We start from the raw sequence: 51,502 nt of genomic DNA, 5'->3' as shown, positions 1-51,502 counted from the left end.
CCGAGAGGCCCTGTCTTCATGCACGGACAACGGGAAGATCACCCCGGCGGGAAACCTGTTCGACCCGCACGTTCCATGACCGGTTGAGATACGGCTTCTAAGATCAGGCGCGGATCCTGCTGATGAGAGTCACTCCCTTTAACAGGCTAGGCCGAATGGCGTACCGGCGCACGTCGACGCCCCTGCCTCTGCTCACTGGGCTGCGGAGTCGAGGCGCCGGACTCCAGGGGGATCCGTGACCGCTCCGCTGGTCAGAACAAGGCGCTGCGGGCAGCGGGCCCCATCTGTTCACCAGCTGACGCACCCACCTTTGGTTCTTACTCCTACATGGTGATGTTGTCGTACGACTCCAGTTGCGTCCAGCGGCATGCGGCTCGCACTGCTTGGGGTAGCAGGTCGGGCGCGGGCAGTGGCCCCAGGCTCAGCCTCGTGATTTCGGCAATGCGACAACTGGTAACTGGAAGGCGCGGAAGGCTCCCAGCGGGGAGGGGCGTCCGCCCGCTCCACTTCGGCCATGGCCCGGGCGGCAGCGTCCCGGGGCCGGGCCGGGCGTCTGGTCCAGGAAGTAGGCGGTGGAGGCCAGATGGCCGGCCTGCATGAAGGTGGTGACCTTCCAGAACCGGAGGGGGACCTTGATGCCGCGGTAGGCGGGGTCGGAATCCTCCAGCTTGCGGTCGAACAGCTTGTCGTGGCCGAGGAGGAATGAGCTGTACTGAGATTTGTGGAGTCCCTGATGCCAGGTTACGGTCCTGGCGAAGGAGATCACCCCGCACTATGACAGCATCTCGTAAATACCCGGACGAGCTCCGCGAGCGCGCGATCCGCGAGGTCCGTTCCACCGGCCCGCCCGATCGCGCACGTTGTGAAGGACCTGGGCATCCATAAAGAGGTCCTGCGCGGCTGGGTCCGCCAGGCCGAGGTTGGTGGCGAGCGCGACGACCGGCTGACCACCGCTGAGCAGGACGAGCTCAGGCAATTCCGCAAAAAAGTAGCGGAGTTGAGGCGGGCGAACGAGATCCGCAAGGCCGCGTCGGTGTTTTTTGCCCAGGAGATCGACCGTCCCCGGACGAGGCCGAGCAGGTGATCGACCATCTGCGTGACAAGGGTCTCGGGGGTCGATCCCGTCTGCCGGGTGCTGGAGCTGTCGCCGTCGACGTACTTTGCCCGCAAGAAGCGGCCGAAGTCGGCCCGCTGGCTCGGCAACGAACAGCTCATGCCTGTGATCGAGTCGGGCGTCAGCATTGGCCAGGCGCCGAACGCCAATCTAAACCGGTCCGCCTGTCGCGGACTATGTTCTCTACAGACGTCTTGGCCAACCACGATGGTCATAGAGGCTCCGTCCCGACTACCCGGGAGGAGCCTCTGCGCGTTGGAAAGGAACTCCGCTGCGGGCGAGTTCGAGGCGAACTCCCGAGCTGGGGCGATCGTCTCGGAAGCTGGTTGGGCTTGTCCTTCCGGGACGCGTTCTGGACGCAGGTTGGACACAAGGATCAGAAAAGACTGACAAGGGCCGAGAAGGACTGAGGCGCCAAACCCTGTCTGAGCTGGGAAAACGGCCAAGATGAGCACTGATCGACAAGGGTCGCCAAGATCCTCAAAGGACTCATAATCCGTCGGCCGTGGGTTCGAGTCCCACCCGCCCCACCACTCGCTGCTCGAGCAGAAACCTTCTGACCTGCGGTTTTGTGGCCTCCTGTAGTGGAGGTCGGTGGTCGCGCAGTCAATCCTGGGCCGCTGTGACGTCCCAGGGGCCAAGCCAGGGGCCAGCGGTTGTCCGATATCGGTGGATTTATATGTGGGCTTGCCAGGTCCGAATTGATCCCTTCGCGGGTGTTCCGAACGCCTTGGTGCCGAGCTGCTTGTTACGACGACTGCAGGTCTGCCGGATCGAAGTCGGCGGTGCTCTCAGCGACGCCTGAATTCTACCCTCTGACGGCGGATCAAAAGTGACCCTCTCGGTGGTCTTCGCCTGAACCTGATCTTGATCGGAAGGTCAGGAGGGAAGGGTGATCCGCGTGGAGGACTGGGCAGAGATCCGCAGGCTGCATCGGGCCGAGCAGATGCCGATCCGGGCGATCGCCCGGCATCTGGGCATCTCGAAGAACACGGTCAAGCGTGCACTGGCGAGTGACCGGCCGCCGAAGTACGAGCGGCCGGCCAAAGGCTCGGTGGTCGACGCGGTCGAGGTGCAGATCCGTGAGCTGCGGCGAACAACGCCGAGATCACCTACACCTCAACCAGAGGATCAGAAGGACGGGCAGTTGTACTGCGTAGCCAGGGGCACCGTGACGCAGTATGTACTGCCCGCCGCCGATTGCGGGACGGCGAAGACGGCAGTGCGCGAGCGGGGCATCACGACGCTGCCGAGCTGTCGGACGAGGGTCGCCTGGTCGCTCGCCCCGGCAGCCAGGCGGTAGAGCCCGATGGGAATCGTGTCTCCCTGCTTGAAACCGGCGACGACCAGTCGACGCTTGCTCTCACCGCGCAGCCGTGCCCGTTCCGGGTTCGTCGGTACGGCGACCGACTGCCTGTACGAGGCGGTGGTGCTGCCCTGGGTGGCGCTGATGGTGAAGTGGCCCGCTGCCGCCAGGCTTTCACGGGCGGCGGACTGCGGGACGAAGTCCCAGGTTTCGCTTTGCATCACGCCGCTGCCGATGTCGTACACCCGCAGCCGCGCACCGTTGAAAAGCGACTCCGGAGGCTCGTACACGTCGAAGGTGAGCTTGCCGGCGGTGGGCTGCGCGGTGGTGGTGTAGCCGTGACGGCCGTCAGCGACAGTGATGGTGACCGCTTGCTCGGCCGTGAAGCCGTGCAGGCACAGCGCGTTCTCGCCAGTGAACACGAGGTTGCTGGGGCCCTGGATCGTGCTCATCCATACGGCGGGCGAGGTGGCGAACCCCGCAGGCAGAGAGGACAGATCTCGCCTACATTCGGGGGCGTCGCCGTCGCCTGCCGCGAGGTTTCTGAACTTCCCCTTCAATTTTGGGCCCTTGCGCGGCTTGGGTTTGCGTGTGGCTGCGGCTTGTCGGTTCTCATCTGCTCTGAGTGTTGTCGTGTTCGTTGGAGGTGTGGCGTCCTGGGTCGCCGAGCCGCATCCAGTGGCGGCGATGGAGAGCAGCACCAGCCATCCGGCTAGTTGTCGACGCTTCATGAGGGTTTCCTTTCATGTGCTCACCGTGGGCTCCCAGACCCGCACTGCGTGTGGGCCTGGTTCCTTTGCTGGTCGAGGTACTTGCGGCCCGCCTCGTAGTCCTGTCGGCTCGCGGCACCGGTGCGGAAGGCGTTACGCAGTTGGTCGAGAGAATCTCGCGCGGCCTGGTCTCCGGTGACCAGGTGACACTGAGCGAAGGCCCAGGCGGCCAGCCATCCCAGCCACTGGGCGCGCAGGACGAAATGGCTCTCCAGCGCGAGTGCCTGCCGGATGCCGGAGATCGCGGCCTCCAACTGCCCTCGGTCTGCCTCGCGCTGGGCGGCGATGGAGGCGGCCAGCGCCTTCAGTTCGCGAACGCCTACGCCGGGCCCTGCGGCGCGGACCCGCCGCACAAGGGCGTCGATGGTGCCGTCGTCGCTGGTGAGGCCCGCATTGATCCGGCAATACTCCACCTGGGCCAGGTTGACCGCGGCTTTGAGGCGGCCCAGGGTGGTGAAGTTCGCGTCGGACATCAGCCGCCGGAGGGTGGAGGTGACGCCAGCGATGTCCGAGTCACGCAGGGCTCCGGGAGCGCATTCCGTCGCTGTCTCTGCACGCAGATAAACGTTGCTGGCCAGGCTGAGCTGTGCCCGGCGTCGGATGGGAGAGTCCGCCGGGATGGCCCGGTAGTCGGCGCCGGCGGCCTCCAGCACGGAACGCGAAGCCGCCTGCCCGTTGACAGTGGTCTGTTCCAGGGCGTGGCCCCGGAATAGGTGGACAAGGTCCGAGGTGACGAAGCCGGTGCCGGAGTCCAGGTCGGATGTCCCTTTGCCAGATAGCAGCCGGGCGAAGCCGGCTACGGCTTCGGTGGTACGGCCTGAGTGCCAGGCGTCTAGGGCGGAGGTGAACTGGGCAAGACCGCTGGCTTGCCGTACCAGCTCGGCCACCAGGGCGCCCCGGCTGTGGGCAAGGCCGAGGCTCTGGTCCGCGGGGACCGGTGCACTGGTGTACCAGCCGGCGAGTTCGGGGGCGTCGGGCACCTGGTCGGCGCGGACATACACCGCCGGGTGCACGTTGATCTGCCCGCCGGAACCGGGGGTGACGATGCCGCCGACGAGTATGGCGGCGTTGGACTGGCCGACAAACTTCCGGGTGCGGCTGTCGAGGCGGCGGTGATCGCCGTGGAGCAGTTCGGTCAGCGGAAGCTCGTACTGCGTTGCGTAGTCGTGTACGACTGTGCCCTGGGGAAGGGCCTTGCTCAGGGCCTGGGCAAAAGTTGAGGAGACATCGTCCAAAAGCTGCTGCTCTTGCCCGGAGCCACGGTTCTTGAAGCCGACTACGGCCACGTCCTGAGGACCGGTCAGCCGGTACAGCGGGGGCGGTGGGGCCTGGAAGCGCAGGAGTACCACGACCCCGCCGGCAAAGACGCAACCGATCACGACTGCGTACGTGGCGCGCTGCCACCGAGGCACCTCGGTCAGTTTGTCCCGCAGAAGCTGGGTGACGGACCCCAGAAATCCGGTCAGGCCGACCAGGACACCGATGAGGGTCGCTGCCCGGCCGGGTTTTGCGCCCAAGGCGTTGGCCAGAGTGAGGGATGCCGCCAGAGCCAAGCTGATACCGGCCACCACCACCCAGATTTTTGTGCCACCCTGGGTATGATTTGTGCTACTTGGTGAATTTTCTTCCATCCCTCGCATATTAAGGGCGCTGCTTGGTGATGGCCCGTAGGCGCTACAGGCCATCACCAGGGGAGTTCTCTCAGTGTGCTCCGGAATCAGAGATGCCGGAATGCGCGCCTTTAGTGCGCTTCCGGCGGACTTTGGCTGAGCTGAGATTCCCCGAGATGCAGGGAGAGGTGACAGCAGGTCAGATGGGCCTCATGACAAGCATCACCTGCACCCTCATCTGTTACTGGCGGCTCGCCCGCTGATGTGGGCTTGCAGAAGCTTCACCGCCAGGTCGTGGCCGTAGTGACTGGCCATGTCCCCAGGGGTGCGACCGTCGGGATCCGCGAGCTGCGGGTCAGCCCCGAAGGCCAGCAGCACAGCCTGGATCCATCAGGCCGAGGCCGATGCCGGCGAGTGCGACGACCGGCTCACCACCGACGAACGCGCCGAGCTGGTGGCGCTGCGCAAGGAGAACGCCCAGCTCAAGCGGGCCAACGACGTACTGCGGACGGCCTCGGCTTTTTTCGCGGCGCAACTCGACCCGGCCCCACCTGGGAATCGAGTGCGTCCTGAGGGAACTCCACATCGCCTCCTCCACCTACTACCGCTGGCGCCGCGCGGAGAAGGAGCCGTGCGAACGACGGTGCCGCAACGTCGAACTGACCGAGCGGATCAAGGAGACCCACGCGGAGTCCGGCGGCAATTACGGTTCGCCGCGCGTGCACGCCGCCCTCAGACGCGAGGGTACGCGCGTGGGCCGCAAGCAGGTCGAGCGCCTGATGCGCGAGGCCGACATCGCAGGCGTCAGCCCGCGGCGGAAGGGCTTCACACGCCGCGACCCGAAGGACACCATCGACACGAAGCGTGGTCTCAGTGCCGGCGGTGCCAGAACGGGGTATCCCAGCGTTGTTCGCGTCGGTACTGGGCGGCCTGTGCGTTCAGATACTGGGCGTGTACGGCTGCGATGCGCCGAGCGTAGGCGTCCAGAGCATCGGTCTCACCGGCCCGGTCGGACAGGATCGCCTGTGCCGCGGCCAAGCCGGTGGCCAGGGCGGTGACGATCCCTCGGGAGGCGAGGGGGTCGGTCGTGGTGGCGGCGTCACCGACAGCTGCCCAGCCTGTGCCGGCTGCCGGGCTGGCGCAGGAGGAGCCGGCGGTCAGTACCCGCAGCCACTGGGGCGGCCCCTCCCCATGGGCGATGCGGTCCCGGATATGACCGGCGAGCTGTACTTGGGTCCACCACACGCCCGGATCGAGAAGGTGTAGGCCGGCGATGAGTTCTGCATCGGTCATGGCCATCACGATCCGCTCACCACCGGGCAGGGGCGCGGTGTACCACCAGCCCCAGGGAGTGGACTCCACCAGCGAAGTTCGCTCCAGCTCCACTGACCCTTCCCTCGGCGGACCCAACAGCCCGGCGACCGCGATCAGATGGTCGGAGCGGACCAGCACCGCCCCGACCCGGCGGGCCAGCCGCGCCGCCCGGCCAGTGGCGTCAACGAGATAGCCGGCCTGCAGCACACCGCCCTCACCCGTGGTGACCCGCCAATGGTCCTGGTGCCGTTGGACGCTGCGGACGCGCCCGGCGTGCCAGCAGGCACCACCGGCCTGGGCTGCCTGGCGGAGGGCGGCATCGAACCGGGCTCGGTCCAGGTGCCAGCCATCGCCGTACGGCCCGAACTGATAGCCCACACCAGTGAGCGCATCCCCGCCCCAGGCCGCCAGGTTGCCGTAACAGGGCGCGTGCCCATCAGCGGCGATACGGTCGAGCAGTCCCAGCCGTTCCAGCAGCGGGCGGGCGGTAGGAGCAAGACTCTCACCGACCCTCCAGCCGGGTGAGACCACCGGGGTGACGATGACGACCCTCGCCCCGGCCCGGACGAGGCTCAGCGCAGCCGCGCAGCCGGCGGGGCCGCCACCGGCGACCAGAACGTCGAAGCGACAGAGGCTCGCGCCGCCGTTCGACGCGCCGCTGCTCAACGCAACCGCTCCTGCCTCGCCACGGGCTACTCGCGCTCGGGGGCGGTCCGCTCCGTCTCAACCAGGATCTCGCGGCCGTCCGGACCGGGCCGGGGGACGACGAACCCGAGAGTGCTCCACTTCGCGACCATCTCGTCAGCGTCGCCGATGCCGCGGTCCCACTCCCGGAAAGCCTCGGCTGCTACCTGGATGAGCGCATCGTGCTGCGGCTCGGGAAGAACTTCGTCGGGGCGGGAAGCCGGCCACCAGTGGGTGTGGCACGCGTGGAAGTCGGCCTGCCATGGCAGGGCCATGTACTTGGTGATATCTCCGGCCAGCAGGTCTTCGCGCAGCCGGAAGGGCGCGGCCCAGGTGGCTGGGTTGTCAGCGATGTACGTCATCTCGATGCCCGGGAAGAATCCCCCGCCGCTGCAGGCCTCCAACGCAGCCCGTACCAGGGTGCGCGGCTGGTCCGCAGGCGCGAGGGCCTCGAGTGGGACCGCGGGGGCGGGCGCGCCTGGCCAGTCGGCCAGGAAGTCACCGGCGGCCCAGCGCCGCATCCGTTCGTACTGACCAGGCAGCAGTGCCAGCCAGGTTTGCGGCTGCTCGTCGTCCCGATCGCCGCCGTCGCCGGCAAGGACGGGCATGAATCCGCTGTTGGCCTGGCCTATGTCCAGCAGTCCAGGCTTCGGCGTGCGCAAGCGGTCGAAGACGGCCTGTCGGTGCTGGGCGTTGACGTTGGCGCTTGAGGACAACCGGGCAAGGCGGTCAGCGGCGAGGAAGTTCCGCTCGACGCCGTGCTTCATGCGCGCGACGGCGTTGACCCATGCGAATCCGACCGGCCGGGCGAGCAACGGGTAGATGTCCCGGGTGAAGGAGACGTCAGGCGGTACGGGGAGCCGGCCCGAGGCGCGGGCGGCCTCCAAGACGACGTCATACAGAGTGATCAGGCTCGCTGTGTTGGGGGCGTAATCGGGAGGGCCCGCCACGACCCAAGCGGGAGTCACCGGCACTGGGCGACCCTGCGGGCCCAGTAGTACGGTCGCGCTGACCGGACCGTCAGAGATGTCGTCGTACCAGAAGTCGTTGTTGGCGAAGTCGATGATCGGGTTGCCGGGCTTGACCGAGGCGGACTTTCCGAAGCCGCCGAGGACGAGTAGCCGGCCGGCCTCGTCGGTACGCAGCTCACCGAGCGGCACCAGGGCGCCCAGGAAGGTTCCGGAATCGAACCGGGCACCCGTGCCGTCCTGGGACGGACCGGTCACGCTGCGGGGGCCGGGCCGGATGACCAGCCGCGCCCGAGCGGGGGGATCAGCGGGATCGATATGCCGGTTACGCCGGTTGGCGTTCGCGGCGGACTCGTGGAAGCGCCCGGCGAACTTGAACCACTCGCCCTTGGCGTTGGCCAGCTCGGCGGTCCAGGTGATGCGCGCGTCGGCCGAAGTGAGCTCCCCGAGGACACTACCGGCCTGGTCATAGGCGTACAGGCGGAACCGGGCGGCCTGGCGTTTGATTCGCCCGGCGGTGTCCTTGAAGCCGCCGGGCGGCCGCGGCGGCGTGTCGGGGGCCTCCGGGCCGATGAAGACACCGTCGGGGCTGTCGCCCAGCCTGGCGATGCCGACGGTGGGGTGGATCTCGCAGTGAGAGATGTCATCGAGGTTCATGTCCGCTCCCGGTGAGAGGGTCGGGCGTCAGCAGGTGGTGTGGGCAGTCCGCTGAGGACGGTGGCCCAGGGCTGACGCAAAGTCGAATTCCTCAACAAAGCCGCAGGTCGGTGGGTACGCCGAAGAGGTCCAGGGGTGCCTTGTGGGGTGACAGGGCGACGGGGCGCTTGGTGTCCGCGATGGAACTGCCCATGGTGCGGAGGTAGTTCATGGCCACCGATCGCAACGTCGAGGCATTCTGCGGTCCGTGGCCGTTGCGGATGCGCGAGGCATCCTCGCCGAACGTCACATCCCGCACATAGTGGATCTTGTTCTCCACGCCCCAATGGCCCCTCGCGTACCGCCCGAGCGTCTCCGGGGGCGCCTCGCATGCCGACAGGTCGGTGATCAGGTAGACCGTCTCCCGCGTCCGCTTGCCGGTCGCCCGGTCGGTGCGGTGCCGGGTGACCTGGGCAACCTGTTTGACATGGGGAAACGCCAGGGATGTCCACGTCACCGCCTGCACTACCCGCGTCTCCAGCCGGCCATGACCCACCTCGCTCTCCTTGTGCCGGGCCGTCACCTCGCTCCACGGGATCAACCGGCACGCCTCCCGCAACGCCGGCTGGTTCCGCTTCACCACCAGCACAAAGTGCGCGCCCATCTCCTCCACCAGCACCTTCGCCGTCACCCCCACCCCATACAGGTCAAGCACCGACAACAACGGCGCCAGCGCCGGGATCTCGTTGCTCTTGTCCGCCACCCGCTGCTGCGCGACCAGCGCCCCGCCCTGCGCCATCGCACCGATCACCGTCACCGCGACCGACCCGCTGCTCCCAGACCCGCGAAGCACCTTCCGTCCACCGCCACCGTCTCCAGGTCAAGCCCGCGCACCCGCAGCAGCACCTCCAGATCCGCGGGTCGCACCAGCGAGCAAGACCCGTCGCAGCGTGTCCCCACTCGGCGTACGCACCAGCTGGAAGGGGGCGCACGGACGCAGCCCCAGCCGCAGCAACTCCACCGGCCCGGCCGCCGCCGCCCACTGCGCCATCGCCCGGTACGAGCCGAACCCAGCCGCCGTCGCGCACAGCGTGACCAGCAGTAACGACACCAGCGAGAAGCACCGACCCCGAGGATCACGCGGGTCTCTCACCTCGGCCAGCCGCCGCAGCAGCGACGTCCACTCCGACGCGAGCGACATCGACTCCCTCACGGGCACACACGTGGCAGACTGACGATTCACCGAAGCTCCGTGGGCACAGGGCGACTTGCGAGGTCACCCAGCTCAACGGAGCTTCGGTCTTCCACGTCACGGACCGCTCACTTGCGGAAACATCTCAACCCCAGACCTTGCGTCAGCCCTGGACGGTGACCAGCCGCGGGACACCCACGTGTCAGTGGGAGTGCATCTCGGTAGCCAGATCCCCTTCTTCTTCATAGAATTCCCGCCCGATCGCGAGTTGGAGATCGACGTCGGCCGGTCCGCCGTCCAGGAACTTCACAGTCACTTGGTCGCTCTCGTGCAGTCTGTCGTTCGGGCGATCTGCCCTTCCGGCGATCTCAAGTCGTGGGCCCTTCTGCAGGATGGCATCGGTGAGCACAGTGCTCGCGCTACCTGAGACTTGCCGAACCCCGATGTGATGATCGAAGTCCGGTGCCTTGGTGATCCAATGCGCGAGGAAGAGCTCACTTCTCTTGCCGAAGGCCAGGTAGTTCAGAGCAGCGGGCCGGGAGGCGTGATGGTCGAAATGCCGGAAATGGATGACGCGTTGCACCTCGACGGTCACCGGGTCGAGAATCTCAGTGCCGCCCCGCTCGAAGTGACCTCGAAACAACGTTCCGGTGAACGAGGTGAGCTTGGGCTGTTGTCCCTCAAGGGCGACGAGATCGGAGATGCGGAACGGCTCGGGGTCCAGCGTGTAGACGGCTGCCCCCGTCGTCCGGCGGTCTTTAGTATAGATCTGCAGCGCATCAGATGTCGCGCTGTTCAGAGTGACTTCGAGAATGTACTGAACGGCGTGGGGGTCCATGAACATGGGCAGGTGGGACAGATAGACCTTCTCCTCACCCAGCACCAGCATTCCATGGGCAGCTTTCGGCTCGACGTTCGGCATCGGGATCATCTCCGTTGCGAATTTCAGCGTCGTTCCCGCGATGGGACTCCTCCATGGCCTTTCTCAGGATTTCACGTGATCCGGAACGTCGCCATTCAGGGTCAGGTCCCGCCCGCTGGAGCGATGTTCGTACGATCGGGAGCGGTCCGGAAGGGCCGGCACACCGGCGGCCACGGGCCCAGGAATCTACCGATGGACAAGCCGGACCAGTGCGACTGTGCGGCTTGTGCCGCGGCTGAGTCGGTCAATCCCATCGGTTCAGGCCGTCGGGGTCGAGCTCGCAGCGCCGTGGCCCGGCCGCCCCGTACGGTCAGCGACCGCACCCCCCCCCGGCCGCGGCGGGGCCTCTGGGCCGGCTGCGAAAGCAACCTGCGGTGGGCGGAGCCATCCGGCGGACTTCGCCACCAAGGGGTTCTGACCTGACGACACCCTGGCAGAGCCGGCGCCGATCCCGACCGGGTCGGCCCGTCACCGGATCCGGGCCGAGCCGACCATTCAGGAAGTCAGCGTGATGTTCAGGTCGTCGTGGTCTCCGACGTCCTGAATGCGGTAGCCGATCTGAGTGGAATCCGTGCTGCCCGTCCACTCGCACCAGTCGAACGCGCGAGGCGGGGCCTGCCGGGCGACGTCGCCGGCCCAGAACGCGCCGTCTTCGGCGTGTGCGAAGTAGCACCAGTAGCGATTGACGTCCGACAGATCACCGCCGTGGACGATGGCGCTCTGCCCCGGAGTCAGATTCCACCAGCCTTTCTTCGTCCAGTTTCCCCCGTCAACGCAGTTGGGGGTGTACCACATAATGGTCACGGCGAGTTTTTGCGGGTACTGGTTGATGAATTTGAGCATCAGTCGCTCTCCTCGCTCTGCGGTCGTACGGCAGGACCTCGGGTTTTCGCCCCCGTGGTCTGCTCGAACCAGCTGAGGGCCTGCTCCGCTCCACTCAGCCCGGGACGGTGCACCACGCTCAGCGACTTCCGGTTCTTGGGGCCGTCTGGCGATGCGCCGAAATCGGCGGTCGGGCTCACGGTCACCGTGAACTCGTTGGATTCCTCACTACCTGGCATTGCTTCCGCTCCTCACGTCAATACATCAATTGCTCGCAGCGACGGGGCGTTTCCTGTCCCATCAACGGCGGCCGATCTCCCCGGCGGCCGTATTTCCGCGGGCGACACGGATTCCATTCACCCGATCAGCCCAATCCCGAGCGGCAGGCACCCGGCCCGACCGGCACCGAGTGCCCGCGCGCATGCCACTCCCGCCCGGCGCTGCCCGGCGTAAGCGCCGATGACAAGCCATCTCGGCCAACGACCGTCCAGGTCCGCATCCGCAGCTGATCGTGTGGCGAGCCTCGTACCCGCGTGCGTCACTGGCTCAGGGGAAAACGAGCATCTCTTTTAGGAGGGTTTGGCATGGTTGATCTCTCTGCGGCGCGGGATTCCGCTGTCGCCGTCTGGTCGGAGTTCTGCGCCATCGCGCCCAGTCCGGAACTGCGCGGCAGGATGCTGGAGGAACTGGAGCGGGTGCGAGGTGAATCGGACGTGGCCAGTACGTTCCGGCTCGGTGGCACTCCGCGCCGACTCGGCTTCGACGATGGCACCATCATCCCGGCCGACGAGTTCCCGCTGGGCACACCGCATGAGGCCATCCGCACCGCGGCCGCCTCCCGCGCCCCGCTGACCGGCGCGATACGGGTCGTCGTCGTCCTGGCGGACTTCGAGGACAAGCCGATGACCCAGGACAAGGAGCACTTCGAGAAACTGTTCTTCTCCCTCGGTGAGCTCCCGAACGGCAGCGTTCGCGACTACTACCGCGAGGTGACGCACGGCCTCGTGGACATCGTCGGCGAGGTCATCGGTCCGGTCCGGCTGCCGCAGAAGCTCTCCTGGTATGCCAACAACAACTACGGCATCGGCCGCCCGACAGGGGAGGCGCGGGCGCAGATCATGGCCCGGGACGCCGCCGTCGGCGCCGACCCGCTGATCAACTACGCGCCGTACGACAACGACGGCAACGGCATGGTCGACGCCTTCATGGTCCTGCACTCCGGTCCGGGGGGCGAAGCCACCGGTAACCGAGGCGACATCTGGTCGCACAAGTGGGTCCTTCCGAGCGCGTACAACGCCGACGGCGCCCGGATCTTCGGTTACCTCACGATTCCCGAGGACGCCAAAATCGGGGTCTGTGCACACGAGTTGGGACACCTGCTGTTCGGCTTCCCCGACCTGTACGACGTCGACTGGTCGTCGGAAGGTGTCGGCAACTGGTGCCTGATGGGCGGCGGTTCATGGGGCGGCGGTGGTGACATCCCGACGCATCCGTCGGCGTGGTGCAAGATCCAGCAGGGCTGGGCCAAGCCTGTGAACGTCACGAGCAACGGGACACTGTCCATCCCCGACGTCAAGAGCGGCTTCGAGGTGTTCCGGCTGTGGACAGAGGGCCTGCCGGGGAACGAGTACTTCCTCGTCGAGAACCGCCAGCAGACCGGGTACGACAGATCGCTGCCCGCCGCCGGCGCGCTGTTCTGGCACGTCGACGAGAGTCAGCCGGACAACACGAACGAGAACCACTACAAGGTGGGCCTGGTCCAGGCGGACAACCGGCGCGACCTGGAGTGGGCGACGAACCGCGGCGACGACGGGGACCCCTACCCCGGGAGCACCGGCAACAGCTCGTTCAGTCCGTCGAGCAAACCCAGTTCCGCGTCGTACGCCGGTGCCGCGACCGGTGTCTCCGTCACGGACATCTCGGCACCCGCTCCCACGATGACCGCCACGGTGTCGGTCTCGGCGGCGGGCGCTGTCCGCGCGCCGGTCCGTGCCATGGTCGGACGCGGGCGCGAGACGGAGTCCGTACCCGGGCTGGTCAACGCGATCCACGAGCTCCAGGAGCGGCTCACCGCTCTGGAGGAGACCGTGGTGCCCTGGGCGGGCCCCGAGGTGTTCCTTGAGCAAGGCCTGGCCGAGCTCAGAGGTACGACGGGCGGCTCGCAGCCCCTCGCCAAGGCGGCCGCCGCGCAGGGCACGCCCCGTCATGACGGCCCGTACCACCGGTGACCCCCGGCCATGGTGCAGGCGATCGACAACCGCACTGATCTGACCGTGAGGCTGGTCAGGAAAGGGCCCCATCCGCGGCTGGCGGACTGGGACCGGGCGGAAGTGGACGTACTCGACGCCGAGCCGGTGGTCGGCTACGCCGACCTGATGTCGAGGAACGTAGGGCAGCGCCTGCTGCTGGCCGTTCCACGCCAGCTCCTGGCGGACGCGGTGCCGGGGGCCACCGTCCGTGCGAGGGCCGGCCTGGCCTCGGGCGAGGCGATGGCCGAGAGCAGACCTGCTCCGGGCACCTTCGCCGTCGAACCGCCGGGGTGACGGGTGCGTCAGTGAGGGGGCCGACCCTTGGTCGGCCCCCTCACTCCTGTCCTCCTGTAGTGTTTGATATGGGACTTTCATCTGGCCAGGAGGTTGTTGATGTCCGATCCCATTCCCCCGGCAGAGTGGGAGGCGCGAGTCCGTTCCGAGGCCCCCCCGCGTCCTGTGGTGGTCGAGGTCGCGGAAGCGGAGCCCGCCCGGGGTGCCGAAGGTCCCGTTGGCCACGAGGGTCATCCGGGTCCCGACCAGAACCACCCTCCACGGACGGCGCCGGCACCACTCCCTCCGGAGGGGGAGCGGCGGCCCTTGTGGCGTCGCCCCGCAGGTCAGCGGGACGACAAAGGCGAGCCGACCGGTACGGGCGGCTGATGCCCACAGGCGGCGCCGGCGCGGGTCAGGGTTCGGTCGAGATCGCGTACGAGATCAGGTCCGGCAGTGACCGCCCGCCACCGGCGGCGTTCGGGCCTCCGGCCAAGCCCCAGTTTTCCGCGCTCTGCTCCGCGATCACTCGCGGGAAGCTCTCTCCCGGCCACCAGCCGAAGTACGGACCGCCCGACTGGCCGGGCTTGATGTCGTTGCGGTGCATGATCCGCAGCGCGTTGCGGCCCCCGAAGGTTTCGCTCACCGTGCTGTCCATGATGCCGTTCGTCGTGTAAACCGGTCGCAGGCTCGCACCGATGTCTCCTGGGTAGCCGATATGCGCCCAGTAAGCCTGTCCGTTCCAGCTGGCGGAGTACTCGCGTGAGCCCATCCAGCCGGTGCTATCGCCCAGGTTGCTGCTCAACACGCAAACCGCGTAGTCGAACGCAGCCTCGTTGGACTGGATCCCGTCCGATCCGTTCACGCTCTGCCAGACGTAGATGCGTGTGGCGTAGGCGGATCCGTAGGGAGTGCTCGTGTCGTACTGCATCGGCGTGAAGGTGAGCCAGTCAGACCCGCCCCCGGCCAGCCAGGGAATGGCGTGGCTGGCGGTGATCAGGTGACGGCGCCCCACCATGACGCCCGAGGCCGAGCCGCCCGGAGTGGCGACGCGGCCGCAGGTCCGCCACGGGTACGACGTGTCGTAGATGACGGTGCGGTCGTCCGGCGGGAAGACCGTGGACGGTTCACCCACCTCGTCCTGCGTCCCGGGGGCGCGGCGCCACAGGGGTGCCCTGGCGGCCTCCGGCCGCAGCAGCTGCGGCACCGGTCGCAGTGGCGCGCTGTCGGGACGGTAACCGTCATGTTCGGACGGGGCGTCGGCTCGCTGGGCCAGCTCGGCTTCGGACACCCGGACGACCTCGGGTCGAGGCGGGAAATCGTGATCGGTGTCCGGTACCTCAGAGGCCGAGGGCTCCAGTTGTGGACGCCAGTGTGTTGGGGGAATCGGTTCGGTCATGTTCGGCCCTCCTGGCGGTGCGTTACGGAGACGGGCCCGAACTGAAACACAGTCACAAACTGTGAGTAAAGCTCCATTTGGCCATATGTCGCCTCATCAGCTACTAAAGTACACATCTGGATCAGTGGCAGGCCCCTTACCCTGACGGGCCCTTACGCAGGGCATGGGCGCGACGGTGAGGCCCATGCCGTTGCGGCAGTCCGGTGGTGGAGCATGCGGGGGCGCCGTGTTGGAGGCGGCAGCCGCGTCGGGGCTCGCTGATGAGCGTCTGGTACTTGATGTTCTCGTTCCCGCAGTCGTGGGGCCGGTTGGACTTCCAGGTCACCTTCGACCCGCGCCACCAGTACTGCTTGTAGCGAGTCTCGTCCGGGCCATCCGCGTCCGGGCTGTCCGGCGGGCTGTTGGTGTCGCATCCGTTGGCGAAGTTGTGGAACGCGCTCAACGGCGGCTTGACGTTGTCGCGTTGGCCCCCGGTGATCCACTAGGCCCGGGCGGAAGCCGGCCGAGGGGAAGACGCTCAGGCGGCCAACTCCAGGTCACGTTTCCCGCATTGCGGGGACAGGGAGTTCGCCCGAGCCCCGGATGATCAGCCGGGTGGAACGGTGATGGTTCGGCGGCGGGAGCGGTCGCCGTCCAGTCGGATCGGGGCGGTGGTCGCGGCTGCTCGGCTGACGCTCGGACTGGGCACCTGGAGCGCGGGGGCCTCGAAGGTTGCTGACGAGTACGTCGCGTCGGCTACCACACACAGGGAGTAACGGACCGTCCGACCGTGACCTCCTTTGCAGCTGGTTGCTGACCTCGACGCTGGAGCGACCAGTCGGGAGTGCAAGACATACTTGCGTCGGTAGGGAAATCCGCTGTGCGAGGGTTCTATCTCCTCGGCTGAACTGTGCGGACGCGACTGCTGCTGTGGTGAGCGTCCAACTCATCGACTCCCAGGGGCCATTGAGGGGCCGCAAGGACAGGAACAGACCGGCAAGCACTGCACAGGGCTGACATAGATCGGCACGCCTGACCTGCAAGGACGGCGTGAATCGGCACTGACCGGCAAGGGCCGCCAAGATCCCCAATGGACTCATAATCCGTCGGCCGTGGGTTCGAGTCCCACCCGCCCCACCTGCGCAGGTCTCTGACGCGCAAATAGATCGCGTCCAAGGTCCAAGTAGGGCTGTCGCCTTCGATTTGCAGGTCCCCCGGCGCGCACCGAAGGTGCGCTGAGTCGCTGACCTGCGGAAACGTTCATTTATGGGTGTTGGCGCGTCAACTTTGCCTGAACGGACTGAATCCGCTGGTCGCGGGTTTGGAGTCCGGCGGCGCTCGGGGGAGGTCCAGACCCTCGGACCTGCGGCGGAGTAGGCGATCGAGGTTATCGCTCACAGTCCGGGCGACTGCCCTGAGGCTCGATACCAAGATTCAGGGGCCGGACAGGGGCCGGGACGACGTAGCCGTGTCTGTACCGACGGTGTCGCCGGGCCAGGGCCTTGACCCGGAATCCTGGACACGGGCTATGCGGCTGGGACCAGGGTAGTTGATGTTGTTTCGAGTGCTGTCTCGTAGGCGATGGGGCTGCGTTGTCCGAGGCTTGAGTGGCGGCGTCGGGTGTTGTAGCGGTGCAGCCAGCGGAACAGGTCGAGGCGGGCTTCGCGCTCGTCGGCCCAGGCACCGCGGCCCTGGAGCGTTTCTCGCTTGCAGGTGGCGTTGAAGGATTCGGCGAGCGCGTTGTCCGCCGAGCTGCCGACGGCGCTCATGCTGTGGATCACGCCGGCACGGTGGCAGGCGTCGGCGAACGCCCAGCTCGTGTACTGGGCTCCGTGGTCGGTGTGCATGACGGCGCCGGTGAGGCTGTCGCGGCACCGCTCGGCGGCGGCCAGTGCCGCGGTGACCAGGTCGGCGCGCATATGGCCGGCGATCGCCCAGCCGGCCAGGCGCCGGGAGGCGAGGTCGATGACCGTGGCCAGATACAGGAACTTCCCGCCGGCCAGCGGAAGATAAGTGATGTCGCCGACGTACTTCGTGTTCACCGCCGTGGCGGTGAAGTCACGGCCGATGAGGTCGGCTGCCTTCGCGGCGGCAGGGTCCGCGATGGTGGTGCGGTGCTTCCTGCGCAGCCGCAGTCCGGCGATTCCGATGGCCTGCATGACGCGGGCGACACGCTTGTGATTGATCCGCTCGCCGCCCTCGCGGAGCTCGCGGTGATCCTCGGAACGCCGTAGGTGCCGTCCGAGCTGTGGTGGACCGTGCGTATCCGCGCGGCGAGTTGGGCGTCGGCTGCCCGGCGAGCCGCCCTCGCGGCCGCGGCGTTGCGCCAGTAGTAGAAGCTCGAACGGGCGACGTTGAGGATGGTGCACAGCCGCTTCACGCCGAAGCGGCGCTGATGGTCGGCGACGAACTGGAAGCGGTTCACCAGCGCGTCTCCCCGGCGAAATACTTCGCCGCCTTCCGCAGGATCTCGCGTTCCTCCTCCAACTCGCGGACCTTCTTGCGCAGGGCCGCGTTCTCCGCCTGCAGCGGCGTGGGCGGCTCCGCGGGTATCTCCGCCCGGCGCCCCCGGGGCCGGTTCGCCCCGGCCGCCCGAACCCAGTTGCGCAGCGTCTCCGGGTTGACTCCCAGATCAGCGGCGACCTGCCTGATCGTCGCTCCGGGCCGGGACCGGTACAGCGCGACTGCGTCCGCCTTGAACTCCGGCGGGTAGTGCTTCATGACCACGAGATGTGCGTTCTCAGATCCTCAGGATCCAGTGTCTCGTGTGTCCAAGATCAAGGGGCAAGGCCCGAGGTATGCACAGCGAGCGACTGTGAGCACGCGACGTGCTGTCCTGTCGTAGCGGCGGCTCTGGCCAAGACGGCGGCACCACCACGGCCGGTCGGCTCGCGGTCGTCGCCACACCCGTGTGGTGAGGACCTGCCGTCCGCTCCGCCCGAGCGGTCCTCTGCGGGCCCAGGGGCGATGGGGGCGGGTTTGCCGGAAGTGCGCACTCGATGGACACGTGCGGCAGGATCCGCTCCAGCCAGTCGGGCAGCCACCGGATCGCCCGTCCCAGCAGGTGTATCAGTGACGGCACCAGCCCGGTGCGCAGGACGAATGCGTCGATCGCGACTGCTGCGGCCGGTCCCACGCCGTGCTCGGCGATGACCCGCTGGTCGCCGAAGACGAAGGCTGTGAACACGCAGATCATGGTCAGGGCGGTGGCGTTGATCAGTTGGCCGGTCTCGGCCTGACTGATCCGGATGTTGAGGGCCGCCGGGCCCGGGTCGTCGGGCAGTTGGTCCCCCCGACCGGCTTTCCCCAAGGGGCTCCTGTGCTTGGTGAAGTCTTTAACACAGCCAGCCTTGACCCTTGAAATATAAGTTCATATGTTTCTCCGACATGCAGCGCCCGTCAGACCAGAAAGGTTCCGCCCATGCCCGGGGAAGGAACAGCCATCCGGCTGCAGAGCTTGCGCAAGTCGTTCGGCCAGGTGGAAGCGGTCTGTGGGGTGGACCTGGAGATCCGCGACGGAGAGTTCTTCTCCATGCTGGGTCCCTCGGGCTCCGGCAAGACCACCGTCCTGCGCATGATCGCCGGATTCGAGCCCAGCACCAGCGGAACCGTCGAGCTGGCGGGCAGGGACGTCACCCGCCTCGCGCCGTTCGAGCGGGACGTCAATACCGTTTTCCAGGACTACGCTCTCTTCCCGCACATGACGCTGGAACAGAACGTCGCGTACGGACTCAAAATTCGCAAGGTACCCAAGGCGCAACGTCTGGAACGCGCCCGTGAGGCACTGGCGAACGTACGGCTCGAAGGCTTCGGCAAGCGCCGCCCGTCCCAGCTGTCAGGCGGCCAGCGGCAACGCGTCGCGCTCGCCCGTGCGCTGGTCAACCGCCCCAAGGTGCTGCTGCTCGACGAGCCGCTGGGCGCCCTGGACCTCAAACTCCGCGAGGAGATGCAGGTCGAGCTCAAGGCGTTGCAGCGCGAGGTCGGCATCACCTTCGTCTTCGTCACCCACGACCAGGACGAGGCGCTGACCATGAGCGACCGGATCGCGGTGTTCAACCAGGGCCGGATCGAGCAGGTCGGCACCCCCGCCGAGGTGTACGAACGCCCCGCCACCGCCTTCGTCGCGGGCTTTGTCGGCACGTCGAACCTGCTGACCGGCGAGGCGGCTCAGAAGGTGGTCGGCGCGGCCGGCACCTACAGCGTCCGCCCCGAGAAGATCCACCTCCTGGACAGCCCGGACGCCCTGGGCAAGGCCGAGGACGGGCACACCAGCGCCGTCGGCCGGGTCGCCGAGGTCGTCTATCTCGGCGATGCGACCCGCTTCATCGTCGACCTCGACGCCGGCGGCCGGCTCACCGCCCTGCAGCAGAACAAGGAGACCTCCTCCGACGAGGTCGCCGCCTACCGAGGCACCCGGGTCCGCCTGCAGTGGCACGAGCGTCACAACTTCCGCGTCGCGGACCCGCAGTGAACCACCGGTCCCCGCACTTCTGTACGCCTTCCCTCGTTCCCGCGCCCACCACGGAGACATCGTGCGACTGATACGTACCCTCGGCTGTACCGCCGCCCTCGGCGCCCTCGCCCTGGCCACTGCCTGCGGCGGCTCTTCGACGTCCACGAACAGCGACGGCACGTTCACGCCGCCCGATCTGACCGCACAGAAGACCCTCGGCAAGGGGGAGGGCGAGGTCAACCTGATCGCCTGGGCCGGCTACGCCGAGGACGGATCCAACGACAAGTCCGTCGACTGGGTCCACCCCTTCGAGAAGCAGACCGGCTGCAAGGTCAACACCAAGACCGCCGGAACCTCCGACGAGATGGTCAGCCTGATGAAGACCGGCCAGTACGACGCCGTCTCCGCCTCCGGCGACGCCTCGCTGCGCCTGATCGCCTCCGGTGACGCCGCTCCGGTCAACACCGCGCTCGTCCCCAATTACAAGGACGTCTTCGCTGGCCTGAAGGAGCAGAAGTGGAACTCCGTGGGCGGCGTCGCCTACGGCATCCCGCACGGCAGGGGCGCCAACCTGCTGATGTACCGCACCGACAAGGTGTCCCCGGCCCCCACCTCCTGGTCCGCCGTGTTCGACAAGTCCTCCGCGTACAAGGGCCACGTCACCGCGTACGATTCGGCGATCTACATCGCCGACGCCGCCCTGTACCTGAGCAAGACCAAGCCCTCGCTGGGGATCAAGAACCCGTACGCACTCGACCAGAAGCAGTTCGACGCGGCCGTGGCCCTGCTGAAGGAACAGAACGCCAACGTCAGCGAGTACTGGAGCGACTACCTCAAGGAGATCTCCGCCTTCAAGAGCGGCGACTCGGTGGTCGGCACCACGTGGCAGGTCATCGCCAACCTTGCCCAGTCCGAGAAGGCCAAGGTCAAGGCCATCCTGCCGAGCGAGGGCGCGACCGGCTGGTCCGACACCTGGATGATCTCCGCCAAGGCCAAGCACCCCGACTGCGCCTACCAGTGGATGAACTGGATCGTCTCCCCGAAGGTCAACGCCGAGGTCGCCGAGTGGTTCGGCGAGGCTCCCGCCAACTCCAAGTCCTGCGCCCTGACGTCGGACAAGAGCTTCTGCACCACGTACCACGCCGCCGACGAGACGTACTGGAAGCAGGTCCACTTCTGGACCACCCCGATCCAGCAGTGCCTCGACGGCCGCACAGACGTCACGTGCGTGCCCTACGCCAAGTGGGTCCAGGCCTGGACCCAGATCAAGGGCTGAAGGATCCCCATGACCGACACCGCGCCCGCAGCCGCTCCGGACCACGGCATCACACCGGGGCCGGGCCGGCGGCTCGCCGGGACCCTGCACCGTCACCCGCGGCTGCGGCTGTCCCTGCTGCTGACCGCGCCGATGATCTGGCTCGTCGTCGCCTACCTGGGATCGCTGGCAGCCCTGTTCATGTCCGCCTTCTGGACCACCGACCCGTTCACCTCGGACGTGGTCAGGACTTGGACAACGGACAACTTCGAGGCGCTCTTCACCACCGACGTCTACCGCGACGTGGCGTTGCGCAGTATCGGCGTCGCCCTCGCTGTCACCGTCATCGACGTTCTGATCGCCTTCCCCGTCGCCTTCTACACCGCCCGGGTCGCCAAGCCCAAGTACCGCCCCCTGCTGGTGGTCGCGGTGCTCACCCCACTGTGGGCGAGCTACCTGGTCAAGGCGTACGCCTGGCGGATCATCCTGTCCGAGGGCGGGCTGCTGGACTGGGCGCTGAGACCCTTCGGCGCCCACGGTCCGGGATACGGGCTGCCCGCGGTGATCATGGTGCTGTCCTACCTCTGGCTGCCCTACATGATCCTGCCGATCCACGCGGCGCTGGAGCAACTCCCCGCCAACCTCCTGGACGCCTCCGCGGACCTGGGTGCCCGCACCTGGCGTACCTTCCGGTCGGTGGTGGTACCGATGGTGTTGCCGTCGATCGCCGCAGGGTCCGTCTTCACCTTCTCGCTCAGCCTCGGCGACTACATCGCCGTGCAGATCGTCGGCGGCAAGACCCAGCTCATCGGCAACCTGGTCTACTCCAACATCACGCTCGACCTGCCGCTGGCCGCCGCGCTCGGCACCGTACCCGTGGTCGTCATCGTGCTCTACCTGCTCGCAGTGCGCCGCAGCGGTGCGCTGGCCGCGCTGTGAAGACCCTGAGGAAAGCCCCGAGGAAAGCATGCAACTCTCCCGTCCCGCACGCACAGCCCTGCGTGCGGTCGCGGCCATCGGCTTCGCGATCATCTACGTTCCGCTGCTGCTGGTCCTGGCCAACTCGTTCAACGTGGACAAGACCTTCGGCTGGCCGCCCTCCGGCTTCACCCTGCGCTGGTGGGGCGACGCCTGGCACAGTTCCGGCGCACGGGACGCCCTGTGGACGTCGGTCAAGGCCGGCCTCGGCGCCACCGCGATCGCGCTGGTGCTGGGCACGCTGATCGCGTTCGCCGTACAGCGTTACCGGTTCTTCGGCCGGGAGAGCATCTCCTTCGTCGTGGTGCTGCCGATCGCGCTGCCCGGCATCGTCACAGGCGTCGCCCTCAACACCGCCTTCCGCGCGGTCCTGGAACCGCTCGGCGTGGGCCTCGGCCTCTTCACCGTCATCGTCGGCCACGCCACCTTCTGCGTCGTCGTGGTCTTCAACAACGTCGTCGCGCGGCTGCGCCGGATGTCCGGCTCGTACGAGGAAGCCGCCGCGGACCTGGGCGCGGACACCTTCCAGACGTTCCGCGACATCACCTTCCCCCTGGTGCGCTCCGCTCTGGTGGCGGGCGGGCTGCTCGCCTTCGCGCTCTCCTTCGACGAGATCGTGGTCACCACGTTCACCGCCGGGCCCGGTGTCCAGACCCTCCCGGTCTGGATCTTCTCCAACATGGCCCGGCTGCAGCAGGCCCCGGTGGTCAACGTCGTCGCCGCCGTGCTGGTGCTGCTGTCCGTCATCCCCGTCTACCTGGCCCAGCGGCTGTCGTCCGACACGGCCTCCGGCAGCCGGATCTGAATGAACACACGCCGGATCCGAAGAAACACACACCCTGAGGGACCACCTATGTGTCAACTGGAGAGCCAGTGACGACCGCTCTGCGCACGCTGCGCAACTACATCGGCGGGGAGTTCCGGGACGCCGCCGACGGGCGGACCATCGAGATCGTCAACCCGGTGACCGGCGAGTCCTATGCGACGTCGCCGCTGTCCGGCCAGGCGGACGTCGACGCCGCCATGGGCGCGGCCGCTGCCGCGTTCCCGGCGTGGCGTGACACCACTCCGGCCGAGCGACAGCGCCTGCTGCTGAAGATCGCGGACGCTTTCGAGGCGCGGGCCGGGGAACTCGTCGCCGTAGAGTCCGAGAACACCGGCAAGCCGCTGGGGCTGACGGCGAGCGAGGAGGTGCCCCCGATGGTGGACCAGATCCGCTTCTTCGCGGGCGCCGCCCGACTGCTGGAGGGCCGCTCGGCCGGTGAGTACATGGAGGGCATGACCTCCATCGTCCGGCGTGAGCCCGTCGGGGTCTGCGCGCAGGTCGCACCGTGGAACTACCCGATGCTGATGGCGGTCTGGAAGTTCGCCCCGGCGCTGGCCGCGGGCAACACCGTGGTCCTGAAGCCGTCGGACACCACCCCGGCCTCCACCCTGCTGATGGCCGCGATCGTCGGGTCCATCCTGCCCAAGGGTGTCTTCAACGTCGTCTGCGGCGACCGTGACACCGGCCGCCTGATGGTCGAACACCCCACCCCGGCGATGGCCTCGATCACCGGCTCCGTACGGGCCGGCACGCAGGTCGCCGCGTCCGCGGCCAAGGACGTCAAGCGCGTCCACCTGGAGTTGGGCGGCAAGGCGCCGGTGGTCGTCTTCGAAGACCTCGACAGTGCGGCCATCGCCCAGGCCGCAGAGGGCATCTCGGTGGCCGGCTTCTTCAACGCCGGCCAGGACTGTACGGCCGCTACCCGCGTCCTCGTACAGGAGTCGGTCCACGACGAGTTCGTGACGGCACTGGCGCGGGCCGCAGCCGGCACGAAGACCGGCCGGCCCGACGACCCGGGCGTGCTGTACGGACCGCTCAACAACGCCAACCAGCTCACGCAGGTCTCCGGCTTCGTCGAGCGGCTGCCCGCCCACGCCAGGATCGAGACAGGCGGCCACCGTGTCGGCGACAAGGGCTACTTCTACGCCCCCACCGTCGTCTCCGGCCTCAAACAGGACGACGAGATCATCCAGAACGAGGTCTTCGGCCCGGTCATCACCGTCCAGTCCTTCCGCGACGAGGCGCAGGCCCTGGAATACGCCAACGGCGTCGACTACGCCCTGGCCTCCTCGGTGTGGACGAAGGACCACGCACGCGCGATGCGCATGTCCAAGAAGCTGGACTTCGGCTGCGTGTGGATCAACACCCACATCCCGCTGGTCGCGGAGATGCCGCACGGTGGCTTCAAGAAATCCGGCTACGGCAAGGATCTGTCCGCGTACGGCTTCGAGGACTACACCCGCATCAAGCACGTCATGACGTCACTGGACGCTTGATGCTCGCGCCGCCGTGACGAGCACCAGCGGGATCGCCTCGCAGGGGTGCAGTACCACCTCGCCCCGCGCGGCAGCGGCGTCGAGGTCCCTGACCAGGGAGCCCGCCAGCTGGGTCGCGGTATTGGAAGCGGTGACCCGTCCGCGCGGATTGACCAGGAAGGCGGGGCCCTCGATGCGGCGCAGCGCGGGGCCGACACCGGCTTCGAAGTGGCGCAGGTACACGTCGGCGGCGGCCACACCCGCGAACGCGCCGTCCACGACCACCGGTGCCGCAAGGGTGAGGCTGTACTCGTCGGAGCACAGATAGTCGACGTACGGGCCCGACACGGCGCGCTGCCCAGTGGTGCGGGGCAGGGCGAACCAGTCCCAGGAGGTGTAGTCCGAGAACGCGGAGGTGTCCGGGTCCAGGTCCAGCAGCATGGGCTGGACCTCGCCATCAGCCCGGGTCTGCCACCATTCCAGCCAGGCGGGTACGTCGCTGAGCAGGCCAGGTTCGGCGATGAAGCCGGTGCCGGAGATCAGCTCGGCCTCGCGGGAGAGCTGTTCGCGCAGCAGCGGCTGGAGCTGGGCCAGGTCGGCCGAGGTGGGGCGCCGCCCCTGCCCACTGATGTGCGCCAGCAGGGTGGCGGTCTGTTCGCAGGTCTGCTGGATGCTGGTGAAGACATGCTCCAGCATGCCGCTGACACGGACGACCGCCTCGGCGACGGTGTCGCTGCTCAGTCTGCTTGCCATGTCTCGTCCAGTCGCAGTTCTATGAGGTGCCGCACCGCGTCGCGAACGTGCTCCTCGGCCAGCGTACGAGCCTGCAGTCCGTCACCGGCCTTGATGGCGTCGAAAAGAGCCCGGTGCTGCGCGTCGGCGGTCCTGTGGATTTTCGCCTGGCTGAATGGCAGACACAGTAGCGGGCCGATTTCGGTCTGGAAACGAATCTCCTCGCGGGTCAGCCGGGAGGACTGGGCAGCGGCGGCGATCTCCACATGGAAGCGGCCGTCGATGCGGCCTCGCGCGGCGGAGTCGACGGCGTCGGCGAAGTCCCGCAGGGAACGGCTGGGCGCTTCCAGGTCATGCTTGTCCGCGCGGTCGGCGGCGAGCCGGGCGGTGCCTCCGGCGACGGCGGCATAGTGGTCACTGAGGTCGCGCAGCTCCTCCGTGGTGTGGGCTTGCAGCCGCTGCCGCAGGCGGTCGTGCAGATTCTCGACAGGCGCGCGGACGAAGGTCCCGCCGCCCCGGCCCCGCCTTGTGGTGACGAGGCCCTGCTGCCGCAGGGCCATCAGTGCCTCGCGCAGACTCACGGTGGAGACGCCGAGCCGCTCGGCGAGGTCGCTCTCACCGGGCAGCTGCTCGCCGTCCGTCAGCAGGCCCAAGCTGATCGCGTCACCCAGTCGCCGAACGACGGCCTCGACCCTCGCTTCCGTGTCGAGCGGAGCGAAGATGGCACGGCGGGCAGCACTGGAGAGTCGGTTCACGTCTGTTCTGTCGTCCTTCCGATCGGTGCCGCGTGGGCATCCGGCGGCTCATCCGGCGGCTCATCTCATCACAGAACGATTTCACAGGCGGCCAAGCATTGCCATATGACCTATGGATTCATATCTTTACGCCACCCGTGCACACGTTCCCCTGTGCCCTGCGAGAGGCCCCTGATGTCGCTCTCCCCGCCCAAAGCGCAACATGTCGAGAACGCCCCGGACGTCCAGGACGAGGCGGATGCCGCCCAACTGGCCGCGCTCGGCTACACCCAGAAGCTGACCCGTGCGCTCGGCCTATGGTCGAACTTCGCGGTCGGATTTACCTACCTCTCTCCGTTGGTGGGTGTGTACTCAGTCTTCGACTACGGACTGGCCACCGGCGGTCCCTCGTTCTTCTGGACGATCCCGCTCGTCCTGATCGGCCAGGGCCTGGTGCTGCTGACCTTCGCCGAGGTCGCCTCGCAGTATCCGCTCGCGGGCGGCATCTATCAGTGGGCCAAGCGACTGGTCGGCCCCAAGTACGCCTGGATGTCCGGGTGGATGTACACATGGGCGCTGCTGGTGACCATCACATCGGTGGCGTACCCGATCGCCAAGTACGCGGGCCCGCTCTTCGGCTACGCGGTCACCGACGCCAGTACCATCGCGACCGCGGTCGTGGTCATCCTGCTGTGCGCCGCGGTGAACCTGCTCGGCGTACGGCGGCTGGCCTTCGTCGCCAACATCGGCGTGCTGGCCGAAGTTCTGGGCACTGTGGTGCTGGGCGTCTACCTGCTGATCTTCCACCACAAGCAGGACGTGACCGTGGTGCTGCACACCTCCGGCGCGGGTGCCAACGGCGGCTACCTGGGTGCCTTCCTGGCCTCGTGCCTCTTCGCGGTCTGGATCTTCTACGGCTTCGAGGCATGCGGTGACATCGCCGAGGAGGTCAAGGACCCCTCGCGCAAGGTGCCGCGTGCGATGGGTATGACCCTGGGCGTGGGCGCCGTCGCGACCGTGATCCTCACTCTGGGCCTCATCCTGGCGGTGCCGGACTTCGGCGCGGTCATCAGCGGCAAGTCCGCCGACCCGCTCGGTGAGGTGCTGGCCGACTCGCTGGGCACCGTCGGCAGCAAATTCGCGCTGGCGCTGATCGTCGTCGGTTTCGTCTCGTGCACCCTGGCGATCCAGGCCGCGGCGACCCGGCTGGTCTACTCCTACGCCCGTGACGGGGTCATCGTCGGTGCCAAGCGGCTGTCCAAGTTGCACCCCACCTTCCACATGCCGCCGGCCGCAACCGCCGTCACCGCGGTCATCCCGGCCGCCCTCACCCTCCTCCCCTCGGCGACGGTCACCCGGATCATCACCTTCTCGGTGGTGGGCATCTACGTGGGCTTCCAGTCCGTCGTCCTGGCCTCCGCCATCGGCCGCACCCGGGGATGGAAGCCCGCCGGCACCTTCCGGCTCGGACGCTGGGGCTGGCCCGTGAACATCGCCGCCCTGATCTACGGGGTGACCGCGATCGTGGTCCTGTCCGTCAAGACCCCCGCCAACGGCGACTCCTTCTTCGACCGCTGGCTGGTCCCGCTGTCGGTCGGCATCGTCGCCCTCATCGGCCTCGTTTATCTGGTGATCGCCCGCCCCGAGGAGCGCATCGCCGACGAGAACCGGTCGGTTCGGTAACGAGCGACGGGCCCGGAGTCGCGCAGGTCGGCCGGCCTGCGCGACTCTGTCGTTTCCGGGGCCGACCAGGGCGGGCGGCCACGTTCCCGCGCTGCGGTGACCACCACGCGTCTCGGCACCGTGCTTGCCGAGGCCTGGCGATGGTCGGTCCACTGCGCATTGCGTCGGGATAGCTCGCTGAGAGAGTGGCAGGGACCACGGAGGGACCGCAAGGACAGGAACCAACCGACAAGGACCGTGCAAGGTCGACACAGGTGAACACGTCTGACCTGCAAGAACGGCGTGAATCGGCATGGATCGGCAAGGACCGCCAAGATCCTCAAAGGACTCATAATCCGTCGGCCGTGGGTTCGAGTCCCACCCGCCCCACCTGCGCGGGTCTCTGGCCTGCGGAAACGTTCATTTTGTCCTGTCGGATCGTCAACTTCGCCTGAACGGACCGAATCCGCTGCGCGTGAGTTCGGCCCCGTTGCGGTCGGTGTTGGTTCACATTGCTCTGACCTGCACAGATGTCGTGGCTCGGCGATGGGGCAGGTTTCCCTGGGTGGCGTGTACGAGGCCTGGGCGCCGGTTTCTGGACGCTGGCTGGACACGAGTATCCGGAGGTTCTGCCCGGGAACCTTCGGGTCGGCGGCTCTGCCAGGTCGGCGGGTGGGTACGGGGGCTGCCCGAATGGGGGTGCGGTCCGAGTTGGGACGCGAAAGCGGCCCGTACCGGAAACGGCCCAGAGAGGACCGACAGGCGTGGCAGGAGCGGCCGCTTTGCCGTCGCCCTGGCGGGTGCCCGGTCATGCGGGTCACGCGGGCGTCGCCGCCTCCCATGGTGCTGAGGTAGTCCGACGCCTGATCGGCCTCGGAGGTGAGGACCTTGGGGGGTGATTGCCCAGTGTCTGAGCATGGCGTGCAGGACGTCGACGCGGCGGCAGGTAAGGCAGAGGAGGGCTGCGTTGTGGCGTTTGCTCCCCGCCCTCCACGCAGGACCTCTCCTTCCTCCGGAGCCAAGATCCATAATCCTGTTACGGAGGGAGATGGCATGACGGTGTGGGACAACCACATCGTGATCGGTTACTGGATCGCTTGAGGTGATGGCGCGCACATCAGGGAGAGGAGCCCGGCCGGGCCGCCTCTTCCTGATGCCGGGTCTACAACCGGACCGTATGGCGCACCGGGAAAACGGCGAATCCCGTGCGGTGCGCCAGCGTCCCCCACAGCCCCCGCGGCAGGTACAGCGAGACCACGATGGCCGCCGCGCCCACCACGATCAGGTACCAGACACCGCTCTGCGCGAAGTACTTGTCGAGGAGGAAGTATGCGATCGCGCCGACGACGGGGCCCTCGATCGTGCCGATGCCGCCGATGATCACCATGAAGACCATCAGGGCCGAGTACTGCACCCCGAAGATCTGCGTCGGCGACGCCACCCCCAGGCTGTTGACGCAGATCACCGCACCGGCGGCGGCGCATCCGGCAGCCGCCGTGATGTAGATGATCCGCTTGCCTCGCGTGACGTTCACGCCGAGGGAACCGGCGGCGGTGTCGTCGTCGCGGATGGCCTGGAGACTCAGGCCGAGGCGGCTGCGCAGGACGGCGTAGGTGCCGAGCACGGTCGCTGCCATGACGGCGAGCGCCAGCCAGTAGGTGAAGGCGCGTCGCAGCACCGGATCGGCGGTGACGTCCGAGAGGGTGCGTCCGCTCGCCGCGCCCAGGGAGTGGAAGCGGACCACGATCAGGCGGACGACCTCGGCGATCACCCAGGTGCCGACGGCGAAGTAGCCGCCGCGCAGCCGGAAGGCGAGGTACGACACCGGCCAGGCGAGCAGCGCCACCACGGCGGAGACGACGAGCGTGCCCGCGTAGACGTTCACGCCGTGGTCGTTGACGATGAACAGGAGGTAGGCGCCCAGGCCGATGAACGCCTGCTGGCCCATGGACATCATGCCCGCGTACCCCGCGAGCAGGTTCCACATCGAGGCCAGGGCCACCAGGTAGCAGAGCTTGACCAGTTGGGCCGTGACGCCCGATTCGACGACGTAGGGGAGGGCCGCCATCGTCAGGAGGACGACGGCTGTTCCTGCCAGGCCCAGGGCGGTCGCTCGGCCACCCCGGTGTACGGCCGGCAGTGCGGTCGCCTCGGGGGCGGGGGCTGTCTGGACGGTCATGCGAGGACACTCCTGCCGAACAGGCCCTGCGGGCGGAACACCAGGACCAGGAGGAAGACCACGTGCCCCGCGAGCAGGGGAAGGTCCGGGGAGATCTGGGCGCCGACGGACTGGGCCACACCGAGCACCACGCCACCCGCGAGCGTGCCCCACAGTGAGCCGAGACCGCCGATGATGACCGTCTCGAAGGCGAACAGGACGGTGAGCTGACCCTCGAAGGGGGTGACTCCGCCCTGCCGCATCGTGTAGAGGACACCGGCCAGGGCCACCGTGGCGAACGCGATGACCGAGGTCAGGGCGTACACGCGGCGGTTGTCGACGCCCATCAGGCGGACCACCGCGCGGTCGTCGGACGTGGCCCGGACGATACGGCCGGGCTGCGTGCGGAAGAGGAAGAGGTGGAGGGAGACGAGGACCGCCACCGCCGCCGCTACCGTGATCAGGGGGAACCAGCCGACGGCCAGGCCGCCGCCCAGGTCCATGCTCGCGGTGCCGAGCGAACCGATGGGCAGGGGCTGTGCGTCGCTGCTGAACAACTGGACCAGTACGTTCGGGATGATGACCGAGATGCCGAACGTGACCAGCATCGGGGCGAGTTCGCTGATGCCCATCGCCCGGTCCAGCATGGAGCGTTGGACCAGGTAGCCGAGCCCGCCCACCGCGACCATCGACACGACGATGGTGACGGGGACGGGGACGCCGTAGTGCGCCGCGGTCACCGAGGCCACGTAACCGCCGAGGATCATCAGGTCCCCGTGGGCGAGGTTGGCAATCCTCATCACGCCGAAGACGAGGGACAGGCCCGCGGCGGCCATGGCGAAGATGCCGCCGAGCAGGACACCCTGCAGGATTACGTTGAGCCAGGTCATGGGGTCTTCACCTCCGGGAAGGCACCAGTGCCGAAGTACGCGGCGGTCACCTGGTCGCGGGTGAGCCCGGCCGCCGTGCCGGTCAGCACGATCCGGCCCTCCAGGACACACGCGATGCGGTCCGCCACGGCGAACGTGCGGTTCAGGTCCTGTTCGACCAGGATCACGGTCGCGCCCTCGGCACGGATACCGGGCAGCGCCGTGTAGAGCTGGTCCACGACGAGCGGGGCGAGGCCCAGGGAGACCTCGTCGAGGAGCAGCAGCCGCGGATTGCCCATCAGCGCGCGGCCGATGGCGACGGCCTGCTGCTCACCGCCGGAGAGCCGGGCCGCCTTGCGGGTACGGCGGTCCGCGACGAGCGGTATCGCCTCGTACACCTTGGCCAAATTCCAGGGGCCCTTGCGCCCGGTGGCGGCGCCCACCTGGAGGTTCTCCTCGACAGTGAGCGACGGGAAGAGCCGACGGCCCTCAGGGACCAGGCAGACGCCCTTGCGGGCCCGGCGGATGTCCGGCTCGGCGGTGACGTCCTCACCGGCCAGGCTGATCGTGCCGCGGAAGGGCTTCAGGGCTCCCGCGATGGTTTTCAACAGGGTGGATTTTCCCGCTCCGTTGGCGCCGACGAGGGCGAGCAGTTCACCCTCGGCCACGTCGAGGTCGATGCCGAACAAGGCCTGGAAGTCGCCGTATCCGGCGTCGACGGAGTCGACTCGCAGAAGCGTGCTCATGCCGCCGTACCTCCCAGGTAGACCTTCGCGACCTCGTCGCTGGCCAGTACCTCGTGCGGGTCGCCGTCGACGCGGATCTGCCCGTAGGCGAGGCAGACCAGCCGGTCGACGACCTGGACCAGGGCCTTGACGACATGCTCGATCCACAGGATCGTCACGCCGGACTCCTTCAGGGACAGCACGGTGGCGACGAGTTCCTCCGCCTCGGCCTCGGTGAGGCCGCCCGCGATCTCGTCGAGGAGCAGCAGGTCGGGACCGGTGGCCAGCGCCCGTGCCAGCTCCAGCCGTTTGCGGCCGAGCAGGGGCAGGGAGCCGGCGGGCTTGTTGGCGAGGTGGAGCAGGCCGGCGGTCTCCAGCGCGCGCAGGGCCTGCTCGCGGGCGGGGCCGCCCCGCAGCCGGGCCCCCCGCTCGGCGCCGACCAGTGCGTTCTCGAACACGGTCAGGTCGCCGAAGGGGCGCGGTATCTGGAAGGAGCGGCCGACGCCGAGCCGGCATCGCTGCGCCGCGGAGGTGCGGGTGACATCGCGGCCCGCTAGCCGCACGCAGCCGGCGGTCGCGCGCTCGACGCCCGAGATCGCGCTGAGCAGGGTGGACTTGCCCGCGCCGTTCGGGCCGACGATGCCGACCGCCTGCCCGCGGGGGACGGTCAGCTCGACGTCCTCCAGGACCCGCAACTCGCCGAAGTGCACGGCGAGATGGTCCACTTCGAGGAGTGGAGCGGTCACAGTTCCGCCGCCTTCGCGTCGGGCTTGACCATCGGCATCAAGCTGTTGCTGACGACCTTCAGTTCGAACGCGTCACCGCTCCCCTTGATCCACTGGGTGCCGACCATGGGGATGGTGGCGACGTTCTTGACCGGGTTGGCCGGACCGCCGCCGGTCCAGGAGAGGTGGCCGAGGACGGTGTCGAGGCTGGTCTTCGCGATCTGGGCGGCGACGGCCTCGCGGTCCTTGGGGTTCGTGTTGCGCAGGACGTGGTTGGCCACCTCGAACAGCGCGTGGTTGGGGCCGAGGCCCTGGTTCCACGTCCGGCCCTTCGCCAGCGGGGACTTCTCGTAGCCGTCGGCGAGTGCGGTGGCGGTCTGACCGGTGATCGTGGAGGTGAACGGGAACTGCGGCACCCACCAGCTCGCCGTGCACAGCCCGTTGCCGAGGTTGTTCGGCAGGGAGGCCACCGTCGACTCGAAGAGGATGGCCTTGGAGATGGTGGCGACCTTGGGCTTGAAGTTCTGCTGTGCGGCCTGCGTCCAGAACGTCGAGAAGTCGGGCGGCGAGGGCACGCCGGCGAGGATCTCGACGCCCTCCTTCTTGAAGTTCGCGATGATCGACGAGAAGTCCTTGGTGCCGGGCTCGTAGGAACCCGGGTCGACGAACGTGAAGCCCTTGGTCGAGGGCTGCGAGCGGTAACCGGCGGTCTTGTCCCGGAAGGCGTTGCCGTCGGAGTCGTTCGGCCACAGCACACCGACCTTCTTGTTGGTGTCGTGCTGCCGCCACATGTCGCTCTCGACCCTGGCCAGGTGCTCGATGCCGTCGAAGAAGTGGAACGTGTACTTGAAGGTCTTCTTCGGCGTGCCGCCGCGCCCGAAGAACCAGGCCTGCCAGGGCTCGATGGTCGAGACGCAGGGCACGCCCTCGCTCTCGCACTTGGCCGCCACCGGGTGGATCGTGTCCGGCGTCGCGGTGACGAGGACGAGGTCGACCTGCTGCTGGGAGATCAGCTCGTCCGCGATGGTGGCCGCCTGCTGCGGGTCCGAGCCCGTGTCGCGGTCCAGGATCTTGACGTCGTACTTCTTGCCGTCGTGCGTGATCCCCTTGGCGAAGAAGGCACGCACCTGCTCGAGAATGTAGGCGTCGGACTCGGCGAAGGCCGCGTAGGCGCCGGTGCGCGGGCTGACGTAACCGATCTTGATGGTGTCGCCGGTCGGACTGCCCGAGCCCTTGAGGCCGGAGGAACAGGCGGAAAGGATCGGGGAGGCCGCCACAGCGGAGACTCCGAGGCCTCTGAGGACGGTGCGGCGGGAGGGCTTGATCGGGGGGTGTTCCATGGCGGGCTCCGGAGGGCCTTGAGCCGCAGGTCGCGGGCTGCGGCGAGTGGAGGAAGTGGCCGCGAACGTAGGCCCGCCGTCCGTGCCTGGACAGGGCACGGATTCGATATGCGAGACGGGTGGGCCGTCGGTGACCCTAATGAAACATCGGCTGTACGCAGGGGGACGTAGAGGATTTCCTGCACGTCCATAACCGGACGGGCGGGACGCCTGGGGTCGGTGCCCGCGCTGGTCAGGGCGTCGCGCGGATCCGTTCGCGCAGGTCCCTGGTGTACGCGTGGAACACGCCCACCAGGTCGACCTGGCCGGGATCGGCCAGCCACTGGTTCTCCATGCCCTCCATGACAGCGACGATCTGCGTGGCCAGCAGGCCGCAGTCGAGGTCCCCGCGCAGCTCACCATCGGTGATACCCGCCTCCAGGGCCGTACGCACCAGCGTCCGCGCCTCCGTGAAGTGCCGTCTGCCGTGCTCGGCCGCGGGGTGGTCGCCGCCCGCCGATTCGGCGGCCAGGACATGGGAGAGCTGTACGAGCCCGGAACGCTCGGCGTTGCGTACCACGAGCCGGTCCAGCATGTCGAGCACCTGCAGGCCGCGCAGGGTGAAGATGTCGTCCACCCCCATGCCGTACCGGTCGCGCAGGTCCCGCTCGGCCAGTACGGCCGCGAGCAGTGCCTGCTTGCTGGGGAAGTGGTGGAGCAGGCCGGGCTTGGACATGCCCGTCCGGCCGGCGATGTCCTGGAGGGACGCGCCCCAGTAGCCTCGGGCGGCGAACTCCTCCGTCGCGATGTCGAGGATCCGCCGCTTGGCCGCGTCGCCCCGTGCGTACGTACTCGCCCTGCCGCCGGTCCTCGCCCTGCCGCCGGTCCTCGCGCTGTTTTCGTCCGCCACCCGGCTCACTCTAGTGCGGCGGAAAAAATCATACGAAAACCTACCGACCGATAGGTAGCAATTGTAGAGTGCGGTCCCACCGGCGCGGCGAAGCCGTCCGCCCGGGCCCCGGGGGAACGAGTCCCAGCTCCCTTCCGCTCTCTTGTGACCCTCTCGCTCGCTTTCTTCCGCTTTCTTCCGCTCTCTTCCGCGCTCTGGGAGATCCCCATGTCCGAAAGCACCACCGCCGCTCCTCCCGCCTCCGCCGGTACGGCCACCCCGGCCGTCACCGCTCGCGTCGGCGCCGGATTCGTCTCGCTCTACGCACTCGCCTACTTCGGTATCTGGCTGGCGGTCCTCGCACCGGCCGTGGTGACCCTGCAGCTCAAGGTGTTGCGTCTGTACCCCGACGACGCCACCTCGGTGATCGGTGTCGTCAGTGGTGTGGGCGCGTTGTTCGCCCTCATCGGCAACCCGTGGGCCGGGAGGCTGTCGGACCGGTGCATGTCGCGCTTCGGCATGCGCCGGCCGTTCATCCTCGGCGGCATGGTGGGCGGCACCCTGGGCACCGCGGTCATCGTCTACGCGCCCAACATGGGCATACTCATCGTGGGGTGCTCGCTGGTCCAGCTGTCCTACAACACCGCGCTGGCCGGCATCGTGGCAGTGGTCCCGGACCAGGTGCCCGAGGACCAGCGCGGCAAGTTCTCCGGCCTGCTCGGACTCTGTCAGTTCCTGGCGCTCGGTGTCGCCGCCTACGTGGTGGACCTCGTCGCCGGGAACATGCCGCTGATGTTCGGCGTACCGGCCCTGTTCGGCCTGCTGGCCGTCGTGCCGCTGCTGGTGGTGCTGCGGGACAGAGTGCGCACCGAGAAGCCGTCCACGCCGTACGGGGTCAAGGAGTTCCTCGCCAGTTTCTGGGTCAACCCGGTCGCGCAGCCGAGCTACGCCTGGGCCTGGCTGAGCCGCTTCCTCCTCGTACTCGGCTGGGCGACCCTCATGACGTACCAGGCGTTCCTGCTGATCGACCGGTTCGGCTACACGCCGGACAACGTCGGTGGTCAGGTCGGGGTCGTCCTGTCGGTGATGGTCGTCGGCATTCTGGCCGGTTCCGGTGGTGGCGGTTGGCTGTCGGACAAGCTCGGCCGGCGCAAGCTCTTCGTCGGGCTCGCGGGTGTCATCGCCGCGATCGGTCTGCCCACCGTCGCCGTCGCGCACAGCATGACCCTGCTGCTGGCCGGGGTGGCCGTCGTGGGTCTCGGTATCGGCGTCCACATGTCGGTCGACCTCGCGCTCGTGCTCGACGTCCTGCCGGACAAGACCAACGTGGCCAGGGACCTGGGCGTGTTCAACATCGCCAACGCGCTTCCGCAGTCCGTCGCCCCGGCGATCGCGCCGGTCTTCCTGGCCATCGGGGCAGGGCAGAACTACACCGCCCTGTTCCTGGCCGCCGCGGGCTTCGCGGTGCTCGGCGCCCTGGCCGTCCGGCCGGTACGAGGAGCGCGCTGAGCGTCCCCGGACACCCCGGTCGACACGCGGGCCGGTGGGGGCCGTCCGTGTGTCGACACCTTCTCCTGCCCGTGGTGGGCGCGCCAACCGCACCGGCCACGGGCCCGAACGGGGGCGGGGCGCACCTGGACGCCCTGCCACCGCCGACCCGAACGAAGGAGCACCGGCCATGACCGAAGGCACCCCGGTGACGAGCCACACCGTGAACGGGCCGACCCCGCGGGCGGATCACAGCCGCCGGGACACGATCCCGGCGACCGCGGCGACCGCGGCGACCGCGGCGACCGCGGCGGACGATGACGAACTGCGCGCATGGGTGGTCGAGGGCGCTCTGGCCCGTATGGACCTCGACACCAAGGCCCGGCTGATCGCGGGCCAGGACATGTGGTCGTTGCCCGCCGTGCCCGCTGTCGGCCTGCGGTCCGTGGTCATGTCCGACGGACCCATCGGAGTGCGGGGAACCCGGTGGTCCCCGGACGACCCCTCGGTCGCGTTGCCCAGTCCGACCGCCCTCGCCGCCACCTGGGACCCCGAACTCGCGCACCGAGCCGGCCGGTTGCTCGCGCACGAGGCCCGCCGCAAGGGCGTCGACGTACTGCTCGCGCCCACGGTCAACCTGCACCGCACTCCGCTGGGCGGCCGTCACTTCGAGTGCTTCTCGGAGGATCCCCTGCTCACCGGGGTCATCGGCGCCGCATACGTGCGCGGCGTGCAGGACGGCGGTGTCGGTACGACCGTCAAGCACTTCGTCGCCAACGAAAGCGAGACCGAGCGGTTCACCCTCGACGCGCGAGTGGGCGAACGGGCGCTGCGCGAGCTGTACCTCGCCCCCTTCGAACACATCGTCACCCACGCCGGGCCCTGGGGTGTCATGTCCGCCTACAACGGTGTCAACGGCGCCACCATGACCGAGAACCACCGCCTCCAGAACGAGGTCCTGCGCGGGGAGTGGGGCTTCGACGGCGTGATCGTCTCGGACTGGATGGCCGCCCGCGACACGGTACGCGCCGCCGAGGGCGGCCTGGACATCGCGATGCCGGGCCCGAAGACCGTCTACGGCGCCGCTCTCGCCGACGCCGTGCGCGACGGCCGCGTCGCCGAGCGGACACTCGACGCGGCGGTACGTCGCGTCCTGCGGCTGGCCGCACGTGTCGGCGCCCTCGACGGCGCCCCGCCCGCCGGCACGTCAGGGGCCGAGGAGATCGACGGCAGGGCTCTGGCGCGCGAGATCGCCCGCCGCTCGTTCGTCCTGCTCAAGAACCACCCCGCTCCCGACGGCGGTGCGGTACTTCCCCTCAACCGGGACGCGCTGCGCAGGGTCGCCCTCATCGGCGACACGGCCCGCCACGCCCGCGTCATGGGCGGCGGCAGCGCCACCGTCTTCCCCGAGCACGTCGTCAGCCCGCTGGCCGGACTGCGCCGCGCTCTTCCGCCGGCCGTCGAACTGGTCCACGCACAGGGCGCCGACCCGCGTACCCGCCTCGCCCCGGCCGCCGAGTACTTCACCCTGCGCTCCCGCTACCGGGACGAGGACGGCAACGTCCTCGCTGAACTGCCCCAGCCCGACGGCCAGGTGATGACGGTGGGCAGCCTGCCCACCGGGGTGACCGCACGGCAGCTCCACTCCGTGGACATCACCGGCAGCTTCACCCCCGACCGGAGCGGAACCCACACCTTCGGCGTCACGGGGTTCGGCAGCTACACCCTCGACGTCGCCGGTCACCGGCTGGCCGAGGACGTCTGCGTCCCCGACTCCGACGACCCCTTCCTCGCCTTCACCAACCCGTCCGAGCGGCGCTTCACCGTCGAGCTGACGGCGGCCGAGACCGTCGAGGTCGCCTTTCGCTTCGTCCCGTTCACCAAGGGCATGGACGACAACATCGCGGCTCTCGCCTTCGGCCTGGGGCACCGCCCGCCGACCGCCACGGACGAGGAACTCATCGAGGAGGCCGTTGCGGTCGCCGCGGCCAGTGACGTCGCGGTGATCGTGGTGGCCACCACGGAGGAGACGGAGAGCGAGGGCTTCGACCGCGCGAGCCTGAAGCTGCCGGGCCACCAGGACGAACTCGTCCGCCGGGTGGCCGAGGCCAACCCGCGCACCGTCGTGGTCGTCAACACCGGCTCCCCGGTGGAGATGCCGTGGCGCGACGAGGTCGCCGCCGTCCTGCTCGGCTGGTTCCCGGGGCAGGAGGCCGGGCACGCCCTCGCCGACGTCCTGCTCGGCGCCGAGGAACCCGGCGGAAGGCTCCCCACCACCTGGCCCGCGGCCATGACCGACTACCCGGTCCTGGACACCGAGCCCGTCGACGGCCTCCTCACCTACGACGAGGACGTCTTCATCGGCTACCGGGCCTGGGCCCGCCAGGACACCCCGCCCGCCTACTGGTTCGGCCACGGCCTGGGATACACGGACTGGGCGTACGAGGAGGCCGCGTTCACGCCCGCGCCACCCGGCGCCCACGAGCTGGGCACACTGCGCGTGAGGGTACGCAACACCGGTGGGCGCCCGGGCCGTGAGGTCGTCCAGGTGTATCTGGAACCGGCGGACACGGCCACCGCCGACGCGGCCGAGTGCCCTCGACGCCGGCTCGCCGGTTTCGCCACCGCCCAGGCCGCCCCCGGAAGGACGACCGTGGTGGAGATACCGGTGCCTCGCAGGGCCGCGCAGATCTGGGACGCGGAGCTGGACGCCTGGCACACGGTCCAGGGCCGCTACCGCCTGCGCGCCGGGCGCTCGTACCCGGATCTGCGCGTCGAGGCGGCATGCGACGCGCTCTGACGGCTTCGGGGCCTCCCGGCCTCCCGGCCTCCCGGCCTCCCGGCCTCCCGGCCTCCCGGCCTCCCGGCCTCCCGGCCTCCCTCCCGGCCTCCCGGCCTCCCGGCCTCCCGGCCTCCCGGCCTCCCGGCCTCCCGGCCTCCCGGCCTCCCGGCCTCCCGGCCTCCCGGCCTCCCGGCCTTGCGGACCGTGAGACCGGCGTACCGCAGCCCCACGCCGGTTCGGGCACGCCGCCACCTCGCGAGAGGTGCTTGACGACGACCGACCGGGCGATCCCGGTCTCCCACCGCACCGAGGTCGTTCTCGGCGCGGTGGACGCTCGTGTGCCGGTCCGGCTCAGTCCCGGACGGCGCCGACCAACGCATCTGGAGTCTCGCATTGCGAAACAGCCATGTTCATGAGCGGCGGACAGGACCTTATTGTCCGCCCATGCAGACTGCCCTCTCCAGGCTTGCCACGGGGACGCTCACCAGCGTCTCGCTCACCGAGGAACTCCTCGCGCGCGCGGAGCGGGCCGGCGACCTGGGGGCCTTCGTCACCCTCGACGCCGACCGCGCTCTCGCCGAGGCCGCGGCAGCGGACCGCCGCCCCGGTCGGGGCCCGCTGCACGGGCTGCCGATCGCCGTCAAGGACAACATCCACGTCGCCGGACTCCCCAACACCGCGGGGTGCGAGGCGCTCGCCGGATTCGTCCCTGACCGTGACGCGCAGGCGATCACCCGGCTGCGTGCGGCAGGCGCGATCGTGCTCGGCAAGACCAACATGCACGAGCTGGCCCTGGGAGCCACCACCACGGGTGGCCCGTACGGCCCCGCCCGTAATCCGGCCGACCCCGACCGCTTCGCGGGCGGAAGCAGCGGCGGCACCGCCACGGCCGTCGCCGCCGGTCTGGCCCCGGCAGGTCTTGGCACCGACACCGGCGGCTCGGTCCGCGTTCCGGCCGCGCTCACCGGCATCGCCGGTCTTCGACCGACCACGGGCCGTTACCCCACGGGGGGCGTGACGCCGCTGTCGCGGACGCGCGACACCATCGGCCCCATGGCCGCGACCGTCGCCGACATCGTCCTTCTGGACACCGTCCTCGCCGCCGACCGGGGCCCGGCCGAGGCACCCGACCCGCGCGAGGTCGTGCTCGCCGTCCCCGCACACCACTTCACCGAGCCGCTGCACCCGCGTACCGCCGAGGTGTGGGAGCACTGCCTGGACGTCCTGAGGACCGCCGGGGTCCGGCTCGCGCCGGTGCGGCTGCCGGAGGTCGAGACGGCCGAGGAACTGGCCGGATTCCCCATCACCCTCTACGAGGCCGCCAGGCAGCTCCCCGGGTACCTGAGCGTGGCGACGGGCGGCACGGAACCGGCAGAACTCCTGGCCCGGATCACCCACCCCGACGTACGCACGACGATGGAGCGGGTCGTGTTCCCGCAGGCGGTCACCGAGTCGGCGTACCGGGCTGCCCTTGAGGTCCGCGACCGTGTCCTCGTGGACGGCTACCGGCGGATCTTCCGCGAAACCGGAGCACACGCCGTGCTCTTTCCCACCACCCCCCTGCCCGCCGGACTGATCGACACCGACACCGAGCGGGTACGGCTGGACGGCGACGCGCGTCCGACCTTCCCCACGTACATCCGCAACACGGGACCCGGCAGCGTCGCCGCTCTTCCCGGCCTCACCGTGCCCGTCCGGTCGGCGGGCCCGGGACTCCCGGTGGGTGTGGCGCTCGACGCGCCCTGGAACACCGACCGACGGCTCCTGGGCCTCGGCCTACTGGTCGAAAAGCTCCTGGAAGCGGGAGCATGAAGAGAAGGAGACGATCGGACATGACAGAGACCACTCGCCGCTTCAAGGCCGCGGCCGTCCAGGCCGAGCCCGCCTGGCTCGACGCGGAGGCCGGGGTCGCCAAGACCGTCGACCTGATCGCGGAAGCGGCCCGGGGCGGGGCCTCGCTCATCGCCTTCCCCGAAGTATGGATTCCCGGCTACCCGCACTTCCTGTGGCTGGGCGCGGTCGCCGACCAGGTCCCCTACGTCGGCCGCTACCACGCCGCCTCGCTCGCCCCCGACGGCGACGGGATGACCACGATCCGCCGCGCCGCCCGACAGCACGGCATCACCGTCGCGCTCGGCTACAGCGAGAAGGACCACGGCAGCCTCTACATCACCCAGACCGTGATCGCCGCCGACGGCAGCGTGCTCCTGCACCGCCGCAAGCTCAAGCCGACCCATGTCGAGCGCAGCCTGTTCGGCGAGGGCGACGGCAGCGACCTCAAGGTCGTCGACAGCGCGCTCGGCCGGCTCGGCGCCCTGAACTGCGCAGAGCACGTCCAGCCGCTCAGCAAGTACGCCCTGTACGCGCAGAACGAGCAGGTGCACATCGCCAGTTGGCCGTGTTTCGGTCTCTACCGCGACCTCGCCTTCCAGCTCAGCGCCGAGGCCAACACCGCCGCGAGCCAGGTGTACGCCATCGAGGGCAGCGCCTTCGTCCTGATGGCCACCCAGGTCATCTCCCCGGCCGGCATCGACGTCTTCGCGTCCACCCCCGAGCAGCGCCGCCTGCTCACGGCCGGCGGCGGCTGCTCCCGGATCTTCGGCCCCGACGGGCGTAGCCTCACCAAGGACGTCGACGAAGGTGAGGAGGCACTGGTGTACGCCGACATCGACCTCGACGAGATCGACCTCGCGAAGAACGCCTACGACCCGGCCGGGCACTACGCGCGCGCCGACGCCACCTATCTCGTTCACCGTCGCGAAGCCCGCCGGCCCGTGGTCCGGGAGGGCAGCCCCGCCGAGACCACGTTCCCGGCGCTGTTCCCGTCGCTGGACGACGAGATCCCCGAGCCATGACCCGGCCTGCCGAAGACTCCCCGCCGCCGGGCCGACCCCCCGTCCAGACCCTGGACCGGGGGCTCAGGCTCCTGGAAGTGATCGCGCTGTCGGACGTACCGCTGACGCTGGCCGAACTGAGCCAGCAGATGGGGCTGCACCGCTCGATCGTCTACCGGCTGCTGCGCACCCTCCAGGACCACCACCTGGTCGCGCACACCACCCACGGGTACGTCATCGGCACCCGCGCCCAGTCACTGGGCCGGCGCACCCTGCCCATGCTCCAGCGCATCGCCAAACCGGAGATCGCCAAGCTGGCCGCGCGCGTGGGCCTGACCTCCTTCTTCGTCGTCCGGGACGGCGAAGAAGCGGTGACGCTGGTCTCCGTCGAGGTCGAGAGCACCCGCTCGCGCACCGTCTACAGCCCCGGCGACCGGCATCCGCTGACCCTGGGCTCCCCGGGCATCGCCATGCTGTCCGCCGAGCCGCAACTGCTCGGTGAGCGACCGGAGATCAGCCGGGCCCGGGCCGGCGGCTACGCCACCACACGCAACGAGGTCGTGCGTGGCCTCGGGACGATCTCGGCGCCGGTCGTGTCGGCGCCCGGCCACGCCGTCGCCGCCGTGTCGATCGCCTTCACCGTCGAACAGCCCGGCCCGCCACAGATCGAGGCCGTCCTCGACACCGCCCGCCTGATCACCGGTCGGCTGCGCGGAGAGCTGTCCACCGGAGCGATCCTGCCTGGGGTCGACTGACTCGTCCGCCGACCCGGCGACCGACTCACGTACGGCACGTTTCGCATAGTGAACGTGCCCGTGGTCCCCCAGGGTTGGGCGGCTTAGCGTCCAGTCCTGCCAGAAAGGGGACCCGCGATGACCAAGGCCGCCCACCCCAGGACCGTCAAGGAACAGACCTTCGACGTCCTGCGCCAGTACGACCTCACCACCCTCTTCAGTAACCCGGGCTCCACCGAGGTCGGCTTCCTCGCCGACCTGCCCGCCGACATCTCCTTCGTGCTCGGCCTGCACGAGGGCTCGGTCGTAGGGATGGCCTCCGGCAGGGCCCTGGCCACCGGTCGCCCCGCGCTCGTACTGCTGCACACCACCGCCGGATACGGCAACGCGGTCAGCGCCCTGGCCACCGCCCGCGCCAACCGCGCGCCCCTGGTGGTCATCGTGGGCCAGCAGGACCGCCGGCATCTGCCCCACGAGCCGTTCCTGGCCGGGCGGTTGGACGGACTGGCGGGGGAGTACCCCGTGTGGCAGCACACGCCGGCCCGTGCGCAGGACGTTCCCGGCGCCGTGGCCCGCGCCTGGCACGAGGCCCAGGAAGGCCGGGGTCCGGCGGTCGTCGTCGTCCCGATGGACGACTGGTTCGCCGAGGCCGAGGAGGACGTCGCCCAGGCCGCGCCGCGCGGACCGCTCGCGGTACGAGGCGGTCGTACGGCCTCCGACGACGCCGTGGCCGCCCTCGCCGCGCTGCTGACGGCCGCCGACTCGCCCTGTCTGGTGGCGGGCGCGGGCAACGACACGGCGGACGGCTGGCAGGCGCTCGTCACTCTGGCCGAGCGCCTGGACTGCCCGGTCTACCAGGAGCCGTTCGGCGCCCGCGCCGGCTTCCCCCAGGACCACCGTCTCTTCGCCGGCCACCTGCCCGCGGTGCGCCCCGCACTGCGCGAGGCGCTCGCGCCGTACGACACGGTCCTCACCGTCGGAGCCGCCGCGTTCCGCCAATACACCTACGCCCCCGGCGAGTTCACCGAGCCGGGCACCCGGGTCGCCGTCATCACCAACGACCCGGAGGAGGCCCACCGCAGCCCGGCGGAGCTGGTGCTGCTCGCCGAACCGGCCGACACGGTACGCCGGTTGGCCCCGCTGGTGCCCGCCATCCCGCGTTCCTCGGCGCCGAACCGGCCGACCGCACCCCAGCCGCCTCTCCCCGGTGAGCCCCTGCGTGCCGCTCATGTCCTGGCCGCCCTCGCCGAGCGGCTCGACCCGACGGCCGTGGTGCTAGAGGAGACCCCCTCCAGCCGCCCGGACCTGCACCGGCTGCTGCCCGCCCGGGCGCCGCTGGGCTTCCTCAGCGCGGCCATGGGCGGACTGGGCTTCGCCATGCCGGCCGCGATCGGCGTCCGGCACGGCGCCCCGGACCGGCCCGTCGTGGCCGTCCTCGGCGACGGCTCCTCCCTCTACTCGATCCAGGCCCTGTGGAGCGCCGCCCACTACGGCATCGGCGTCCTGTTCGTCGTCCTCGCCAACGGCCGCTACGCGATCATGGACCGCCTCTCCGAGCGCGAGGGCTCCGCCGCCCCGGCCTGGCCCGCCTTCACCGAGCTGAGCGTGTCGACCCTGGCCAAGGGCCTGGGCTGCCCGGCCGAACGGGTCGAGGACCACACCGCGTTGCTGTCCGTCCTGGACAAGGTCCTGCCGACCCTGGCGGACCGGCGTGAGCCGCTCGTGCTCGAGGTCGCCGTCGAGGCCGACGCCCACTACTCCTCCTGACCCGTTGAACGGAAGGCACACACGTGAAGGTCGTCATCATCGGAGGCGCCGGCGGCATCGGCTCCTCCGCAGCGTTCAACCTGCTCTCCGCGCAGGGGACGTACGAGATCGTGCTCGTCGACACCCGGCCGAACATGATCACCAGCCACACCATGGACCTGGAGAACGCCATCGGCCTCGGCGCCACCGCCGACACCGTGCGGGGCGGCACCCCCGAGGACGCGCTCGACGCGGACGTGGTCGTGCTGAGCGCCGCCGTTCCGCTGCGGCTGAACTCCTCCCGTTCCGTCTTCCTCGCCGACAACGCGCGGATCGTGAACGAGTGCCTGCGTCCCCTGCGGGAGGCGGGAGCGGACTTCGGCGGGCTGGTGCTCATGCTCACCAACCCCGTCGACCCGCTGCTGACCTGGGTGCACCGGCAGGGCTGGCTGCCGCGCGAGCGGCTGATCGGCTACACCCTCAACGACAGCCTCCGGCTGCGCACCGGCATCGCGTTCGCGCTCGGCGTGCCGCCGAAGGACGTCGACGCCTGGATGCTCGGCGAGCACGGCGAGGGCCAGGTCCCGCTGTACAGCCGGGTCAGGATCGGCGGGGAACCCGTCGTACTCACCGACGAGCAGCGCACGGTCGCCGAGGAGTACGTGGACACCTGGTACTCCAAGCACGTGGCCCTCGACTCGGGCCGCACCTCCACCTGGACCACCGGCCTGGGCACCGCCCGTCTCATCGAGGCGATCGCCACCGGCTCCGGGACCCTCGTCCCCGCCTCCGTCGTGCTGGACGGCGAGTACGGCGTGCACGGCACCAGCCTCACCGTGCCCGTCGAACTCGGGCCCGAGGGCGTACGCCGCATCGCGGCCTGGGACCTGTCGGCCGAGGAAACGGCCGGCATGGTCCGGGCCGCCGACCGTGTCGAGGCGGGTGCCACCGAACTGACCGACCAGGCCGTGGCTCAACCGTCCTGACCCAGCTGATCACGTATCACCACGTATCAACGACGCTACGTAGCAAGGAGAACGACCTCATGGCCATCACCCGAGACCTGTACATCGCCGGCAAAGACGTGCCCGCCGCCTCCGGCCGGACCACCGACGACATCAACCCCTTCACCGGGGAGGTGTACGCCACCGTCGCCGCCGCCGGTCCCGAGGACGTCGTCCGTGCCGTGGACGCGGCCGACGCGGCCTTCGAGGCATGGGCCGCGCTGGCCCCCTTCGCCCGTCGGGCGATCTTCCTCAAGGCCGCCGACGTGCTGGACGGGCGCGGCGCGCAGGTCGCCGACCTGATGGCGCAGGAGGCGGGCGGCACCCGTCCATGGGCGTTCTTCAACGTGATGCTGGCGGCGAACATCCTGCGCGAGGCGGCAGCCGCGATCACCGCCCCGCGCGGTGAGGTGCTCAGCGCGCAGGAGCAGGGCGCGCTGGGCCTGGCGATACGCGAACCGCTGGGCGTGGTCGCGGCGTTCGCGCCCTGGAACGCGCCGGTCATCCTGGGCGTGCGCGCCGTGGCGGCGCCGCTGGCCGCGGGCAACACGGTCGTCGTCAAGGCGAGCGAGGACGCGCCGATCGCCTGTGGGCTGCTGGTCGCCGACGTGCTGCGGGAGGCCGGGCTGCCGGACGGCGTGCTCAACGTCATCACCAACGCCCGTGAGGACGCGGCCGAGATCGCCGAGACGCTGATCGCCGACGAGCGGGTACGGGCGGTGAACTTCACCGGCTCCACCGCTGTCGGACGGATCGTCGGAGAGCTGGCGGCCCGTCACCTCAAGCCCGCCGTGCTGGAGTTGGGTGGCAAGAACGCGGTGCTCGTCCTCGACGACGCGGACGTGGACTACGCCGTGGACGCCGTGACGTTCAGCGTGTTCATGAACGCCGGACAGATCTGCATGTCCGGCGACCGCATCCTCGTCCACGAGTCCCTGGCCGAGGAGTTCATCCAGAAGTTCACCGCGAAGGCGGGTTCGCTGGCGGCCGGTGACCCCGGGGAGCCGTACACGGTCGTGGGCCCGCTGGTGAGCGCACAGGCCGCCCGGCGGGTGGCCGACCTGGTCGCGGACGCCGTGGCCAAGGGCGCGAAGGTCCTGCTCGGCGGCGGCGAACCGGACGGCGCCGTCCACCCGGCGACCGTCCTCACCGCTGTCCCGAAGGACGCGGACCTGTACCACACCGAGGCGTTCGGCCCGGTCTGCGTGATCGAGACCTTCTCCGACGACGACACGGCGGTGGCCCTCGCCAACGACACCGACAACGGCCTGACCTGCGGCATCATCACGGAGAACGCCACCCACGGACTGACGGTGGCGCGCCGGATCCGGACGGGCATCGTGCACATCAACGACCAGTCGGTGGCCGACGAACCGCAAGCCCCGTTCGGTGGAGCGAAGGCCTCCGGGTACGGGCGATTCGGCGGCCGTTGGGGGGTCGAAGCGTTCTCGAACACCCGCTGGGTGACCATCGCCACGCAGCAAGCGCACTACCCCTTCTGAACCGGATCGGAGTGCCGGGGCCCACTGGGCGATCAAGGCGAAGCCCGGACCACCGGACGGCCTGTCGGACACGTCGCGACAGGGCTGGGAACACGCTGCCCACGCGCCTTGGGAGCATCGGTAAGTGAATCCGCTGCGTGACGGTTCTGCCGACTCGGGTGCACAGGGAGCAGGCGGACGCCGTTGAGGCGACGGAGGAAATGCCGGCCCCGCGTACTCGGGGACGATCCACCTGTCCTTGAGTCGCTGATCGTGGGAAAGGAAATCCGTTGCGCACGGTTTCGAGACTCTCTCCTCGGCTGGGGAGAGAGTCCGTGAACCGGGTGCGCGTGCCCGTCTGGGACGCGTTCTGGACGCAGGTTGGACACAAGGATCGGAAAAGACTGACGAGGGCCGAGAAGGACTGAGGCGCCAAACCGCGTCTGACCTGGAAAAACGGCCAGGATGAGCATGGATCGACAAGGGTCGCCAAGATCCTCAAAGGACTCATAATCCGTCGGCCGTGGGTTCGAGTCCCACCCGCCCCACCACTCGCTACGCGAGGAGAAACCTTCTGACCAGGCACTTTCCTGGCCGGGGCGAGAGTATGAGGGTCCTGGCGACCCTGTCGCGATCATGATTTCGTGATCGGCTGGACAAATTCTGGACGCCGATTCCGGTCAAGTCGGGCATATCCCCTATGGGATAGTTCGGGCTAGGGTCGGGCAGGTCTCCGCTGGCTCGCTGATAGCGGGAAGTGGCCCATGGGAACCCCGACATTCGGCGCGCTTCCCTCAGGGGGCTGTTTGTGGTCGATGGCCGCGTTCAATGTTGGTGATGTATCCTGGGTGCATACATCATGGAGGTTGGAGGTGTCCGATGTCCGTCACGCAGATTGATCTCGACGACGAGGCGCTGGCCGAGGCCATGCGGCTCATGGGTGTCACGACGAAGAAGGAGACCGTCAACGCGGCCCTCCGGGACTACGTGGCGCGGATCAAGCGGCTGGAGGCTGCGGAGAAGCTGGCCGCGCGGGGTGCGCGTGGCGAGTTCGAGCAGGCCGCGGCGGCGCACGACGCGGAGAAACGTGCACGACGCGAGGCCTTCGAGTGATCACATATCTGGTGGACACCTCGGCTCTGTGGCACCTGTTTCGCACCCCAGGTGCGTTGCGTCCCTGGGAGGGACACATTGCCGCCGGGGTGTTCCACCTCTGCGAGCCGACACGGGCCGAATTTCTCTACTCGGCAACCAGCCCGTCCCATCGGGACGAGCTCGCAGAGGAACTGGACGCGCTCTGCTTGCTCTCTCCGGTTCCGAAGAGCGCCTGGCGATGGGTCGACACCGCCCAGTACAAACTGACCCAGCAGGGCCAGCACCGCGCGGCTGGAGCGATCGACCTGTTGGTGTGTGCGACCGCGGTCCACCACGGGCACACCGTCCTCCACGTGGACAACGACTTCGCGACGGTGGCCGGAGTGCTCAAGGAAGTGCAGCAGCGGGACGTACGAGCCTGATCTTCTGTGGCATGCACGTTTGCAGGCCCTTGACCTCTCGTAGATCGATGACCCCATCACCGTCCTGGGACCGTGAACTTGACCGGTCCTCTGGGCGCAGCCGTCGCACCGCCCAGATCCGTGGGCCGTGCTGCTGGGGGCCTCCGCGAGCCGGGGTGGTGGCAGTGTTGCGTTGACTTGAGGGCTCTGACTCTGTGTGCGCGCTCTGCACTGCCTCGGGCGCGGCCTCCGGCTCCCGCGGCCACAGATCCCCGGTTGCCAAGGCGGGCATATGACTGGTCTTGGTTGCCACGTGGATTGACAGAACGACAACAATTAGATTGTTAGCGATCTACATCTCCTCCAGCCAGTCCAGCGCGACGACCCTCGACAAGCTGATCACCGAGCGGGTCGCTGGCACGCGCATCCTGGACCGGGAACCGGTGCTGGCCCTGTGTCGGGCCGGACTGGCGATACTGGTGATCGACGGGTTCGACGAGATGTTGGGCTTCCGGTCCTACGACGACCCACTTTCGGGCCTGCAGCCGATCCTCGACCAGCTTCGCAACCGGGGAGCCGTCATTTTGTCCGCGAGGGCAAGCTACTCCGAGGCGCGGCTCTGGAAAAGCCTGACGGAGCACCCTGCCAAGGAGTCGCATCACCGGCTGACCACGATGAAGTTGCAGCCGTGGCGGCGAGCGCAGCTACTTGAGCTCGCGGACCACCTGTCAATCGACGCAACCACCGAGGAAGCCCCGGAAGTCCGGCAGTTGCTTACCACCCCGTTCTTCTGCCTCGCCTACGCCGCCTGGAAGCAGACGGGCCCGTCTGGCGACTTCCTGCGGTTCGTGATCGACACCTACCTCCAACGGGAGTTGGACAAGCTGGTGGGCCATCAGGGTGGTCCGCTCTTCACCCAGGACGACCTCTCGGACATTTTCTGCGAGGTCGCGGAGATGACCGCGCGCAACGTGACCGCGGAGGTCTCCGAGTCCGACCTGGTGGACGCGGCAGAGTTCGCGCTGGGCAAGGAGCTCGACGAGAAGGAGCAGCGTCGGCTGTTCGGGCAGTCGGCGAGGGCCTCGGTGAGCGCGTTCTGCTCGGCGGGGTCGACGGTCAGGCCCCAGCGGGTCTTGATGGCGATCCAGTCGGTGGCGTACGTGCACCGGTAGCCGGCCGCCGGAGGCTGCCAGGTAGCGGGGTCCTGGTCGCTCTTACTGCGGTTACTGGTGGCGGAGACCGCGATCAGTGCGCGCGGGTCACCGAGGTCGTTCGCGTAAGCCTGGCGCTCGGCAGCAGTCCAGGCGGAGGCACCGGAGTACGCGAACGTCCACACTCCCGGACGGCACGCTCGACAACCCGGTCGAGAACGCCGTCGACCTCACCGCGATGAGCGTGCGCCTGTACGCCCCGTGCCAGGTAGTGCTGGACGACCTCGTGGAGCCGGTCGAATGATTTCGCCTGCGGCTCGCAGAAGAAGCACTCCAACGTCAACCCTGGCCCGCTGCGCAGGTACGAGGCGACCCTCAGTGCTATCTCCGCAGACGCCGGATCGCCGTTCTCGTAACGGCCCTCGCCCGCGTATCCGTCGAGGTACACCACGCGCTTGTCATGGGACTGCGTACCCGTCATGCCGCCGAACTGCGGCAGATACCGCTTGAGGAGATCGTGCTTGAACACGCTGGGCAGCGCCTTGTCCGCCCAGTAGCCCCCGCCCGTACCCGACGACATAGCCATCCCCACGACTGCTGTATCCGTCTGATCACAGATGGTGAAGCACTCAGGGAACCCGGGCAAGGGCATCACGGGACAGACCACAAGCGAAAAGCGTTGCCGACCCCAGTCGCCTCAACGCCTGCTGGAGCGCACCCCCACCCCAACGCATCATCATCTGATCGGCCGGTGTCCACGGCGGGTCCCCACCTCGAAGGGGCCGACCACCTGACGGTCTGCGACATCCCCGTCGTACTGGAGAACGGCTGCACCGACGGCGAACGCGACGCCGTCCGCGCCTGAACCCGCCGGGAATTGATCACCGTCCAGGAACACCGGCCCGGCAACCGACCGCCCGGCCGGGCATGCCCGGAAACGTGCTGACGAGGCAGGGCTGGGCTTGCGCCCCGGCGGGTGAGGCGAAATCCAATCGACTCCAACGATGCCTCTATGGAATCTTCGCTGGTGCGTAAAGATGCCTGTACGCCCGGGACTTCGGGCGCGCAACGAGGGGGAATCTGCGCGACCTTCAAGATCATATCTGTCCATAGCCGCTGTCGCTTGTGCGGTAGCAGCGGCCTTCAGTCTCGGCACTTCGTCCGCGTCAGCGGAGGACGGTTCTCCGAGCCAGTCCAAGACTCGGTATGTCGAGATCGACAACGACGCGAGGCCCGCTGTTGAAGGCACCTCGGTCACTGAGTGGGGCAAGACCGAGTCCGGTGAGTCCTACTCCTTCACCTATCGTGCCGGCGAGGCCAAGCCGGACAGCGCCACGGCCGCGGCAGCGGTCACCAAGTGCTCCATCTACATCTCGGACGTGTCCTTCCACGGCGGCGGCGCCAACGCCTGGTTCTCCTGGGAGACCTCGCAGGTCTGCAGCGGCTCGTTCGGGTCCCAGCACATCGAGACTCAGATGTGGCGCAGTTCCTGGAGCGGCCCGCGCGGCTACGACGTCTGGCACGGCACCAGGTCCACCACCAATTCCTTCATCGACTACGGCTGGTCGGTCGACTGCAACGACGGGGGCGGCACCTACACCTACTACCCTGTCATGAAGGGGTTCGCCACCGGCGTCGGCTCCAGCCCGACCACCCGGGCCGACAACGAGCTCCGCAAGAACTGCGGCACCACGGCTCCATAGGAGGAGACATGGCCCGGGATCCCGAGGAGCGCTACCCCCGTGAGGGGCGTTCCCTGAACCCGCTGAACGGCGAAGAGCGCGGTCACGCTGTCAGCTACTCGACCTCCACCTCTACCGTCCGGCGGGTCTGGTGGAAGGTCAGAGCGGCACTGCGTTCGCCGGTGCGGGCCAGACGGCACCAGCGGTAGGCAGCGAACTCTCAAACGGGCCAGCCCCGTACGCACCTTGTTCCTTGAGGTGTGTATGGGGCCTTCCTGCCGAGGTGTACCAGGCAGGAGTGCCGAACACCTCCTGCGGCCAGGGCGCGGCCATGGCTGCAGGAGGTCGCCGACGCTCTGGACGCCGCGCATGAGGCGGGCCTCAATCACCGGGACATCAAGCCGTCCAACATCATGGTCCGGGACAGCGGCGAGGCAACGGTGGTGGACTTCGGCATCACGCACGACATCACCACCACCGGCGTCCTGATCGGCACCCCGGCCTACATGGCGCCCGAAGCGCTGTCCGGCTCCTTCGACCACCGCTCCGACCTGTACTCGCTCGGATGCGTGCTCTTCGAGGCGGTCACCGGCTGCCGGCCCTTCACCGGCACGTCCTGGCAGCTGATCAACCAGCACCTCAAAGAGCCGCCCGCCCTGCTGCGCACCCTGCGTCCGGACGCTCCCGTGGAACTGGAACGGCTGGTCAGCCGCCTCCTGGCCAAGAACCCTGCCCAGCGCCCGGACAGCGCCGATGAGGTCTACGACCTCCTGGAAGAGATCAACGACCGCTACTTCGGCGACACTTCACCCATCCCCAGCCGCGGGGCCGACGTCACTTCCGAGCGTATGACCGCCCGCGAGAACTGCCCTGCCTGTGCCACCACAGGAGACGAGTCGGTGAAGGCCGCCGCGACGGTACCCGCCGGCTCACGCGGCTTCGACGGAGGCAAGCAGATCAACGGCCATTATCTTGAGCCCGCCGATCTTGCAGGTTCCTGACCTGGTGTGTTGTGTGGAGGACAGTGTCCTCGACGGTCTCCTCAGCAGGGCCCGATGACGGCGGA

45 protein-coding genes and 5 pseudogenes are annotated in these 51,502 nt (G+C 68.7%); 25 read left to right on the top strand and 25 right to left on the bottom strand.

Annotated features, from left to right (window positions below; all coding sequences use genetic code 11):
- Positions 1-421 precede the first annotated feature (421 nt).
- Positions 422-766, bottom strand: coding sequence for a hypothetical protein (locus tag ADL01_RS35955; RefSeq protein ID WP_053746265.1), 345 nt, complete (start codon positions 764-766; stop codon positions 422-424).
- A 96-nt stretch (positions 767-862) separates the two neighbouring features.
- Between ADL01_RS35955 and ADL01_RS44260 the strand changes: the two genes are divergently transcribed.
- Both ADL01_RS44260 and ADL01_RS43095 read left to right on the top strand, forming a co-directional pair.
- Positions 863-1,084 carry a transposase gene (locus ADL01_RS44260; RefSeq protein WP_107091091.1) on the top strand — a complete coding sequence of 74 codons (222 nt, stop codon included), beginning with the start codon at positions 863-865 and terminating at the stop codon, positions 1,082-1,084.
- A gap of 922 nt (positions 1,085-2,006) precedes the next feature.
- Positions 2,007-2,228 (top strand): annotated as a pseudogene (locus ADL01_RS43095) (helix-turn-helix domain-containing protein); the annotation flags it as partial.
- 17 nt (positions 2,229-2,245) lie between these two features.
- On the opposite strand, the gene ADL01_RS45035 reads toward ADL01_RS43095, so the two are convergent.
- From ADL01_RS45035 to ADL01_RS46955, 3 genes and pseudogenes are all read right to left on the bottom strand, one after another.
- Positions 2,246-3,151 carry a hypothetical protein gene (locus tag ADL01_RS45035; RefSeq protein ID WP_159049726.1) on the bottom strand — a complete coding sequence of 302 codons (906 nt, stop codon included), beginning with the start codon at positions 3,149-3,151 and terminating at the stop codon, positions 2,246-2,248.
- Positions 3,152-3,171: 20 nt separating this feature from the next.
- The gene (locus ADL01_RS35940; RefSeq protein ID WP_159049725.1) at positions 3,172-4,821 is read right to left on the bottom strand and encodes a hypothetical protein; all 1,650 of its coding nucleotides are present in this window, start codon (positions 4,819-4,821) and stop codon (positions 3,172-3,174) included.
- A 213-nt stretch (positions 4,822-5,034) separates the two neighbouring features.
- Positions 5,035-5,181: pseudogene (locus ADL01_RS46955) on the bottom strand (ankyrin repeat domain-containing protein); the annotation flags it as partial.
- A 23-nt stretch (positions 5,182-5,204) separates the two neighbouring features.
- Between ADL01_RS46955 and ADL01_RS47960 the strand changes: the two are divergent.
- Positions 5,205-5,609, top strand: a pseudogene (locus ADL01_RS47960) (IS3 family transposase); the annotation flags it as partial.
- Positions 5,610-5,670: 61 nt separating this feature from the next.
- On the opposite strand, the gene ADL01_RS44250 reads toward ADL01_RS47960, so the two are convergent.
- The 7 genes from ADL01_RS44250 to ADL01_RS35900 form a co-directional block, all read right to left on the bottom strand.
- Positions 5,671-6,780: an NAD(P)/FAD-dependent oxidoreductase gene (locus tag ADL01_RS44250; protein ID WP_053746260.1), complete on the bottom strand. Its 1,110-nt coding sequence runs from the start codon at positions 6,778-6,780 to the stop codon at positions 5,671-5,673.
- 26 nt (positions 6,781-6,806) lie between these two features.
- Complete coding sequence (locus ADL01_RS35925; RefSeq protein WP_053746259.1) at positions 6,807-8,423, bottom strand: LodA/GoxA family CTQ-dependent oxidase; 1,617 nt, start codon at positions 8,421-8,423, stop codon at positions 6,807-6,809.
- Between the two features lie 91 nt (positions 8,424-8,514).
- The gene (locus ADL01_RS35920) at positions 8,515-9,255 is read right to left on the bottom strand and encodes an ISAs1 family transposase (protein WP_107091089.1); all 741 of its coding nucleotides are present in this window, start codon (positions 9,253-9,255) and stop codon (positions 8,515-8,517) included.
- Positions 9,256-9,282: 27 nt separating this feature from the next.
- On the bottom strand, positions 9,283-9,603 hold the full coding sequence (locus tag ADL01_RS47955; RefSeq protein WP_159049724.1) for a transposase family protein: 321 nt from the start codon (positions 9,601-9,603) through the stop codon (positions 9,283-9,285).
- Between the two features lie 193 nt (positions 9,604-9,796).
- Positions 9,797-10,516 carry a hypothetical protein gene (locus ADL01_RS35910; protein ID WP_234354911.1) on the bottom strand — a complete coding sequence of 240 codons (720 nt, stop codon included), beginning with the start codon at positions 10,514-10,516 and terminating at the stop codon, positions 9,797-9,799.
- 495 nt (positions 10,517-11,011) lie between these two features.
- Positions 11,012-11,359, bottom strand: coding sequence for a DUF1036 domain-containing protein (locus tag ADL01_RS35905; RefSeq protein ID WP_053746255.1), 348 nt, complete (start codon positions 11,357-11,359; stop codon positions 11,012-11,014).
- On the bottom strand, positions 11,359-11,577 hold the full coding sequence (locus ADL01_RS35900; RefSeq protein ID WP_053746254.1) for a hypothetical protein: 219 nt from the start codon (positions 11,575-11,577) through the stop codon (positions 11,359-11,361). The genes ADL01_RS35905 and ADL01_RS35900 overlap by 1 nt, the downstream gene beginning before the upstream one ends.
- Before the next feature lie 345 nt (positions 11,578-11,922).
- On the opposite strand from ADL01_RS35900, the gene ADL01_RS35895 reads away from it, so the two are divergent.
- Both ADL01_RS35895 and ADL01_RS35890 read left to right on the top strand, forming a co-directional pair.
- Positions 11,923-13,566, top strand: coding sequence for a M6 family metalloprotease domain-containing protein (locus ADL01_RS35895; protein ID WP_053746253.1), 1,644 nt, complete (start codon positions 11,923-11,925; stop codon positions 13,564-13,566).
- A gap of 9 nt (positions 13,567-13,575) precedes the next feature.
- A complete protein-coding gene (locus tag ADL01_RS35890) occupies positions 13,576-13,881 on the top strand; it encodes a hypothetical protein (protein WP_053746252.1) in 306 nt (101 codons plus the stop codon).
- Between the two features lie 394 nt (positions 13,882-14,275).
- Here ADL01_RS35890 and ADL01_RS35885 read toward each other — a convergent pair whose 3' ends face one another.
- The 4 genes and pseudogenes from ADL01_RS35885 to ADL01_RS47950 all read right to left on the bottom strand — a co-directional run bounded on the left by ADL01_RS35885 (position 14,276) and on the right by ADL01_RS47950 (position 18,548).
- Entirely contained in the window at positions 14,276-15,151 is an 876-nt protein-coding gene (locus ADL01_RS35885; RefSeq protein WP_053746251.1) for a trypsin-like serine peptidase, read from the bottom strand.
- Between the two features lie 244 nt (positions 15,152-15,395).
- Positions 15,396-15,701, bottom strand: a complete 306-nt coding sequence (locus ADL01_RS45025; RefSeq protein ID WP_159049723.1) for a hypothetical protein — start codon at positions 15,699-15,701, stop codon at positions 15,396-15,398.
- 1,063 nt (positions 15,702-16,764) lie between these two features.
- Positions 16,765-17,965, bottom strand: a pseudogene (locus ADL01_RS35880) (IS3 family transposase).
- A gap of 13 nt (positions 17,966-17,978) precedes the next feature.
- Positions 17,979-18,548: an MMPL family transporter gene (locus ADL01_RS47950; protein ID WP_053746249.1), complete on the bottom strand. Its 570-nt coding sequence runs from the start codon at positions 18,546-18,548 to the stop codon at positions 17,979-17,981.
- 111 nt (positions 18,549-18,659) lie between these two features.
- On the opposite strand from ADL01_RS47950, the gene ADL01_RS35865 reads away from it, so the two are divergent.
- The 5 genes from ADL01_RS35865 (at position 18,660) to ADL01_RS35845 (ending at position 24,246) form a co-directional block, all read left to right on the top strand.
- Positions 18,660-19,709 (top strand): ABC transporter ATP-binding protein, encoded by a 1,050-nt coding sequence (locus tag ADL01_RS35865; protein WP_053746248.1) that lies wholly within the window; start codon positions 18,660-18,662, stop codon positions 19,707-19,709.
- A 61-nt stretch (positions 19,710-19,770) separates the two neighbouring features.
- Positions 19,771-20,967, top strand: coding sequence for an ABC transporter substrate-binding protein (locus ADL01_RS35860; RefSeq protein WP_053746247.1), 1,197 nt, complete (start codon positions 19,771-19,773; stop codon positions 20,965-20,967).
- Between the two features lie 9 nt (positions 20,968-20,976).
- Positions 20,977-21,885 carry an ABC transporter permease gene (locus tag ADL01_RS35855; protein WP_053746246.1) on the top strand — a complete coding sequence of 303 codons (909 nt, stop codon included), beginning with the start codon at positions 20,977-20,979 and terminating at the stop codon, positions 21,883-21,885.
- 28 nt (positions 21,886-21,913) lie between these two features.
- Complete coding sequence (locus tag ADL01_RS35850; protein WP_053746245.1) at positions 21,914-22,729, top strand: ABC transporter permease; 816 nt, start codon at positions 21,914-21,916, stop codon at positions 22,727-22,729.
- Between the two features lie 68 nt (positions 22,730-22,797).
- Positions 22,798-24,246, top strand: a complete 1,449-nt coding sequence (locus ADL01_RS35845) for a gamma-aminobutyraldehyde dehydrogenase (protein ID WP_053746244.1) — start codon at positions 22,798-22,800, stop codon at positions 24,244-24,246.
- Here the strand turns inward: ADL01_RS35845 and ADL01_RS35840 are convergent.
- Positions 24,232-24,978: a cache domain-containing protein gene (locus ADL01_RS35840; protein ID WP_053746243.1), complete on the bottom strand. Its 747-nt coding sequence runs from the start codon at positions 24,976-24,978 to the stop codon at positions 24,232-24,234. The two genes, ADL01_RS35845 and ADL01_RS35840, sit on opposite strands and share 15 nt — an antisense overlap.
- Positions 24,963-25,712: a FadR/GntR family transcriptional regulator gene (locus tag ADL01_RS35835; RefSeq protein ID WP_053746242.1), complete on the bottom strand. Its 750-nt coding sequence runs from the start codon at positions 25,710-25,712 to the stop codon at positions 24,963-24,965. The genes ADL01_RS35840 and ADL01_RS35835 overlap by 16 nt, the downstream gene beginning before the upstream one ends.
- Before the next feature lie 174 nt (positions 25,713-25,886).
- Between ADL01_RS35835 and ADL01_RS35830 the strand changes: the two genes are divergently transcribed.
- The gene (locus ADL01_RS35830; protein WP_053746241.1) at positions 25,887-27,374 is read left to right on the top strand and encodes an amino acid permease; all 1,488 of its coding nucleotides are present in this window, start codon (positions 25,887-25,889) and stop codon (positions 27,372-27,374) included.
- 1,141 nt (positions 27,375-28,515) lie between these two features.
- Here the strand turns inward: ADL01_RS35830 and ADL01_RS35825 are convergent.
- The 6 genes from ADL01_RS35825 to ADL01_RS45020 all read right to left on the bottom strand — a co-directional run bounded on the left by ADL01_RS35825 (position 28,516) and on the right by ADL01_RS45020 (position 34,059).
- Entirely contained in the window at positions 28,516-29,532 is a 1,017-nt protein-coding gene (locus tag ADL01_RS35825; protein ID WP_053746240.1) for a branched-chain amino acid ABC transporter permease, read from the bottom strand.
- The gene (locus ADL01_RS35820) at positions 29,529-30,401 is read right to left on the bottom strand and encodes a branched-chain amino acid ABC transporter permease (protein ID WP_053746239.1); all 873 of its coding nucleotides are present in this window, start codon (positions 30,399-30,401) and stop codon (positions 29,529-29,531) included. The genes ADL01_RS35825 and ADL01_RS35820 overlap by 4 nt, the downstream gene beginning before the upstream one ends.
- Positions 30,398-31,126 (bottom strand): ABC transporter ATP-binding protein, encoded by a 729-nt coding sequence (locus ADL01_RS35815; RefSeq protein WP_053746238.1) that lies wholly within the window; start codon positions 31,124-31,126, stop codon positions 30,398-30,400. The genes ADL01_RS35820 and ADL01_RS35815 overlap by 4 nt, the downstream gene beginning before the upstream one ends.
- Positions 31,123-31,851: an ABC transporter ATP-binding protein gene (locus ADL01_RS35810; protein WP_053746237.1), complete on the bottom strand. Its 729-nt coding sequence runs from the start codon at positions 31,849-31,851 to the stop codon at positions 31,123-31,125. The genes ADL01_RS35815 and ADL01_RS35810 overlap by 4 nt, the downstream gene beginning before the upstream one ends.
- Positions 31,848-33,170 (bottom strand): ABC transporter substrate-binding protein, encoded by a 1,323-nt coding sequence (locus ADL01_RS35805; protein WP_053746236.1) that lies wholly within the window; start codon positions 33,168-33,170, stop codon positions 31,848-31,850. Before ADL01_RS35805 ends, ADL01_RS35810 begins: the two co-directional genes overlap by 4 nt.
- Positions 33,171-33,402: 232 nt before the next feature.
- A complete protein-coding gene (locus tag ADL01_RS45020) occupies positions 33,403-34,059 on the bottom strand; it encodes a TetR/AcrR family transcriptional regulator (protein WP_053746235.1) in 657 nt (218 codons plus the stop codon).
- Between the two features lie 207 nt (positions 34,060-34,266).
- Here ADL01_RS45020 and ADL01_RS35795 point away from each other — a divergent pair, with 207 nt between their 5' ends.
- The 11 genes from ADL01_RS35795 to ADL01_RS46935 all read left to right on the top strand — a co-directional run bounded on the left by ADL01_RS35795 (position 34,267) and on the right by ADL01_RS46935 (position 48,775).
- The gene (locus ADL01_RS35795) at positions 34,267-35,547 is read left to right on the top strand and encodes an MFS transporter (protein WP_063783629.1); all 1,281 of its coding nucleotides are present in this window, start codon (positions 34,267-34,269) and stop codon (positions 35,545-35,547) included.
- Positions 35,548-35,716: 169 nt separating this feature from the next.
- Positions 35,717-38,326 (top strand): glycoside hydrolase family 3 C-terminal domain-containing protein, encoded by a 2,610-nt coding sequence (locus tag ADL01_RS35790; RefSeq protein ID WP_078960965.1) that lies wholly within the window; start codon positions 35,717-35,719, stop codon positions 38,324-38,326.
- Between the two features lie 426 nt (positions 38,327-38,752).
- Complete coding sequence (locus ADL01_RS35785; RefSeq protein WP_063783628.1) at positions 38,753-40,120, top strand: amidase family protein; 1,368 nt, start codon at positions 38,753-38,755, stop codon at positions 40,118-40,120.
- A 20-nt stretch (positions 40,121-40,140) separates the two neighbouring features.
- Positions 40,141-41,163: a carbon-nitrogen hydrolase family protein gene (locus ADL01_RS35780; protein WP_053746233.1), complete on the top strand. Its 1,023-nt coding sequence runs from the start codon at positions 40,141-40,143 to the stop codon at positions 41,161-41,163.
- Entirely contained in the window at positions 41,160-41,897 is a 738-nt protein-coding gene (locus ADL01_RS35775; RefSeq protein ID WP_053746232.1) for an IclR family transcriptional regulator, read from the top strand. Before ADL01_RS35780 ends, ADL01_RS35775 begins: the two co-directional genes overlap by 4 nt.
- Before the next feature lie 117 nt (positions 41,898-42,014).
- On the top strand, positions 42,015-43,643 hold the full coding sequence (locus ADL01_RS35770; protein WP_053746231.1) for a thiamine pyrophosphate-dependent enzyme: 1,629 nt from the start codon (positions 42,015-42,017) through the stop codon (positions 43,641-43,643).
- A 23-nt stretch (positions 43,644-43,666) separates the two neighbouring features.
- Positions 43,667-44,608 carry a malate dehydrogenase gene (locus ADL01_RS35765; protein WP_053746230.1) on the top strand — a complete coding sequence of 314 codons (942 nt, stop codon included), beginning with the start codon at positions 43,667-43,669 and terminating at the stop codon, positions 44,606-44,608.
- A 59-nt stretch (positions 44,609-44,667) separates the two neighbouring features.
- Positions 44,668-46,128 carry an aldehyde dehydrogenase family protein gene (locus ADL01_RS35760; protein ID WP_053746229.1) on the top strand — a complete coding sequence of 487 codons (1,461 nt, stop codon included), beginning with the start codon at positions 44,668-44,670 and terminating at the stop codon, positions 46,126-46,128.
- A gap of 858 nt (positions 46,129-46,986) precedes the next feature.
- The gene (locus ADL01_RS35755) at positions 46,987-47,220 is read left to right on the top strand and encodes a type II toxin-antitoxin system VapB family antitoxin (RefSeq protein WP_053672219.1); all 234 of its coding nucleotides are present in this window, start codon (positions 46,987-46,989) and stop codon (positions 47,218-47,220) included.
- Positions 47,217-47,624, top strand: coding sequence for a PIN domain nuclease (locus ADL01_RS35750; protein WP_053746228.1), 408 nt, complete (start codon positions 47,217-47,219; stop codon positions 47,622-47,624). Before ADL01_RS35755 ends, ADL01_RS35750 begins: the two co-directional genes overlap by 4 nt.
- A 320-nt stretch (positions 47,625-47,944) precedes the next feature.
- Complete coding sequence (locus ADL01_RS46935) at positions 47,945-48,775, top strand: hypothetical protein (protein WP_053746227.1); 831 nt, start codon at positions 47,945-47,947, stop codon at positions 48,773-48,775.
- Here ADL01_RS46935 and ADL01_RS46930 read toward each other — a convergent pair.
- Positions 48,664-48,921, bottom strand: a pseudogene (locus tag ADL01_RS46930) (HNH endonuclease family protein); the annotation flags it as partial. The gene ADL01_RS46935 and the pseudogene ADL01_RS46930 sit on opposite strands and share 112 nt — an antisense overlap.
- Positions 48,849-49,334, bottom strand: coding sequence for a three-Cys-motif partner protein TcmP (gene tcmP / locus ADL01_RS35740; protein ID WP_053746226.1), 486 nt, complete (start codon positions 49,332-49,334; stop codon positions 48,849-48,851). The pseudogene ADL01_RS46930 and the gene tcmP, both read right to left, overlap by 73 nt.
- Positions 49,335-49,791: 457 nt before the next feature.
- On the opposite strand from tcmP, the gene ADL01_RS35735 reads away from it, so the two are divergent.
- Genes ADL01_RS35735 through ADL01_RS35730 form a run of 3 tightly spaced genes read left to right on the top strand, consistent with a single transcriptional unit; the run spans position 49,792 to position 51,437 of the window.
- Positions 49,792-50,457: a hypothetical protein gene (locus ADL01_RS35735; RefSeq protein WP_053746225.1), complete on the top strand. Its 666-nt coding sequence runs from the start codon at positions 49,792-49,794 to the stop codon at positions 50,455-50,457.
- An 8-nt stretch (positions 50,458-50,465) separates the two neighbouring features.
- Positions 50,466-50,645, top strand: a complete 180-nt coding sequence (locus ADL01_RS45015; protein WP_159049721.1) for a hypothetical protein — start codon at positions 50,466-50,468, stop codon at positions 50,643-50,645.
- Positions 50,646-50,696: 51 nt separating this feature from the next.
- The gene (locus tag ADL01_RS35730) at positions 50,697-51,437 is read left to right on the top strand and encodes a serine/threonine-protein kinase (RefSeq protein ID WP_234354910.1); all 741 of its coding nucleotides are present in this window, start codon (positions 50,697-50,699) and stop codon (positions 51,435-51,437) included.
- Positions 51,438-51,502: the final 65 nt, after the last annotated feature.

Source organism: Streptomyces sp. NRRL WC-3618 (assembly GCF_001280005.1).
Lineage (GTDB): Bacteria > Actinomycetota > Actinomycetes > Streptomycetales > Streptomycetaceae > Streptomyces.
Note: the sequence above shows the minus strand (reverse complement) of the source record. Positions and strands in the feature narration are given on the sequence as shown.

Bases quoted from the DNA above. Each gene is read 5' to 3' on its own strand.
- ADL01_RS35795 (WP_063783629.1), top strand. From the start codon at position 34,267: ATGTCCGAAAGCACCACCGCCGCTCCTCCCGCCTCCGCCGGTACGGCC.
- tcmP (WP_053746226.1), bottom strand. From the start codon at position 49,334: ATGTCGTCGGGTACGGGCGGGGGCTACTGGGCGGACAAGGCGCTGCCC.
- ADL01_RS35855 (WP_053746246.1), top strand. From the start codon at position 20,977: ATGACCGACACCGCGCCCGCAGCCGCTCCGGACCACGGCATCACACCG.
- ADL01_RS35910 (WP_234354911.1), bottom strand. From the start codon at position 10,516: ATGCCGAACGTCGAGCCGAAAGCTGCCCATGGAATGCTGGTGCTGGGT.
- ADL01_RS35785 (WP_063783628.1), top strand. From the start codon at position 38,753: ATGCAGACTGCCCTCTCCAGGCTTGCCACGGGGACGCTCACCAGCGTC.
- ADL01_RS35925 (WP_053746259.1), bottom strand. From the start codon at position 8,423: ATGAACCTCGATGACATCTCTCACTGCGAGATCCACCCCACCGTCGGC.
- ADL01_RS35900 (WP_053746254.1), bottom strand. From the start codon at position 11,577: ATGCCAGGTAGTGAGGAATCCAACGAGTTCACGGTGACCGTGAGCCCG.
- ADL01_RS35735 (WP_053746225.1), top strand. From the start codon at position 49,792: ATGCCTGTACGCCCGGGACTTCGGGCGCGCAACGAGGGGGAATCTGCG.
- ADL01_RS35895 (WP_053746253.1), top strand. From the start codon at position 11,923: ATGGTTGATCTCTCTGCGGCGCGGGATTCCGCTGTCGCCGTCTGGTCG.
- ADL01_RS35790 (WP_078960965.1), top strand. From the start codon at position 35,717: ATGACCGAAGGCACCCCGGTGACGAGCCACACCGTGAACGGGCCGACC.
- ADL01_RS35775 (WP_053746232.1), top strand. From the start codon at position 41,160: ATGACCCGGCCTGCCGAAGACTCCCCGCCGCCGGGCCGACCCCCCGTC.
- ADL01_RS35890 (WP_053746252.1), top strand. From the start codon at position 13,576: ATGGTGCAGGCGATCGACAACCGCACTGATCTGACCGTGAGGCTGGTC.
- ADL01_RS35820 (WP_053746239.1), bottom strand. From the start codon at position 30,401: ATGACCTGGCTCAACGTAATCCTGCAGGGTGTCCTGCTCGGCGGCATC.
- ADL01_RS35760 (WP_053746229.1), top strand. From the start codon at position 44,668: ATGGCCATCACCCGAGACCTGTACATCGCCGGCAAAGACGTGCCCGCC.
- ADL01_RS35815 (WP_053746238.1), bottom strand. From the start codon at position 31,126: ATGAGCACGCTTCTGCGAGTCGACTCCGTCGACGCCGGATACGGCGAC.
- ADL01_RS45015 (WP_159049721.1), top strand. From the start codon at position 50,466: ATGGCCCGGGATCCCGAGGAGCGCTACCCCCGTGAGGGGCGTTCCCTG.
- ADL01_RS35755 (WP_053672219.1), top strand. From the start codon at position 46,987: ATGTCCGTCACGCAGATTGATCTCGACGACGAGGCGCTGGCCGAGGCC.
- ADL01_RS35905 (WP_053746255.1), bottom strand. From the start codon at position 11,359: ATGCTCAAATTCATCAACCAGTACCCGCAAAAACTCGCCGTGACCATT.
- ADL01_RS45035 (WP_159049726.1), bottom strand. From the start codon at position 3,151: ATGAAGCGTCGACAACTAGCCGGATGGCTGGTGCTGCTCTCCATCGCC.
- ADL01_RS35850 (WP_053746245.1), top strand. From the start codon at position 21,914: ATGCAACTCTCCCGTCCCGCACGCACAGCCCTGCGTGCGGTCGCGGCC.
- ADL01_RS35865 (WP_053746248.1), top strand. From the start codon at position 18,660: ATGCCCGGGGAAGGAACAGCCATCCGGCTGCAGAGCTTGCGCAAGTCG.
- ADL01_RS35940 (WP_159049725.1), bottom strand. From the start codon at position 4,821: ATGGAAGAAAATTCACCAAGTAGCACAAATCATACCCAGGGTGGCACA.
- ADL01_RS35805 (WP_053746236.1), bottom strand. From the start codon at position 33,170: ATGGAACACCCCCCGATCAAGCCCTCCCGCCGCACCGTCCTCAGAGGC.
- ADL01_RS35840 (WP_053746243.1), bottom strand. From the start codon at position 24,978: ATGGCAAGCAGACTGAGCAGCGACACCGTCGCCGAGGCGGTCGTCCGT.
- ADL01_RS35780 (WP_053746233.1), top strand. From the start codon at position 40,141: ATGACAGAGACCACTCGCCGCTTCAAGGCCGCGGCCGTCCAGGCCGAG.
- ADL01_RS35770 (WP_053746231.1), top strand. From the start codon at position 42,015: ATGACCAAGGCCGCCCACCCCAGGACCGTCAAGGAACAGACCTTCGAC.
- ADL01_RS47955 (WP_159049724.1), bottom strand. From the start codon at position 9,603: ATGTCGCTCGCGTCGGAGTGGACGTCGCTGCTGCGGCGGCTGGCCGAG.
- ADL01_RS35825 (WP_053746240.1), bottom strand. From the start codon at position 29,532: ATGACCGTCCAGACAGCCCCCGCCCCCGAGGCGACCGCACTGCCGGCC.
- ADL01_RS35830 (WP_053746241.1), top strand. From the start codon at position 25,887: ATGTCGCTCTCCCCGCCCAAAGCGCAACATGTCGAGAACGCCCCGGAC.